The organism is Streptomyces sp. ISL-96, assembly GCF_018614035.1.
GTDB lineage: Bacteria > Actinomycetota > Actinomycetes > Streptomycetales > Streptomycetaceae > Streptomyces.
In genome coordinates this window covers 1-57,671 of record NZ_JAGGPA010000001.1, presented here as the reverse complement: position 1 = coordinate 57,671, position 57,671 = coordinate 1, and the positions used below count along the sequence as shown (strand labels likewise).

Sequence of the window (57,671 nt, the reverse complement as noted above, 5' to 3'; positions counted from 1 at the left end):
CTCCGAACGCCCCGCCGCCGCCAGTACCTCGCGCTCCGCCCGTCCCGTCCGCAATCGCTCCTCGCAGGCCGCTCGCGGCAAGGCGCCCGCAAAGGGCCCTGCCCGCAGGGCCACGCCTGTACAGGGTGAATTCGCGATGCCGGAGTCCCTTACCCCGGCGCTGCCGGCCGTCGAGAACTTCGCCGATCTCGACATGCCCGCAGCCCTGCTCAAGACCCTGGCGGCCCAGGGTGTGACCGAGCCCTTCCCCATTCAGGGCGCGACCCTGCCGAACTCGCTCGCGGGCCGCGACATCCTCGGCCGCGGACGCACCGGATCCGGGAAGACCCTCGCCTTCGGCCTCGCGCTGCTGGCCCGCACCGCCGGCCGGCGCTCCGAGCCGCGTGCGCCGCTCGCGATGGTCCTGGTGCCCACGCGCGAGCTCGCGCAGCAGGTCACCGACGCCCTCACGCCGTACGCCACGGCCGTGAACCTGCGGATGGCCACGGTCGTCGGCGGCATGTCGATCACCAAGCAGGCGAACACGCTGCGGCGTGGCGCCGAGGTGCTCGTGGCCACCCCCGGCAGGCTCAAGGACCTCATCGAGCGCGGCGACGCTGAGCTCGGCCAGGTGTCGATCACCGTCCTCGACGAGGCCGACCAGATGGCCGACATGGGCTTCCTTCCCCAGGTCACAGCGCTGCTGAAGCAGGTCGAGCCGGACGGGCAGCGGATGCTGTTCTCCGCGACGCTCGACCGCAACGTCGACCGGCTCGTACGGATGTTCCTGTCCGATCCGGTGGTCCACTCCGTCGACCCGTCGGCGGGCGCGGTGACGACGATGGAGCACCACGTGCTGTACGTCGCCGACGAGACCGACAAGAAGGCCGTCGCCACGCGCATCGCCGCCCGCGAGGGGCGGGTGATCCTCTTCGTGGACACCAAGCGCGCCGCGGACCGCTTCGCGAAGCGGCTGCTGGCGAGCGGCGTGTACGCGGCGGCGCTGCACGGCGGCCGTTCGCAGCCGCAGCGCAACCGCACGCTCGACCAGTTCAAGGCCGGGCAGGTCACGGCGCTGGTCGCGACCAATGTGGCGGCCCGTGGTATTCACGTCGACGACTTGGATCTGGTCGTCAACGTGGATCCGCCGACTGATCACAAGGACTACTTGCACCGTGGCGGGCGTACGGCGCGGGCGGGCGAGTCCGGCAGCGTCGTCACGCTGGTGCTGCCCGACGAAAAGCGCGAGATGACGCAGCTGATGTCGGCTGCCGGCATCGTTCCGCAGACCGCGCGGGTCAAGTCCAGCGACGACGAGCTGACCCGGATCACGGGTGCGCGCGAGCCTTCGGGCGTCGCCATCGTGATCGAGGTTCCGCAGCAGCAGCAGGCTTCCGCGAAGCCGAAGCGGCGTCCGCAGCAGAGCGGTGGCGGTGGCCGTGCTGGTGGCGCCGGTCGCGGTGGCGGCGGTGGTGGCGCTGGTGCGGGTGGAACCCGTACGCAGGGTGGCGGCCGTACGCAGGGCGAGCGCGCGCAGGGCGGCGGCGGCGGCCGTGCGCAGGCCGGTGCCGGTGCCGCTGCCGGTGGCGGTCGTGGGCGCGGGCGTGGTGGCCGTGCGCAGGGCGGCAGCCGGAGCGCGGCCGCGTAGGACGCCTGAAGCAGCGTGCCCTGCGGGGCTTTCCCCTCCCCGCAGGGCACACCTCTAGTGGCGCAGCAAGCCCGCCCGGAGCTTCATCAGCGTCCAGCGGTCCAGGGCCAGGCCCTCCGTGAGGTAACGGTCGAGGCTGCCGTAATCCGCCTCCACCCGCTCCAGCGCCGCGTCCAGATAGTCCATCCGTACCTCCTGGAGCGGGATCAGCAGATCCGGGTTCTGCATCATCCCGGACTGCTTCAGCCCGTCACGGACCTTGGCGTCGTGCGCCGCGCGATACGTGTTCGACGCGAGATAGTCGCGCTCGGCCGTGCGCGACGGTACGCCGAGGGCCCGCAGCAGTACGTAACTCGTCCAGCCCGTACGGTCCTTGCCCGAAGTGCAGTGGTACAGCAGCGGTGAGCTGCGGTTGGTGTTCGCGATGTCGCGCAGCGTCTCGGCGAACCGCGCCCGGTTCTCCGGGCTGGTGACGAACGTACGGTAGACGTCCCGCATGAATGCCGCGGCCCTTCCGTCCCCCAGCATCTCCTCCTGCTTCACCGGGTCCCTGGACCCGATGGCGGTCAGCAGCCGCGCGTACAGACCGTTGTCGGTGACCGGCCGGGGCGTCGCGGTGAGGCCGGGCGGCAGCCGGTCGGCGCCGTCGTACTGGACCTCGACGGGGACCCGGAAGTCGACGACCTTCGTCAGGCCGAGGCGGCCGAGGGCGGTGACATCGGCGTCGGTGAGCTTGCCGAGCGCGTCGGCGCGGTAGACCTGTCCGTACCGCACCTCGTCCCCGTCGTACGTGCGATAGCCGCCCAGGTCACGGACGTTGGTCGCCCCCTGGAGGGGGATCTGGCGGATGGTTTCGCGGTGGGCGGCGACGGTCGGGGGCGCGGCGAAGGCCGAGGTGGCGGCGGGCAGACACCCGATGGCGAGAGCGGAGACGACCGCTCCGGTAGCCAGGCGAATGCGGGTTCTGGCGGCACGGCTCATCTGACAACTCCTGTGAGGAGAAGGAATCACCCTGGTGTCGGCAGGGCGCGGAGCGAGGTCATCGGTGCCTGGAATCGTTCGAGCGTTTCGTTCGCTTCGGCCATGACACGTGCCACCAGTTCCGCGCAGGACGGCAGATCGTCGATCAGCCCCGCCACCTGCCCGGACGCCATCACACCCAGATCGGTGCGGCCCTCGACCATGGAGGCCTTGAGCAGCATCGGGGTGTTGGCGGCCAGCAGGACCTGACTCCAGCTCAGGTCCTTGCCGTGCTTCATGGCCAGGCCGTCGCGGACCATCGCGGTCCAGCTCAGGCCGGAGATCTTCCTGAATCCGGCTGCGCGGCGCACAGCCGCCACCAGGGCCTTCGTACGGCCCGCGCTCTCCAGGGAGTCGACGAGGGTCGTACGCAGCATGCGGTGCGGCAGGCCGTCGACGGCGCTGGTGACCGTGACGTCCTTGACGCTCGCCGCCAGGTACCTCGCCTTGACGGCGTCGGGGACGGTCGAGTCGGAGGTGAGCAGGAAGCGCGTGCCCATCCCGATGCCGGCGGCGCCGTACGCCAGCGCGGCGACCAGGCCGCGGCCGTCGTAGAAGCCGCCCGCAGCGATCACGGGGATGTCGACGGCGTCGACGACCTGGGGGAGGAGGACCGTGGTTGCCACGTCCCCCGTGTGGCCGCCGCCCTCGCCGCCCTGCACCATGACGGCGTCCGCGCCCCAGGCCGCGACCTTCTCGGCGTGGCGGCGTGCGCCGACGGACGGGATGACGACGACACCCGCGTCCTTCAGTTCCGCGATGATGTCTTTGGAGGGGGCTAGCGCGAAGGAGGCGACCTTCACGCCCTCGTCGATGACGATCCGTACGCGCGTCCGCGCATCGCCCGCGTCGGCGCGCAGGTTGACGCCGAAGGGCGCGTCCGTACGGGACTTGACCTCGCGTACGGCGCGGCGGAGCTGCTCGGTGGTCATCGTCGCGGAGGCGAGGATGCCGAGCGCGCCGGCGTTGGCGGAGGCCGAGACGAGGCGGGGGCCCGCGACCCAGCCCATGCCGGTCTGGACGATGGGGTGTTCGACCCCGGTGAGTTCGGTGAGCGCCGTCTTCATGAGGGCCTGACCTCGTGCTCGCGCAGGCCCTCGGGGTCGATGACCTCGCGGATCAGGCGCAGTTCCTCGGGCGTCGGCTCGCGGGTGTACGGCCCGTCAGCGGGGACGGTGAGGGCGAAGCCCGTCGCCTCCTGGACCTCGGCGGCCGAGACGCCGGGGTGGAGGGCGGCCAGGCGCATGGAGTGGTCGGGCGTGTCGAAGTCGAGGATGCCGAGGTTGGTGACGACGCGGGGGATGCGGTGGTAGCGGGTGGCGCTCGGGCCGGCGGCGGCCGCGCTGTCGTAGCCGACGCCGGACACCATGTCGACCTTGTCGACGAAGACACGGGTGGAATGCTTCGGCACCCAGTAACTCGTCGGGTTGTTGAGCGTGTTGACGGGTGCGCCGCGTACGCCGAGGAGCTGGCGGGAGGGCTGCTGCCAGTCGCCGATGCAGGAGATGTTCTGGTTGCCGAAGCGGTCGATCTGGCTCGCGCCCATCATGACGTGGCGCCTGCCACCGGTGACCATGGCGAGGTGCTGGCGGTACGGGAGCCAGCCCTCCGGCGTGCCGTCGAGGCCGACGAGCGTGGCCTCGCCGTCGGTGAGGAGGAGGCCGGGGGAGAAGGTGCGCTTGGCGAGGCGGGCGCCGATGGCGGGGATGGTGCCCATGGGGCTGGCGAGGACTTCGCCGTTGTCGCGCCAGGCCTCGGCGCAGGCGATGACGCAGTACTCGGCACGGGTGGTTGTGGTGGCACTGCTGGTCACTGCTGCTCCTCGTGCCAGGCCTGTACGGCGCACTGGTAGGCCTTCTCGTCGCCGGACAGGAAGCGCTCGGCGAACTCGGGCCAGGGCGTGGCCGCGTACACCCGCTGGAAGGCCTCGTCGCGGTCGTAGTCGGGGGCGCACGAGGTGAAGTGTGCGCCGTTCGGGGTCTCGATGACGCCGGTGACGTAGTGGCGCTTGACGAGCAGGCTCTGCGGCGGCGCCGACTTCGTCAGCTCCGCCGTCTCGACCACCTGCTCGCAGGAGACGTACGCCGCGTCGGCGGCCTCGCAGAAGAGGTCGTCGAAGTACGGGTCGGGGCCGAGGTACTGGCCGTTGCCGAGCCGGTCGGCGCGGTTCATGTGGACCAGCGCGGCGTCCAGGCGCAGGGCGGGTACGGCGACGAACTCCTCCCCGTCGTCGTACGGCGAAGTGACCGTACGGAGGGATGGATTGACGCGCATGACGTCGGAGCCGAGGCCGGCCCGGACGGGCATGAAGGGGAGCCGGTTGGCGGCCGCTTGCAGCCCCCACATGAACATCGCCTCGTCGATCTCGGTGAGTTCGATGGCGCCGCTCTGGCGGGCCGTACGGAAATGCGGCTCCAGGGGGATCGAGTCGAGGGTGACGAAGGCGGTGACGAGCCTGCGGATCTTGCCTGCGGCGGCGAGGAGGCCGACGTCGGGGCCGCCGTACGAGACGATGCTGAGATCAGTGATCTCGGATCGGAGCAGTGCTCTCACGAGGGCCATCGGTTTACGGCGCGAGCCCCAGCCGCCGATGCCGACAGTCATGCCGCTGTGGAGCCGGCCGACGGCCTCTTCGGGCGTCAGTAGCTTGTCGGTCCTGTACGTCACGGCTTCTCGCCCTCCTGGGGTGACGTGTTGCCGAAGGTGCCGCGGACGCGGTCGGCGATGTCGGTGAGGCCGGCCTCGAAGGTGAAGCCCTGCTCGAAGCGGTAGCTGCGGCGTACGTCCACAGGGTCGATGCCGTTGATGGCGGCCTTGGCCAGCCGGATGAGGCCGCCGTCCTTCTGTGCGATCTCGCGCGCCAGGCTGAGGGCTTCGGGGAGGAGCCGGTCGCGTGGGACGACCTTCCAGACCGAGCCGTGGGCGTGCAGCTCGGCGGCGGTGGCGGTGCGCGAGGTGTAGTACAGCGCGCGCATCAGGTGCTGCGGGACGAGGCGGGCGAGGTGGGTTGCGGCGCCGAGGGCGCCCCGGTCGAGCTCGGGCAGGCCGAAGGTGGCGTCGTCGGACGCGACGATCACGTCGGCGTTGCCGACGAGGCCGATGCCGCCGCCGAGGCAGTGGCCACCCACGGCCGCGACGACCGGGACCTCGCACTCGTACACGGCGGCGAACGCCTCGGCGCAGCCGCGGTTGGCACCGATGAGTGAGGCGTGGCCCGCGTCGCGCTGCAACTCCTTGATGTCGACGCCGGCGTTGAAGCCGCGGCCCTCGGCGGCGAGGACGACGCAGCGGACATCGGGGTCGCGGCCGGCGGAGCGGACGGCGTCGGCGAGGTCGTACCAGCCCTGCACGGGGAGTGCGTTGACGGGCGGGAAGTCGACCGTGACGACGGAGACGCCCTTGTCCGGGCTTGAGGTGGAGACACCCATGAGTGGATCAGCTACCTTTCCACCAAACATTTGTTAGGTGGGGAAGGTAGCAGCGAATGGAACTGGACGGGAGGGTCGCAGTCGTTACCGGCGGCACGCGCGGCGTCGGTGCGGGCATCGCGCGGGCGTTCCTGGTGGCGGGGGCGCGAGTGGTGGTCTGCGCGCGCCGGCCCCCGGACGAGGTGGTGGAAGCGGAGGGCCGCGAGGCTGAGTTCCGGCCGCTGGACCTGCGGGACCAGGCGGCCGTCAAGGACTTCTTCACGGGCGTCGTGGCGACATACGGACGGCTCGACGTGCTGGTCAACAACGCGGGCGGGACGCCGTACCGGCTGCTGGGCGAAGGTGAGGCGGCCCGCCACGCGCGTGTCGTGGAACTGAACCTGACGGCACCGATGACAGCCTCCCTGGCGGCGTACGAGCACCTTCGGGCGACCGGGGGATCGGTCGTGATGATCGGCAGCGTCAGCGGGACGAGGCCTTCGCCGGGGACTGCGGCGTACGGAGCGGCCAAGGCGGGGCTGGAGAACCTGGCCCGGTCGATGGCGGTGGAGTGGGCGCCCGACGTACGGGTGAACACGCTAGTCCTCGGCATGGTCCGCACCGAGCTCTCGCACCTGCACTACGGCGACGAGGCCGGCATCGCGGCAGTCGGCCGGACGGTCCCGGCGGGGCGGCTCGCGGAGCCCGGCGAGATCGGCGACGCGGCCGTTTTCCTCGCCTCGGCGCGGGCCTCGTACGTAACCGGTGCGTCCCTCCTCGTCCACGGCGGCGGCGAACGCCCCGCCTTTCTCGACGCGGCGACAGCCAACAAGGAGAAGTGAAATGGCAGGTACCGGAGTGGGGATCTGCGAAGGACGAGTCGTCGTCGTGACGGGCGCGGGGCGGGGGCTGGGGCGCGCCCACGCCCTGGCCTTCGCGGCGGAGGGCGCGAAAGTGGTCGTCAACGACCTGGGAGTCGGACCGGACGGCGCGGGGGCGTCGGCGAGCCCGGCGCAGCGCGTGGTCGGGGAAATCGCGGCGGCGGGCGGAGCGGCGGTGGCCCACGGCGGGGACATCGCGACGGCCGGGGGCGCGGCGTCGCTGGTCGCCACGGCGGTCGAGACGTTCGGGCGGCTCGACACCCTCGTGAACAACGCCGGGTTCCTGCGGGACCGGATGCTGGTGAATCTGGAGGAGGACGACTGGGACGCGGTCATGCGCGTACACCTGAAGGGCCACTTCCTGCCGCTCAAGTACGCCGCGCAGTACTGGCGGACGGAGGCGAAGGCGGGCCGGGAGGTCGCCGCTCGCGTCGTCAACACCAGCTCTGGGGCGGGCCTGCTGGGGAGTGTGGGCCAGGGCAACTACTCGGCGGCGAAGGCGGGGATCGTAGGCCTGACGCTGGTCGCGGCGGAGGAGATGGGGCGGTACGGCGTCCAGGTCAACGCGATCGCACCGGCGGCGCGTACGCGTATGACGGAGCGGACGTTCGCCGAGACGATGGCGGCGCCGGGCGCGCCCGGCGAGTTCGACGCGATGGCGCCGGAGAACGTGTCGCCTCTGGTGGTGTGGCTGGGCTCGGCGGCGTCGGCCGGCGTGACGGGCCGGGTCTTCGAAGCGGAGGGGGGCCGCATCACGGTCATGGAGGGCTGGCGCGCGGGCCCGACGGCGGACAAGGGCGCGCGCTGGACCCCGGCGGAGGCGGGCGAAACGGCGTCCAAGCTACTGGCGGAGTCCGCGACACCGGGCCGGGTGTACGGGGCGCGCTAGCGGCCGCGTGCTTCGGCCCCCGCCCCGCAGCCGCAGCCCCGCGCTCCGGCGCGCGCGCTCGCCGGGCGCCGCTTGCGCACTGACGAAGCCTACGGTCCGTGAGCGAGCGGGGGCTTCGGGGTCGGGGCCGCGCCGGGGCGTCTCCTCGGGTGCCGAACCTTTCCGGTACTTCGCGTTCTTTCGCGGTGGTTGCGTTCGACACCCTGCGGGGAGCGCCCCGACACGTCCCCTGTCACCGTGAGATGCGGCACGGGGCGGGCCTGTCCGCGCCCCGGCGGCAGAGCGCCGTAGGCAATGAGGCCCACGGCACCTGACTTGGGGCTCCCGGGCAGCCGGGGGGGCGGCTTATTCCAGCTGATCAACATCCGGCGCGGGACCGCCGCGGGCGCCCGCGTCAACGGACACAAGAGCCCTCACCGATAGCGCGGCGGTGTCCGTTCCAGCCGGCGCCGCACCGCCGCGTCCTCCACGTACTCCAGCGCCTCGACCGCCGTCGCGTACGCGTACCCCTGCGGATCCTCCTCCCGCAGCAGACGGGCCAGCGCCTCGACCGCCCGGTCGTCGCCGCGCGCCGCCAGACCGCGTGCCGCCTCCGCCGCCGTGTCGGGATCGTGGTCCTCCAGGCGGTCCGCCAGCGCTTCCCGGATCTCAGGGGTGTCCGCGTCGAGACCGGCGAGCGCCAGCGTCGCCCAGTCCCGCACCTCGTCGTCCGGGTCGCGGCTCAGCGTGATCAGCGCCGTCGCGCCCTCCCGGTGACCGGCGGGGACAAGGCCGATGAGGGAGAGGGCCACCCGGTGACGCACCTCGGCGTCAGGGTGGCCGACATGGCGCAGGATCTCTGGCAGGGCCGAAGGGTCACCATGGTGGCCGAGCGCCAGCACAGCGGCCTGGGCCAGCTCCGAATCGCCGTCCCCCGCCGTCCGCACCAGCTCCCGCAGCAACGGCAGGGCGCGCGCGGCGAACGGCTTGCCGCCCTGCTCGAAGCCGAGCTGCGCCAGAACGTCGGCGGCGAACGCCTGCCGCAGCGGATCACCGCTCGCACACCACGCGGCCGCCGCCTGGAACGTCTCCTCGTCGCCCCGCCGCCACAGCGCGGCCACGGACTCCATCCACTCGTCCCGGCCGGGGTCACCACTGCTCAGGGCCCGCTCTGCGAGCTCCTCGAAGGGCGTACGGATGCCCAGCCGCTCCTCCAGAAGGGTGGCGATCGCGGCGTGGCCGGTCTGCTGCTCGTTGCCGGCCGACGGCCTGCCGTCCCGCAGCAGCTCGACGACAACGGTCTCCCCGCCGTCCTCCACGAAGCGACTGGTGACGGTCTCGGGCTCCGTCTCCGCGGCAGCACCGGCGGCACCGGCAGCTGCGTCGCCGAAGGTCTCCAGAAGCCCCGCCCGCAGCTCCTCCTCCACATCGGCTTCGAGCCACCGCCGCGCCTCCTCCAGCGCCTCCCGCCGCGCGGAAGCGCCGTGCCGCAGAAGCGTCCGTACGGTCTCCGTGGACCCGCGCCGCGCGGCGAGCACCAGCGGCGGTTCCGTACCGGGAGCGGGGAGGTCGGGATCGGCGCCGTACTCCAAAAGCGCCTCCACGACGTCCGCGTGGCCCTGCCTGACCGCCCAGGCCATCGCGGTGAACCCGAATTCCTCACGCAGGTCGGGCGTCGCGCCCGCCGACAGCAGGGCCTCCACCACCTCCGTGTGGCCGCCGACCGCCGCGCCGCACAGCGGCAGGTCGCCCGCCTGGGGGCCGCTCGCGCGGTCGGGGTCGGCGCCCGCTGCGAGCAGCAGCCGCACCATGCCGGGGTGGTCCTGCACGGACGCCCTGTAGAGCGCGGTCTCGCCGTCGTCGGTGGCCTCCGCCGGAACACCGGAACGCAGCAGCCGTACGACGGCGTCGTCCCCCTCGTCGTACAACGCTTCGAACAGGGCCTGCGAGTCCGCTGCCGGATCATTCGTCATGTTTCGACCCTACGTGTGGGTGTTCACGTGTCGCATTCGAGAATCGTGCGGCAGAGCGCGCAGCGTGCCCGTACACGGCCACGCACGGGAACGCGGATCCGCTGCTGGCATGTGGGACACGGGAACGACACGCGCAGGGTGTCGCGCCCGCCTCCCTCGAAGGCGTACGACGAGGAACCGGACGAGGAACCGTGCTCCGTACGGCTGCCGTTCTCCCGGGCGTACCGCCGCTCCTTGGCGTACCGTCGCCGCCCCGCCCAGCCCGCGGCCGTCAGCGGCGGCTGCTGTTCGTCGCGGCGGGCCTGTGCGAGCCCCTTGGTGTACGCCGTGTAGGCCTGCGCGCTGGTGAACCAGGGGGCGGGGTCCTCGCCGAAGGCGATCGCCCGCTTCGCCAGGACGTACCCGAACTCCTCCGGCGTGAGATAGCCGAGCTTCTGGCTGGACGCGCCGTCCTCGCGGAACGCGTCGAGCAGCAGCCAGCCCGCCCCGAGATACGTCGTCACGGTGTCCGTGAGGATCTCGTTGTCGCGGGTGCCGGCGAAGGCGAGACCGAGCCGGTGCAGCAGGATGTGCGTGATCTCGTGCGCGAGGGCGGCCCCGATGTCGTTGCGGTGGGTCCTGAAGCGGCCATTGAGTTCGATGAAGTACTCCGGCCCGGCCGCCAGCTCCACACTCGCGGCGTGCTCCATCTCGCGGAAGCTCACGATCATGCGGGCGTCCGGCAGATGCAGGTGCTGGACAAGGGCGCGGGCCACGCGCTGGGTGCCGAGGTGGAGATCGTCCTGGTCGGAGAAGGTCACGTCGGCGGGAAAAACGCTCGGGGCGTAGGTGTGCACACCGTCGTACGAGAGCCGCTTGTGGAGCGCGGCAAGGGCGGACCGCACGGTGGTCAGATGCGGATAGCCGTGTACGACCTCGCTCCCGCTGGTCATGTCCGCACTCACCCCCACGCGTCTCCACCGACGGTGAACAGGTCTCCACTGTAGGCGGATCAGGCGGCCCGGCGTGGGCTCGCCGGGGAGCGCTCGTGGCGGGTGTGCGGGGTGTGGCTGGAATGCCTCCCTTGTCGGCCGGGTGGACAGCTCCACATAATCCAACAGCACCTTGACGGGCGCATGCCATCTTTTTGGGTGGTGTGCGTGCGGTCCGTCGTGCGTGTGCACAGCGACCCCCCACGTTTCCCACGAGAGGCAGTTCGTTGAAGAAGCTTCTGCGCGCCTTCAAGAGATGTGCCGCCGCCGGCGCAGTGATCCTCGCCGCGGTCAGCCTCCAGCCCGCCAGTGCGTCCGCGGCCTCCGCGGCGACGCCCCCCGTCGTTGGCGGAACCCGCGCCGTCCAGGGCGAGTTCCCGTTCATGGTCCGGCTCTCGATGGGCTGCGGCGGCTCGCTCTACGCCAAGGACATCGTCCTGACCGCGGCCCACTGCGTGAACGGATCCGGCAACAACACCAGCATCACCGCCACCGCCGGTGTCGTCGACCTGCAGAGCGCCGGCGCCATCAAGGTCAAGTCCACCAAGGTCCTCCAGGCGCCCGGCTACAACGGCACGGGCAAGGACTGGGCGCTGATCAAGCTCGCCAGGCCGATCGAACTGCCCACCCTGAAGATCGCCGACACGACGGCGTTCAACAGCGGCACCTTCACCGTCGCCGGCTGGGGCGCGGCCACCGAGGGCGGCGGCCAGCAGCGCTACCTCCTCAAGGCCCAGGTCCCGTTCGTCTCCGACGCCACCTGCAAGCGCTCGTACTCCGACCTGGTGGCGGGCGAGGAAATCTGCGCCGGCTACACCCAGGGCGGTGTCGACACCTGCCAGGGCGACTCGGGCGGCCCGATGTTCCGCAAGGACAACAACAACGCCTGGATACAGGTCGGGATAGTCAGCTGGGGCAATGGCTGCGCACGTCCCAACTACCCCGGCGTGTACACCGAGGTGTCCACCTTCGCCGCCGCCATCAAGTCGGCTGCCGCGGGTCTCTGACCCGGCCTGCCGGGGCGGGTGCTGGACGCGTTAGTCCAACACCCGCCCCTCCTTTGTCCATAGGCACACTCGCCCCTCGCGGCGCATGTTGGCGTGCACACCATGCCGTCGAGCGACAGGAGAGCGAGCGTGCACACAACTGACCCCGGACCGAGCCGCAGGACCGTGGTGGCCGCCACCGCCGCCACCGCCGCCACCGCACTGGCGGGCGCCGGCCTGGCCCTCGCCGGACCCTCCGCCACCGCCCTCGCGGCCGACGGCGCGACCGTGCTGCGCTCCCGCGAACTGGAGGTGCGCGTCGACCCCGGCTTCCCGCGCATCGCGACGTACACCGACCGGGCGACCGGCGCCACGCTGCACGGGCAGGCAGAGCCGGTCACCTCCGTGCTGATCGACGGAACCGCCCATACGCCCGAGGTGACCGCCCGCGCGGGCCGCGATGTCGCGGCGTACACCCTGGCCTTCGACGGCGGAACCGAGATCGACGTGGAGATCCGGGTCAGCGGCCGGCAGGTCGACTGGCGTGTCACGAGAATCGCCGACACCGCCGCACTGCGCGTCGGCACCCTCCAGATCCCCTCGCTCGCGTTTTTGTCGGTACGCAGCGACCAGCCCGGCGCCGCGCTGCTGGCCGCCCGTATCCAGCTCGACAAGGCCAAGAGCGGCGACACCCTGGTACGGCCCGCGCCGGACACCGTCCCCGACGCCGCGCCGCTCGGCTGCGCGTACGCCGTCGTCGCACACGACCGGCTCGGCGGCGCCGTCGAGACCAACACGTCGTACGACAAGCCCACCAGTGCGGCAGGGACCACCTGGGAGAACGGGCGGCTGTGGCGGCAGACGCTCAAGAAGGACGGTTACGTCGAGGTGCGGCTGTCCTGCGGACAGTGGACGCACCGCGCGGCGACCGCTCCCGTGAACGCCACCGAGCCGCTCCCGTACGCCACCGTAATCATCACCGGTGACCGCAACGGTGACGGCGTCGTGGACTGGCAGGACGCCGCCATCGCCTTCCGCGACATCATGGTGACGCCGCTGGGCGCGGACGAGCAGCACCTGCGCGTCGTCCCGCACATCCCGTTCAACTTCGCCAGCCAGGCCACCAACCCGTTCCTCGCGACGCTCGACAACGTCAAACGCGTCTCCCTCGCGACGGACGGCCTGCGCCAGTACACGCTCCTCAAGGGCTACCAGTCGGAGGGCCACGACTCCGCCCACCCCGACTACGCGGGCAACCACAACAAGCGCGCCGGCGGACTCGGCGACCTCAACACCCTCGTGCGTGAAGGACGCGAGTGGGGAAGTGATTTCGGCGTTCACGTGAACGCCACCGAGTCGTACCCCGTCGCGAACGCGTTCTCCGAAACGCTCGTCGACAAGACCAACGAACAGTGGGACTGGCTCGACCAGAGCTACCGCATCGACCAGCGGCGCGATCTGGTGTCCGGCGACATCATCAAGCGCTTCAAGGACCTGCGGGACGAGACCGACCCCGCCCTGAACATGCTCTACATCGACGTCTTCCGCGAATCCGGCTGGACCTCGGACCGCTTGCAGCGGGCCCTGCGCGAACAGGGCTGGCAGATCACCACCGAATGGGGCCACGGCCTGGAGCGCTCGGCCCTGTGGTCGCACTGGGCCACCGAAGTCGACTACGGCGGCGACACGTCGCGCGGCATCAACTCCCAGCTGATCCGCTTCATCCGCAACCACCAGAAGGACGTCTTCGCCGACAAGTGGCCGACACTCCTCGGCATCCCGCGCACCGGGAACTTCGAGGGCTGGGTCAACAAGAGCGACTGGAACACCTTCTACCAGCTGATCTGGACCGACAGCCTGCCCGCCAAGTACCTCCAGGCGTACCCGGTCAAGAGCTGGGGCGCACACGAGATCACCTTCTTCGGCCCCACCAGGACGTCCGTGAGCGACGCCGGCGGCACGCGCCGCATCACCACCGACGGGCGGGCTGTGTACGAGGCGGGCCGCTACCTGCTGCCCTGGGAGCCGCGCGAGGCCACCGACCCCCACAAGCTCTACCACTACAACCCGGCGGGCGGCAGCAGCACCTGGCAGCTCCCGCGCGGCTGGGCGGGAGCGTCGAAGGTGGCGCTCTACAAGCTCACCGACCAGGGACGCGAGCACGTCCGCGACGCCCCCGTACGCTCCGGCAAGGTCACCATCGACGCCGAGGCGAGGCAGCCGTACGTCGTCTACCGCACCCGGGTGCCGGCGACCGCCGACCCGCACTGGGGGCAGGCAACACCGCTGCACGACCCGGGCTTCAACTCCGGTTCACTGAAGGGGTGGACCGTCAGTGGGCCGGCCTCTGTCGAGCTGAGCGCCATCGGAGACTACGAACTGGTCATCGGCGCGGGCGGGGCCGCGGCCGTCGGTCAGCGGCTCGCGCGCCTGGCACCCGGAACGTACGCCGCGTCCGTACAGGTCGAGGTCGGAGCGAACGCGGGGGAGCGGCGGCGCGCGGCGCTCACCGTACGGACCGCCGACGGGACCACCGCCGAGAACTGGACCGACACCTCCACGGCCGTCAACCTCGTCGCCGCCGACCGCAAGCACGACACCCGGTTCCAGCGGATGTTCACGTACTTCACCGTGCCGGACGGCGGGGGCCGAGTGGACCTCACCCTGCGGGCCGACGCGGGCAACGCACGGGTGCGCTTCGACAACGTACGGATCGTTCCCGCGAAGCGAAGCACGAGGCCCGCGGCGGTCGCCTTCGAGGACTTCGAGAACGTGCCGCAAGGGTGGGGCGTTTTCGTCAAGGGCGACGCGGGCGGCTCCACCGACCCACGCACCCACATCGCGCAGCGGCACGCCCCGTTCACGCAGCGAGGCTGGAACGGCAAGGTGATCGACGACGTCATCGACGGCTCCGAGTCGCTCAAGTCGCGTGGTGAGAACGACAGTCTGGTCTACCGGACCGTGCAGCACACCGTCCGCTTCGAGGCGGGCAAGCGCTACCGGGTCTCCTTCCGCTACGAGAACGAGAAGGCCGGGCAGTACGCGTGGATCACGGGTGTCGACGAACCCGCCACCCGCGAACTGGACCGCAAGGCACTGCCCGTCGCCACCGACCCGACCGTGCTGAGCTATGAGTTCACGGCGCCGGCCAAGGGGGAAACGTGGGTCGGCCTGCGCAAGACCGGTGACGACGGGACGGCGGAGTTCGTCCTGGACGCCTTCGAGGTGCGCGAAATTCAACGCGAAATGTAAGGGGTAACGCCCCGGAGGGCCGGTCCTTACAACCCACGGACCGGCCCTCACGGCGTGCAGCCTCTGTCAGCCGAACTCCGGAGAGCGCTCACCGGCGCTCTCCAGCTCCAGTACCCACACCTCGTTCGCACCCTCCCGCAGAACGGGCCCGGGAACGTACAGAGCCTCCTGGGGGCCCGCCGCCCAGTACCGGCCCAGGCAGAAGCCGTTCACCCACACGAAGCCCCGTTCCCAGCCGGGCAGCCGCAGCGACGCGTCGCCCGCACCCCGGACTTCGAACGTTCCCCGGAACAGCCCCGACACGCCCGCCCTCGCTTCCGGGGAACGGTACGGAACCTTCCCGAGCGCGTCCGCGTCCTCGAACGCGTCCAGGGACAGCCCCCGCGCCCGTACACCGTGCAGATACTGCCGCTCATGCAGTACGCCGCCCGTGACGCCCTTCGACTCGGCGAAACGGGGCCCGTAATTGACCCTCCCCAGCGACTCCACCCACAGCTCCACCGAAGCGGGCCCCGCCACCGGCTCGTCCAGCGCCGTGTATCCGGTGGCCTCACCCGCCCCACCGTCCAGGACCCCCGCCCGCACCCCGTCGACGTACACCACAGCCCGGTCCCGCAGCCCCGTAACCCCCAGCGGATACGCCCGGCGCGGCCCCGGCACATCCACCCGGTAGCGGACCAGCCCCCGGTCCACACCCAGCTCCTCGAACGTCGGCGGCATCGCACACTCGGTCTCCGCGCCCCCGAGCACCTCCAGTACGTCACCGAGCGGCGCCCACCCCGTCAGCTCCGCCGGCACCGGCTCACCCAGCACGGCCGGCGCGGCCGGCACGTCAGGCAGCGGGGCCGCCCCCTCCTGGTAGAGCGCCAGGACGTCCCGGAACAGCCAGAACTTCTCCGTGGGGCGGCCGTACTCGTCGATGGGCGCGTCATAGTCGTACGACGTCACGGTCGGCTGCAGCTCCCCCTCGTGCAGCGCACCGGAACGGTTCGCACCCGACCAGCCCGCGAAATTCGTGCCCCCGTGCGCCATATAGACATTGACCGACGCACCACACTCAAGAATCTCGTTCAGCGCCGCCGCCGCGTCCGCGGGATCCCGTACGACATGCTCCGCACCCCAGTGATCGAACCACCCGCACCAGAACTCCATGCACATCAAAGGACCCGAAGGCTGATGCCGCCGCAGCGTCTCGAAACCCTCACGTGCCCCCGACCCGAAGTTCGCCGTCGCCAGCACCCCCGGCACCGAACCGCCCGTCAGCATGTGGTCCTCGGGCCCGTCGGAAGTGAACAGCGGCACCGTCACACCGCACTCCCGCAGGAACCCCGCCAGATGCCGCAGGTACACCTGGTCCGACCCGTAACTGCCGTACTCGTTCTCGACCTGCACCATGATCACCGGGCCGCCCCGGTCGATCTGCCGCGCCACCACCTGCGGCAGCAGCTGCCCGAACCACCGCTCCACATGCCCCAGATACTCCGCGTCGCGCGTGCGCACGCGCGATCCGAGGGCCCCCGTCAGCCAGTGCGGCAGCCCACCGTTCTCCCACTCGGCACAGATGTACGGCCCCGGACGTACGATCGCCCACAGCCCCGCCTCGCGCGCCGCGTCCAGGAACCGGCCCAGCGCCCCCGCGTCACGCAGCCGCCCGGGCTCAGGCGCGTGCAGATTCCACGGGACATACGTCTCCACGCAGTTCAGCCCCATGGCACGCAGCATCGCGAGCCGGTGCCCCCACTGCCCCTCATGCACCCGGAAATAGTGCAAAGCCCCCGACAGCAGCCGCACCGGCCGCCCGTCCAGCTCGAAATCCCGCTCACCCACCGTGAAATCAGCCACGGTCCCCGCCTCTCGCTCCACTATCAGCGCCTTAACCTCACCCTCTGGCGGCGGAGCGGTCCATGGACAAAGATCAGCACTGTTTGGACACAACGGAACGCACTGGTGCGGGCGGGGAGGAACAAAGCGGATGTACCACACCTGGATGCGCTATTTCACCCCCAGCCCCACCCACCACAAACTCGGCCTGGTCTGCCTAGGAGTCGGCCTCCAGCACGGCGCACTCCCCACCGTCGGCCCCCGCACTCTCGACCACCACGTCGCCGTCGTCATCAGCGCGGGCAGCGGCTGGTACCGCGGCCCCGACGGGCGGCGCGTCACCGTCACCGGCCCCGCCCTGCTCTGGCTCATACCCGGCATACCCCACCATTACGGACCAGACCCCGCCGCAGGCTGGGACGAGAGCTTCGTGGACTTCACCGGACCGGCCACCACCACCTACACAGAACTCGGCTACATCGAGCCCGACCGCCCCGTCGTCCCCCTCGCCGACACCGCGGCCGCCCGCGCCGCCGTCGGCCGCATCGCCCGCGCCGCACGCCGCGGAAACCCCCTCCTCGAAGTCGAGACCGGCGCCGCCGTACACGAACTACTCGTCGCACTGCGCCGCGCCCGCGCCGACGTCGGAGCCGACGGAGACCCCGTACTCCAGGCCCTCGCCCGCGACGCATTCCAGCCCCTGACCGTCGCCGAACACGCCTCCCGCCACGGCATGACCCCGGCCGAGCTGCGCACCGCCGTACGCCGCGGCGCGGGATGCAGCCCCAAGGACTACCTCCTCGGCATCCGCCTCGGCCGCGCCAAGGAGCTCCTCGCCGCCACCGAACTGCCCGTCGCCGCCGTAGCCCGCCGCGTCGGCTACGACGACCCCGCCTACTTCTCCCGCCTCTTCACGCGCCGCGTCGGCACGGCGCCCGTCCGCTTCCGGGAGCAGCAGGGCCGGGCCGTCCACGGCGGCTGGAGCCACCAGATCCCAGATCCCGAACACCCACCGACCATCGCGACCCGACCCACGTAAGCTCGCTGACCATGACCTCCAGCGAATCCAGCGAAATCGACGAGTCAGTCATCGCCGAACTGAGCCGGCTGCGCGACAGCATCGACAACATCGACGCCGCCGTCGTCCACATGCTCGCCGAGCGCTTCAAATGCACCCAGCAGGTCGGCCTCCTCAAGGCGCGGCACCAGCTGCCCCCCGCCGACCCGGCCCGCGAGGCCCGCCAGATCGTCCGCCTTCGCGAACTCGCGGAAAGCGCCAAACTGGACCCGGCCTTCGCCGAGAAACTGCTCAATTTCATCATCGCGGAGGTCATCCGCCACCACGAAACGATCGCGAAGTCTTAAGGGCGACCAAGGTCAGCCAAGGGTCAGCCAAGGGGCAGCTGAGGGCAGCCCCCGTAGGGGTCCGTAGGGCAACCGAAACCGCTGTGCCACCCGCACGCCATCAGGCAGCATGTCCCCATGTCCGTACTGACGCGCGACGAAGCGCAGACCCGATCCCAGCTCCTCGACGTCCACCGGTACACGGTCGACCTCGATCTGACCCGCGGCGAAGAGATCTTCGACTCCCGTACCCTCATCCACTTCACCGCACGCACGGCCGGGGACACCTTCGTCGAGCTCAAGCCCGCCACCCTGCGCACCGTCACCCTCGACGGACAGCCACTGGACCCCGAAACGCTGGCCGGCAACCGCCTCCCCCTCACCGGCCTCACCCCCGGCGAACACGAACTGCGCATCGACGCCGCCATGCGCTACTCCCGCACCGGCGAAGGCATGCACCGCTTCACCGACCCCACCGACGGCGAAACGTACGTCTACACCCAGCTCTTCCTGGAAGACGTCCAGCGCGTCTTCGCCGCCTTCGACCAGCCCGACCTCAAAGCCGTCTTCGCCCTCACCGTCACCGCCCCCGAGGACTGGACCGTCCTCGGCAACGCCATCGCCGAGCACGCCGGCGCCGGCCGCTGGACACTCGCCCCCACGCCCCTCATCTCCACCTACCTCGTCGCCGTCGCCGCGGGCCCCTGGCACTCCGTACGCACCGAACACGCCGGCCTGCCCTTCGGCCTCCACTGCCGCCGCTCCCTCGCGCCGTACCTCACCACCGACGCCGACGAGATCCTCGACATCACCCGCGCCTGCTACGACCGCTACCACGAGAAGTTCGAAGAGCCCTACCCCTTCGACTCCTACGACCAGGCGTTCGTCCCCGAATTCAACGCCGGCGCCATGGAAAACCCCGGCCTCGTCACCTTCCGCGACGAGTTCATCTACCGCTCCGCCGTCACCGACACCGAACGCCAGACCCGCGCCATGGTCATCGCTCACGAAATGGCACACATGTGGTTCGGCGACCTAGTCACCCTCCAGTGGTGGGACGACATCTGGCTCAACGAGTCCTTCGCCGAATACATGGGCTACCAGACCCTCACCGAAGCCACCCGCTTCACCGACACCTGGACCGACTTCGCCGTCGCCCGCAAGGGCTGGGGATACGACGCCGACCAACGCCCCTCCACCCACCCCGTCGCCCCCGACCCCGACGCCGTCCCCGACACCGCGTCCGCCATGCTCAACTTCGACGGCATCTCCTACGCCAAGGGCGCCTCCGCCCTGCGCCAACTCGTCACCTGGCTCGGCGAGAAGGACTTCCTGGCCGGCATCAACACCCACTTCGCCCGCCACAAGTTCGCCAACGCCACCCTCGCCGACTTCATCGACAACCTCGCCTCCGCCACCGACCGCGACGTCCACGCCTGGGCCCGCCAGTGGCTCCGTACGACCGGCGTCGACACCCTCACCCCCGCCATCGGGGAGACGGACGGCATGTGGCACGTCACCGTCGACCAGCAGGGCAGCCGCCCCCACCGCATCGCAGTCGGCGCGTACGACCACGACCCCATCGACGGCCGCAGCCTGGTCCTGCGCGAACGGTTCGAAGTCGACGTACCGCAGAACGAGTCCGTGACAGTACGCCCCGGCCGCCGCCCCGCGCTCGTCGTCCTCAACGACGGCGATCTGACGTACGCCAAGATCCGCCTCGACGCACAGTCCGAAGAACCGGCCCTGCGCAACCTCTCCGCCGTCCCCGACCCGCTCACCCGCGCCGTCCTGTGGAACTCCCTGCGCGACATGGTGCGCGACGGCGAGCTCGAACCCGCCGCCTACCTGGACACCGCCCGCACCCACCTCCCCGAAGAAACCGACCTCGCGATCGTCCAGGGCGTACTCACCTTCGCCCACACCCAGATCACGGACCGCTACCTCCCCCTGTCCGAACGCCCCGCCGCCCTCGCCACCCTCACCACCATCTGCCGAGACCTCCTCCGCCGCACCGAGGACGGCAACGGCGCCGGCCTGCGCCTCACCGCCGTACGCCACTTCATCGACGCCGCCACCCAGCCCGACGGTATCCAGGACTGGCTCCACTCCGGCAGCGTCCCCGGCGGCCCCGAACTCGACCCCGAACTGCGCTGGCGCATCCTGCGCCGCCTCGCCGTACTCGGCGCCACCGACGAAGCCGCCATCTCCGCGGAGCTCGACCGCGACCCCAGTGCCACCGGGCAGGAAGGCGCCGCCCGCTGCCGCGCCGCGCTGCCCACACCGGAGGCCAAGGCCGCGGCCTGGACCCGCATGTTCGAGGACGACACGCTCTCCAACTACCTCTTCAGCGCCACCGCCCAGGGGTTCTGGCAGCCCGAACAGACAGCTCTCGTACACGGCTACGTCCCCCGCTACTACCGCGACGCCAAGGCCGTCGCCGACCGCCGCGGCCCCGCCATCGCCGAAGCTGCGGGACGCTACGCCTTCCCCCACTTCGCCGTCGACGCCGACTCCCTGCGCCTGGGCGAGGACTTCCTGCGCGACGCCGAAATGATCCCGGCCCTGCGCCGCAAACTCGCAGACCAGCTCGACGACCTGCGCCGAGCCATCGCGGTACGGGGGAACTGAGACTCCCGGGGGTGCTCGGCAGCCGACGCGCCGTCCCTGCCCCCGCTCCTCACACGCCGGGCGGGCTGAAGTCGCCGCACGCGGCAATATCCAGCCCGACCGGCGTGTGAGGGCGTGGCGGCCTATGCTGGTCCGGTGACGCTACCGGACCTCGTTCGGCTCCGCCGGGCCCGCGACCTGATGGACCGCGACTACGCCGAGCCACTCGATGTACCCGCGCTGGCACGCACGGCCCACATGTCGGCCGGCCACTTCTCCCGCAGCTTCCGCGCCGCCTTCGGGGAGACCCCGTACAGCTACCTCATGACCCGCAGGATCGAGCGGGCCAAGGCCCTGCTGCGGCGCGGCGACCTGTCGGTGACCGAGGTCTGCTTCGCCGTCGGATGTACGTCGCTGGGGTCGTTCAGCTCGCGGTTCACCGAGCTGGTGGGCGAAAGCCCGAGCGCCTACCGGGCGCGTCGGCACGAGGAGGGCGCGGCCGTCCCGGCCTGCGTCGCCAAGATTCTCACGCGACCGGTCAGGAACGCGGAACCGGTCAGGAACGGAGAAGCGAATCACGCGGCTCGCCCGTAGCGTGGGCTGCATGGACATCAGACTTTCACAGTGCTTCATCGCCGTCGACGACCACGACAAGGCGCTCGCCTTCTACCGGGACGTGCTCGGACTCGAGGTGCGCAACGACGTCGTGTTCGAGGGGATGCGCTGGGTGACGGTCGGCTCGCCGTCGCAGCCCGACGTGGAGATCGTGCTGGAACCGCCCCTCGCGGACCCGAACGCCTCGCCGGCCGACAAACAGGCCATGACGGAACTGCTGGCCAAGGGCATGCTGCGCGGCGTGATCTTCTCGTCCGACGACGTCGACGCCACCTTCGAGCGCGTCTGGGCCTCGGGCGCCGACGTGCTGCAGGAGCCGGTCGACCAGCCCTACGGAGTTCGCGACTGCGCCTTCCGCGATCCCGCGGGCAACATGCTGCGCTTCGCCCAGCGCCCCGGCAAGTGAGCCCGACGCCGGCCGGTCACGGTACTTCTCTCGCGGTACAACTCCCGTACGAGACCGGGCGATTCGGCCGCCTCCCGATGCGCGCCGCAAGCTCGTCGACCTCGACGCCGTCGGCGTAGGTTGGCGGCCCACCCAACAGATGGAGACACGATGAGCACGGCCACGAGGACGGACACGCAGTCGCCCGCGCCGCCCGCTGCCGACAGTCACGATCTGATCCGCGTGCACGGCGCGCGCGTGAACAACCTCAAGGACGTCAGCGTCGAGATCCCGAAGCGCCGGCTGACGGTGTTCACCGGCGTCTCCGGCTCGGGCAAGAGCTCTCTGGTGTTCGGCACGATCGCCGCCGAGTCGCAGCGGCTGATCAACGAGACCTACAGCGCCTTCGTTCAGGGCTTCATGCCGACGCTGGCCCGGCCCGACGTCGACGTACTCGACGGACTGACCACCGCGATCATCGTCGACCAGGAACGGATGGGCGCCGACCCCCGCTCCACCGTCGGCACCGCCACCGACGCCAACGCGATGCTGCGCATCCTCTTCAGCCGGCTCGGGACACCGCACATCGGCCCGCCCAGCGCGTACGCCTTCAACGTCCCCTCGGTCCGGGCGAGCGGTGCGATCACAGTCGAGCGCGGTGCCAAGAAGGCGGTGAAGGCGACCTTCTCCCGCACCGGCGGCATGTGCCCGCGTTGCGAAGGCCGGGGCACGGTTACCGACATCGACCTCACCCAGCTCTACGACGACTCCAAATCGATCGCCGAGGGCGCGTTCACCATCCCCGGCTGGAAGTCGGACAGCTTCTGGACCGTGCGGGTCTACGCCGAGTCGGGCCTCCTCGACCCGAACAAGCCGATCCGCGAGTACACCAAGAAGGAGTTGCACGACCTCCTCCACCGGGAGCCGACCAAGGTGAAGGTCGAGGGCGTGAACCTCACCTACGAGGGACTCATCCCCAAGATCCAGAAGTCGTTCCTGTCCAAGGACAAGGAGGCGATGCAGCCGCACATCCGGGCATTCGTCGAGCGGGCGGTCACCTTCACCACCTGCCCGGAGTGCGACGGAACCCGGCTCAGCGAAGGGGCCCGGTCGTCGAAGATCAAGGGGATCAGCATCGCCGACGCGTGCGCGATGGAGATCCGCGACCTGGCCGCATGGGTCCGCGGCCTCGACGAACCGTCGGTGGCGCCACTGCTCACCGCGCTCCGGCAGACCCTCGACTCGTTCGTGGAGATCGGGCTGGGCTACCTCTCGCTCGACCGGTCGTCGGGCACGCTGTCGGGCGGCGAGGCGCAGCGCGTCAAGATGATCCGCCACCTCGGCTCTTCGCTCACCGATGTCACATACGTCTTCGACGAGCCGACGATCGGCCTGCACCCCCACGACATCCAGCGGATGAACGACCTCCTGCTGCGACTGCGCGACAAGGGCAACACCGTGCTCGTCGTGGAGCACAAGCCGGAGACGATCACGATCGCGGACCACGTCGTCGACCTCGGCCCCGGCGCCGGTACGGGAGGCGGCACCGTCTGCTTCGAGGGCACCGTCGAGGGACTGCGGGCCGGCGGCACCATCACCGGCCGCCATTTCGACGACCGGGCCGCCCTCAAGAAGACGGTGCGGACACCCACCGGCACGCTGGAGATCCGCGGCGCGACGACGAACAACCTGCGCGACGTGGACGTCGACATCCCGCTCGGGGTGCTCTGCGTGGTCACCGGCGTCGCCGGCTCCGGCAAGAGCTCGCTGATCCACGGCTCCGTCCCCGCCTCCGCGGACGTCGTCTCGGTCGACCGGGGAGCGATCAAGGGCTCCCGGCGGAGCAACCCGGCGACGTACACCGGACTGCTCGACCCGATCCGCAAGGCGTTCGCGAAGGCCAACGGCGTGAAGCCGGCGCTGTTCAGCGCCAACTCCGAGGGCGCCTGCCCCACCTGCAACGGCATCGGCGTCATCTACACCGACCTGGCGATGATGGCCGGTGTCGCCACCACCTGCGAGGACTGCGAGGGGAAACGATTCGAGGCATCGGTCCTCGACCACCACCTCGGCGGCCGCGACATCAGCGAGGTGCTCGCGATGTCGGTGACCGAGGCCGAGGAGTTCTTCGGCGCCGGCGAGGCCCGCACACCGGCCGCGCACGCCGTACTCAACCGGCTCGCCGACGTCGGGCTCGGCTACCTCACCCTCGGCCAGCCGCTCACCACGCTGTCCGGCGGCGAGCGGCAGCGGCTCAAGCTGGCCACCCACATGGCCCAGAAGGGCGGCGTGTACGTCCTCGACGAGCCGACCAGCGGACTCCACCTCGCCGACGTCGAGCAACTCCTCGGCCTGCTCGACCGGCTCGTCGACTCCGGCAAGTCGGTCATTGTCATCGAGCACCACCAGGCGGTCATGGCACACGCCGACTGGATCATCGACCTCGGCCCCGGCGCCGGCCACGACGGCGGGCGGATCGTCTTCGAGGGCACCCCCGCCGACCTCGTCGCCGCCCGCTCCACCCTCACCGGCGAGCACCTCGCGGCCTACGTCGGAGCCTGACCGAGGGGCCCCGGCCGGGCGTGGCTGCGGCCACCGCCACCCCCGGACGCCCCCCATATCAGCTCCGCCGGATACAACTCTCCCCACCCGCACGGCAGTACCACTTTCGGGTTGAGATCGTTGAGCAGTCCGGACGCACCGGCTCATGCCTGTACACGCTGGTGTGCCAGCCGAAGCGCACCCGAAGGACCCCGCATGAGTACGCCGCCCCCCGGCACCCCCCTCCCGCCCCTCGCCGGCGGCGCAGGCGGGTCCGCCGCCCTGCGGCCGCTGATCGACACCGTCCTCGACGCCCTCCACACAGGCGCCGGCGCCCGAGGCGGACCCCTCCCCGCCGGCGGCCCCGGCGCCGTCACCGCACGACTCCGGGACGCGACCCGGCCCGTACTGCCCGCCACCGGCACCGGTGCCGAAGAAGCACTCCGTACCCTCGTCCGCGCCCTCACCGAAGGCGCCGCGGACCCGGCCGACCCCCTGTGCGTCGCGCACCTCCACACCCCGCCGCTCGCACTCGCCGTCGCCGCCGACCTCGCCGCGTCCGCGCTCAACCCGTCCATGGACTCCTGGGACCAGGCCCCCGCCGCCTCGGCCCTCGAAGCCGAAGTCGCCCGTACGATCGCCGCCGAGGTCTACCCCCACGCCCCCGCACCCGACGCCCTCGTCACCACCGGCGGCACCGAATCCAACCAGCTCGCGCTCCTCCTGGCCCGCGAACGTCACGGCCCCGTACAACTCGTCCACGGCGCCAACGCCCACCACTCACTGCCCCGCGCCGCCTGGCTCCTCGGCCTCCCCGAACCGGTGACCGTCCCCGCCCCCGCCGGCGTCATCGACCTCGCCGCACTCGACGAAGCCCTCACCGACCTGCACCACCACCCGCCCCTCCTCGTCGCCGCCACCGCCGGCACCACCGACACCGGCAGCATCGACCCCCTCCCCGAAATCGCCGACCTCTGCGCACGCCACAACGCCCAACTGCACGTCGACGCGGCATACGGCGGCCCCCTCCTCTTCAGCGACGTACACAGAACCCGCCTCGCCGGCCTCGACCGCGCCCACAGCGTCACCCTCGACCTGCACAAACTCGGCTGGCAGCCCGTCGCCGCAGGACTCCTCGCCGTCCCCGACACCGCCACCCTGGCCCCCCTCGGCCACCAGGCCGACTACCTCAACGCCGACGACGACACCGAAGCCGGCCTCCCCGACCTCCTCGGCCGCTCCCTGCGTACGACCCGACGCCCCGACATCCTCAAGATCGCCGTCACGCTCCGCGCCCTCGGCCGCCAAGGACTCGCCGACCTCGTCGACCGCACCTGCGCCGCCGCCCAGCACCTCGCCGACCTCGTCGAAAACACCCCCGGCCTCGAACTTCACGACCGGCCCACCCTCAGCACCGTCCTCTTCCGCCCCACCGGCGCCGACGACACCCACATCGCCACCATCCGCCGCACCCTCCTCACCGAAGGCCGCGCCGTCCTCGGCCGCGCCCCCGCCGACGGCCGGCTCTGGCTCAAAGCCACCATCCTCAACCCCTACACCACCCCCAACGACCTAGCAGCACTCCTCTCACTGCTCCCACCCCTGTCACTCCCGGAAGGCAGCACCCACCGATGACCGCCGCCCCCCAGCCCCAAGAACCCGAACAGCCCCACGACCTGGTCGGCATCGGCATCGGCCCCTTCAACCTCTCCCTCGCCGCCCTCGCCGACGGCGTACACGGCGGCCTCACCACCGCCTTCTACGAACAACGCCCCGCCTTCCACTGGCACCCCGGCCTCCTCATCGAAGGCGCCACCCTCCAAGTCCCCTTCCTCGCCGACCTCGTCACCCTCGCCGACCCCGCCAGCCCCTGGTCCTTCCTCAACTACCTCCGCACCCGCGAACGGCTCTTCCCCTTCTACTTCGCCGAGCGCTTCCACATCCAGCGCGCCGAATACGACGCCTACTGCCGCTGGGTCAGCGACAACCTCCCCGGACTCCACTTCGGCCACCAGGTCGACGCCGTCCGCTGGAACGCCGAACGCCAGGCCTTCGAAGTCGACTTCACCCAGCTCGACGCCGACGGCGAAGCCGAAGCCCTCGGCCGCGCCTACACCCGCAACGTCGCCCTGGGCGTCGGCACCGCCCCATACATCCCCGAACCCCTCAAACCGCTCGCCGAAGCCCCCACCGTCCCCGTCATCCACTCCTCCGCATACCTCGACCACCGCCAACGGCTCCTGGCCGCCGAACACATCACCGTCATCGGCTCAGGACAGTCCGGCGCGGAAGTCTTCCTCGACCTCCTCCGAGCCCGCCCCGCCGGCCGCGAAAAGATCACCTGGCTCGCCAGGACCGAAGCCTTCGCCCCCATGGAGTACTCCAAGCTCGGCCTGGAGCACTTCACCCCCGACTACAGCCGGTACTTCCACGCCCTCCCCGAGTCCGTACGCGACGACCTCGGCCCCCGCCAGTGGCAGCTGCACAAAGGCATCGACGCCGACACCATCGCCGCCATCCACGACGAGCTGTACCAGCGCACCCTCCACGGCGGCTGGCCCGACGCGGTCCTCACCCCCGGAGTCTCCGTACGCACCGCCGGCCGCGTCGGCACCACCAAAGTCGAACTCCACCTCGAACACCTCCAGCAAGGCACCCGCTCCCGCCTCACCACCGACGCCGTCATCCTCGCCACCGGCTACCGCGAACGCCCCCTGGGACGACTCCTCGCCGGACTCGACCCCTACATCCGCCGCGACGCGGCCGACCGGCCCCGGATCGACGACCAGTTCCGTATCGTCCTCGACCCCGCCGTCACCGGATCCGTGTACGTACAGAACGCCGAGCGGCACACCCACGGCGTCGGCGCGCCCGACCTCGGCCTCGCCGCCTGGCGCAGCGCGACGATCCTCAACTCGCTCACCGGAATGGACCCCTACCCGCTGCCGCGCCGCACGGCGTTCACCAGCTTCGGCCTGGAGCGCCGCGACGCGCCCAGGCTCCCCGCACAGCAACCGGCCCTGACCCCCCTGGCCCAGGGCCACTAGCTGCGCCCCCCGCCTAGAACACCGGCACGCCGTCCCGCGTCAGCTTCCAGCCCACCGCCGCGAACTCCGCAGGATCCAGCGTGCCCTTCGCCTGCACCCACGTAATGATCGTGTTCCGGATCTCCTCCGAATTTGCCCACAACTGCTTCGCCCCCGCGATATGCGGAAACGCCCCACCACCACTCGCCCGGTAGTTGTTCACCGCCAGCACGAACTCCGCCGCCCCGTCGACCGGCTTGCCCTCGAAAGCGAGGTTCACGATCCGCGAACCGGCCGGCTTCGCGATGTCGATCTCGTACGTCACACCCGACACCACGTCGTAGTTGTAGTCGGGAATGCTCCCCGCATTCGTCAGCTTCGACGTGTCCACCGGAGCCCCCGCCGCCGTCTGCACGTAGTACCGCGCCGAAAACTCCAAGTACTCCTTCAGCTGCGCACCAGTCAGCAGCCGCGCTTCCAGAGTGTTCTCGAAGGGGTAAAGACCCGCCGCGTCCTTGATCGTCACCTCGCCCGCGGGCACCTTCGCCGTCCGCGAGAAACACGACGCCTGCGAAAGCACCGGCACCGCCGCATACGCCCCGCCCGCCAGCGCCGCCTTCACCGTCTCCACCTGTACGTGATTGATCAGGTCGATCAGCGGCTCGTCCTTCCACGGCGCCTGCGCCGTCGTCATCGCGGCCGTCGACGTACCGATGACCTGATTGACATACGCCACGACCTTCTCGTGCTCGTCACCGAGCAGCTTCGTGATCTCCGGGTCCTCGGCGACAGTATTGGAGTTCAGAACCTTCGCCCCGACCTTCTCCACCACCCAGCGGCCCTTCGACCACACCAGATCGAAGTCGAACAGGGTCAGCCGCTGACCCCACTTGAGCGGCTCCGACAGGACGACCCTCTTCCCCGTCTCCTTGTTCTCGACGAAGTACTCGGCGATCTCCGTGTGCGCGTGCCCGACGAGGATCGCGTCGATCCCGGGAACCTGCTCGGCCACCAGACCCGCCGCGTTCTCGACGTACGGAAGCTGATCACCGTACGACGACGTACCGCTCGAACCCGAGTGCGCCGAAACGATGACAACATCCGCACCCATGGAACGCAGCTTCGGCACCCACTTCGCCGCCTGCTCCTCCAGACCCGGGAACGTCATCTTCCCCTGCACGTTCTGCTTGTCCCAGATCGCGATACCCGGGTTCGTCAGACCGAGCACCGCCACCCGCACATCACGGCCGTACGGCGTACGCAGGCTCTTCATGAAGTACGGAGGGAACGCCGGACGCAGCGTCTTCGCGTCCAGGGCGTTCGCACCGAGGAGCGGAAAGTCGCACTGCTCCTCAAACTTGCGCAGCACCGGTATGCCGTAATTGAACTCGTGGTTCCCGAGAGCGGCCGCGTCGTACCCGATGGCGTTCATCGACTGCGCCATGGGGTGCACAGGGCCGTGCTTCGCGGTGATCGGGTCGACCTTGGCGTAGTAGTACGACAGCTGCGTTCCCTGGATGGTGTCGCCCGCGTCGATGAGCAGCGTGTTACGGCGGCCCTTCTCCTCGCGGATCTGGTTCACCAGGGTGGAGATCTTCGCCAGGCCCACATCGTTGTGCGCCTTGTCGTCGAACTCCCTGTCCGTGAAGTAGTCCCAGTTGAAGACGTTGCCGTGCAGGTCGGTGGTGCCCATGACGGTGAAGGAGTACCGCTTCGAGGGACGCCCTGAGCCGTGGCTGTGGGTCTGCGCTTCGGCCGGCGCGGCGACGGCCCCGCCGGCCATCGCCACCCCGGCCCCTGCGGCGGCCGAACGGCCCAGGAACGTCCTACGGTTCAGCGGCATTTCTTGTCTCCTCGGCTTGATCCAACGCGCAACGCGACGCGCGTAGATTCTGGCCCAGGAGCCACATCGGGCAACACCCCGGGCGGGTTTCGATCTGATGACTGCTCGTTGTCACACCCGGGTGCGACAGTGGAGAGCGTGACTGACCAACCGAACCCCGCAGCCGCCCCGTACGGCACGCCCGAAGCCCCCCGCCTCGCCGTCCAGGGCGAAGCACGCCTCGAATTCGACCCCGAAATCGCACACATCGGCATCACCGTCAGCGCCCGCGGTACGGACCGCCGCACCGCACTCGAAGACCTCACCCGGCGCAACGCCCTCGCCCTCGACCTCGTCAAGACCTACGGCGACGCCGTCGAAAAGCTGGAAACCGGCGCCTTCTCCATCAGCCCCGAACTCACCCGCCACGGCCGGAGCGACCGTATCCGCGCCTACCACGGACGCGTCCACATCACCGCCGTACTCACCGACTTCACCGCACTCGGCGAACTCACCACCCGCCTGGCCGACCTAGAACTCACCCAGGTCGACGGCCCCTGGTGGGCCATGCGCCCCGACTCACCCGCCTACGGCGAAGTGCGCCGCCAAGCCGTACGGGAAGCCGTCAAACGCGCCCGCGAATACGCCCAGGCCCTCGGCGCCGACCTCGCGGCCCTCGTCGAACTGGCCGACCCCGGAGCCGAAGACGCCCACCCCGTACGCGTCGGCTTCGCAGGCGGCTTCGCCGGCCGCAGCCGGGCCGCGACAGCCGAAATGGCGGAAGACGCCCCCGCCCTCGACCTCGAACCCCAACGCCAGGCAATCCACGCCCTGGTCAACGCCCGCTTCATCATGACCCCACCCCAACTCTGACTGCTCATCAGAGCACCCCCGCGCACAATTCAACACTTGTCAATAACCCTTCATGCAAAGGTTGTTGGACAGTCATGCGGAGCCAATTTCCTACTGGCTGGTAAGGCCTAGGCTCGATGTATGCGCCGAGCAAAAATCGTTTGTACCCTAGGCCCCGCCACCGACACATACGACCAGATCAAGGCACTGGTCGAAGCCGGAATGGACATCGCCCGCTTCAACCTCAGCCACGGCACGTACGCCGAACACGAGGAGCGCTACCAGCGCGTACGCAAAGCCTCCGACGAAACCGGCCGCAGCGTCGGCGTACTGGCCGACCTTCAAGGCCCGAAGATCCGCCTGGGACGCTTCCGCGAAGGACCCGTACTCCTTGAACGAGGCGACGACTTCACCATCACCGTCGAACCCGTCGAAGGCGACCGCAACACCTGCGGCACCACCTACGAAGGCCTCGCCACCGACGTCACCACAGGCGAACGCATCCTCGTCGACGACGGCAAAGTCACCCTGGAAGTCACCGGCATCGACGGACCCCGCGTCCAGACCCTCGTCATCGAAGGAGGCATGGTCTCCGACCACAAGGGCCTCAACCTCCCCGGCGTCGCCGTCTCCGTACCCGCACTCTCCGAAAAAGACATCGAAGACCTCCGCTGGGCCCTGCGCACCGGAGCCGACATCATCGCCCTCTCCTTCGTACGCAGCGGACACGACATCCAAGACGTCCACCGCATCATGAAGGAAGAAGGCCGCCACCTTCCCGTCATCGCAAAGATCGAAAAGCCGCAGGCCGTCGAAAACATCGACGACATCGTCGCCGCGTTCGACGGCATCATGGTCGCCCGCGGCGACCTCGGCGTCGAAATGCCCCTCGAACAAGTCCCGATCGTTCAAAAGCGCGCCATCAAACTCGCCAAGCGAAACGCCAAGCCGGTCATCGTCGCCACCCAAATGCTCGACTCGATGATCGAAAACTCCCGCCCCACCCGCGCCGAAGCCTCCGACGTCGCCAACGCCGTCATCGACGGCACCGACGCGGTGATGCTCTCCGGCGAAACCAGCGTAGGCAAATACCCCATCGAGACGGTCAAGACCATGGGCCGCATCGTCGAAGCGGCAGAGGAAGACCTCCTCGCCAAGGGCCTCCCGCCCCTCACCGAACGCAACAAGCCCCGCACCCAGGGCGGAGCCGTCGCCCGAGCCGCCGCCGACATCGGCGACTTCCTCGGCGCGAAATTCCTCGTCGCCTTCACCCAGTCCGGCGACACCGTCAAACGCCTCTCCCGCTACCGCTCACCCATCCCACTGCTCGCCTTCACCCCCGACCCGGCGACCCGCTCCCAGCTGAACCTCACCTGGGGCGTCGAAACCTTCCTCGGCCCCCACGTCGACTCCACCGACGCGATGGTCGCCCAGGTCGACGAGCACCTTCTGCGCATCGGCCGCTGCAAGAAGGGCGACGTCGTGATCATCACCGCCGGCTCCCCGCCCGGCATCTCGGGCTCCACCAACCTCCTCCGCGTCCACCACATCGGCGAGGACGACCTGGCCGCCAAGTAACCCTGCCGGCAAGGACAACGGGCCCCCACACCCCAGGGGGCCCTACCCGTACGGTGTCAGTGCTTCGGCCCGACGTGCGCGTCCATCAACGCGACGGATGCTTTGCGGGCGATCGAGATGTTGAACGGGTCGCTGCCGCGGGCGAGCGTGGTCCACTCCACGCCGACCTTGGTCAGGGTGTCGGAGAAGAGCTTGCGGATGTCGTCCGACTTCTGACTGAAGAAGTACCGCGGGTACTCGTATCGTTTGCGCTCACCGCCGACCATCTTGGTGGTCCAGTTGGTGATGCGGCATCCGTCCGAATGGATCAGCCCGCGAATGAACGCCCAAGGGTGAGCATCTACGACGAACTCCTGCCAGGGCACCAGCGCGATGGTGCGTGCATGTTTCTTGCCCGGGCCGTGTTGGGGGAAGAGGCACGGCCAATGGCGGCTGTAACTGGTGACCGCCACACAGCCCTGCCGCTGGAGGACGTAGATGGAACCTTCGGGCAGGACGGCCGTGATGGCCGCCCGGCAAAGGTCCATGAGCCCAGGCCAGGCGGCGGTGCACGCGATGCGCAGGTGGTAGCCGCTACGGCGGTGTGGGCTGATGCAGCCGTCGCCGAGGTAGAGGCCCAGTAGGTAGGCATACGCGGCGGTGTCGGCGGGAACTCTGGGGACAGGCAAGCACCTTGGGCATGCGGCATGTCCGGCCATGCGCGGACGCGGTTCGATCCGGGTCTGCCACTCACGGATGGCGGACCGGGATATTCCGGTTTGCTTGCTCACGGAGTTGAGGCTGCTGCCCTGGGCGACGAGTGTCAGCGCGTGCTTGCGCGTACTGAGGTCGTACATGGTTGCGAGGGTGGTCGGATCTTCGCGGTCCCGCACCGATTCGATGCTGCGTTCACTAGGGCGAGTGAAGATCGCCAACCATTGGTGAACCTTGGAATGAAAGGTCAAGTGCCCCGGGTCGGATTCGAACCGACGCTGTCGGTGGTTTGAGCACCGTGTCTCTACCGCTGGACTACCGGGGCGTCCTTCAAAAGGAAGGTTAGCGGAGACCCGCCGTGACTCAAACATACAGGAGCTAGGTAGGCTCAGGAAGCAGCACTGCCCGGAAACGAGGAGCCCCGTGACCAGCCCCGAGTCGCCCCAGCCCGCCGCCGACGACGACAACAAGTCGCACGTCCCGCCGCTGACGACCCGTGTCGTCATCGCCGAGGACGAAGCCCTCATCCGCCTCGACCTCAAAGAGATGCTCGAAGAAGAGGGCTACGCGGTCGTAGGCGAGGCCGGTGACGGGCAGCAGGCCATCGAGCTCGCCCGTGAGCACCGGCCCGACCTCGTGATCCTCGACGTGAAGATGCCCGTGCTGGACGGCATCTCCGCCGCCGAGAAGATCACCGAGGAGTCCATCGCCCCCGTCCTCATGCTGACCGCGTTCTCGCAGCGCGATCTGGTGGAGCGGGCGCGGGACGCCGGTGCGATGGCGTACCTCGTGAAGCCGTTCAGCAAGAGTGACGTCGTACCGGCCATCGAGATGGCGGTGTCGCGGTTCACGGAGCTGAAGGCGCTGGAGAACGAGGTCGCGGACCTCACGCAGCGGCTGGAGACGCGGAAGCTGGTGGACCGGGCGAAGTCGGTGCTGCAGACGCAGTACGGGCTGACCGAGCCGGCCGCGTTCCGGTGGATTCAGAAGACGTCGATGGACCGTCGCCTGTCCATGCAGCAGGTCGCCGAGGCGGTCATCGAGGACGCCGAGGAGAAGAAGGCTGCGAAGGAGCAGTAGGAGAGGACACGCAGGAGGCCCGTACCCCAGGGGGTACGGGCCTCCTGCCGTTGGTACGGCTCAGTCCTCGCCGAGGTACGTCTTGCGGACGGACTCGTCGTGGAGCAGCTCGCGGCCGGGGCCGGAGAGCTTGATGGTGCCGACTTCCATGACGTGGGCTTCGTCGGCCAGCGAGAGCGCGGCCTGGGCGTTCTGCTCGACGAGCAGGATGGTGGTGCCCTGCGCCTTGAGTTCGACGATGGTCTCCATGATCTTCTGCATCATGATCGGGGAGAGGCCCATCGACGGCTCGTCGAGCATCAGGAGCTTGGGCTGGGACATGAGGGCGCGGCCCATGGCCAGCATCTGCTGCTCACCGCCCGAGAGGGTGCCCGCGGCCTGCTTCCGGCGTTCTCCCAGGATGGGGAAGAGGTCGTAGGCGCGCTGGATGTCCTTCTCGATGCCCGCTTTGTCCGTCCGCAGGAACGCTCCGAGTTGGAGGTTCTCGGTGATGGAGAGGCGGGGGAAGATGTGCCGGCCCTCGGGGGAGTGTGCGAGCCCCAGGGACACGATCTTGTGGGCGGGGACTCCGCTCAGCGGTTTCCCGTCGAAGGTGATGCGGCCGCCGGAGGGCTTGAGCAGCCCGGACAGTGTCCGCAGGGTGGTGGTCTTGCCCGCACCGTTGGTGCCGATGAGGGTGACGACCTGGCCGGCTTCGACGCTGAAGGAGATGCCCTTGACGGCTTCGATCTTGCCGTAGGCGACCCTGAGGTCTTCGACCTCGAGGAGTGCGGTCACTGGGTTTCCCCTTCCGGGCTGGCAGTGCTGGTGGTGCTGGTCTTGCTGGTGGTGCCCTGCGCTTCCTCGGCTGCCTCGACTTCCGCAGCCTCTTCCGCGCCCGGTGCGCCTTCGAAGGGCGTACCGAGGTAGGCGGCGACGACGCGCTCGTCGCCCTGGACGACGGCGGGTGTGCCTTCGACGAGCTTCTCGCCCTGGACGAGACAGGCGACGCGGTCGCAGAGGTTGAAGATGAAGCGCATGTCGTGCTCGATGACGAGTACGGCGATGCCCTGGTCGCGGATGGCGAAGATGAGTTCTTCGGTGACGCGGGTTTCCTGCGGGTTCATGCCGGCGGTGGGCTCGTCGAGGAGCAGCAGGCCGGGGTCGCTGGCGAGGGCGCGGGCGATTTCGAGCTTGCGCTGTTCGCCGTAGGGGAGGTTGCGGGCGAGGTGGTCGGCCTTGTGCTGCAGGCCGATGAACTCGAGCAGCTCCATGGCCCGCTTGTGGGAGGCGGCTTCGGCCTTCTTGAAGCCGGGGCCGCGCAGGAGGGCGGACCAGAGGCCTTCCTTGGTCCTGGTGTGGCGTCCGACGAGGACGTTTTCCAGGACCGTCATGTTGGCGAAGAGCCGGATGTTCTGGAAGGTACGGGCGATGCCTGCCTGGGTGACGAGGTGGGGCTTGGGTGGCAGGACGGTGCCCTTGTAGGAGACCTTGCCTTCGGTGGGCACGTACAGCCCGGTGAGGCAGTTGAAGAAGGTGGTCTTGCCGGCGCCGTTGGGGCCGATGAGGCCGACGATCTCGCCGGCGTTGACCTTGAGGTCGACCGAGCGTACGGCGGTGAGGCCGCCGAAGCGCATGGTGACGCCGCTGGCGTCGAGGACCGTGGTGGTCTCGGGGGTCGCGGTGGTGTTCTCGGTGGTGGTCGTCATGTCGTTCACGCCCCCGCCTTCGTGATGCCGACGCCGGAGTCGGTGAGGCCCTTGTCCGGTACGTCGAGTTGGTCGGTCTCGTGGTACTCGAGCTGGGCGCGCCGGTTGGCGATGAGGCCTTCGGGGCGGAAGCGCATGAGCAGGATGAGCGCGATGCCGAAGCCCAGCAGCTGGTAGTCCTGGAGGAACTGCAGCTTGGCGGGGATCATGTAGAGGAGTGTGGCGCCGATGAGGGGTCCGCTGATGGTTCCCATGCCGCCGAGGATGACGGCGGCGAGGAGGAAGGCGGAGTTGGGCGGTACGGGCCCGGCGAAGACGTACATCTCGGGGACCACGGTGCTCTGGACGTGTGCCTGGACCGTGCCGGCCAGGCCGGCGAGGGTGGCGCCCAGCGCGAAGGCGATGAGTTTGACCCGGAAGCCGTTGATGCCCATGGCGGTGGCGGCGGTCTCGTCCTCGCGGATGGCGACCCAGGCGCGGCCGATGCGGGAGCTGCCTGCGCGGCTGAAGATGAGGATCACGAGGATCATCGCGAGCAGCATGAGCAGGTAGTAGTTGGCGTACGAGCCGAGTTCGAAGCCGGCGATGGTGTGGGATTCGCCGAAGTCGTATCCGAAGAAGTTCAGGTCGGGGACGTTCGGTACGCCGTTGGGGCCGTTGGTGACCTGCGGTCCGGATACGCCGTCGAGGTTGCCGACGGTGATGCGGAAGATCTCGCCGAAGCCGAGGGTGACGATGGCGAGGTAGTCGCCGCGGAGCCGCAGTGTGGGGGCTCCGATGACGACGCCGAAGATCAGGGACACCGCGCCGCCGGTGAGGACGGATGCCCAGAAGGGGAACTGGACGTCGAAGGCGGAGGCGGTGGTGCCCGATACGAGGGCTGCCGTGTACGCGCCGACGCCGAGGAAGGCGACGTATCCGAGGTCGAGGAGTCCTGCGAGGCCGACGACGATGTTCAGCCCGAGTGCGACGGTCGCGAAGATGAGGATGTTGACCGCGATGAGGGTGAACTGGTCGGTGTTCTGGGTGAAGGGGAAGGCCGCTGCGGCTACGAAGGCGGCTGCGACGGCGATGGAGCGGTACTTGGTGGTGAGCCCGTTGAGGCGTGCCATGAGGCCGGCTTTGAAGAGCGCGGCGACGGCGAAGCCTGCGGTGATCATGTAGCCGGTGAAGAGTTCGGCGTACTCGGTGTCGATGCCGTAGGTGACGACGAACAGGCCGATGCCGAAGGCGGCGACGATGATCAGGATCTCGGCCCAGGAGGGGAGTTCCTTGGGGCGCTGAGCCTTGCGGGTGTCGTCCGGGAGCTGGAATGCCGCGGCGACGGGGATAGCGGAGGCTACGGCTGCGACGAAGCCACCGGGTTCGAGGTTGACCACGCCGCCGAGTTCGACAGCGATGGCGATGACCGTGAACCAGGTGGTGCCGAAGGCGCCGAGGGCGAGCAGTTGCAGGGCTTTGGTCGTGCCGGTGGGGGCCAGCCAGCGCAGGCCCTTGATGCCGAGTGCGGCGAGGGCGTACAGGGTGGTGAGGAGACCTGCGACGAGGGTGAGGACCTGGAGGCCGCCGGGGTATCCGTAGACGGTGAGGTCTCCGGGGAACTCGTCGGTGTAGGTCCAGGACAGGAAGGTGCTGGCGACGGTGGCGAGGCCACCGGCGGCGGTGATCCAACGGAAGAGGCCGGCTCGGGAGTTGGCGTCGGCCGGTGCCGTCTCGGCGGTCTTCGTGGTGTCGGTTGTCATGGCTCTCACGCCCGATCCGCGACGCGCTCGCCGAGCAGGCCCTGTGGCCTCACGAGGAGCACGACGATGAGAAGTACGAATGCCCAGACGTTGGCCCAAGCGCCGCCGCCGAGCTGCTGCATCCCGGGAATCTCTTCGATGTAGGCGATCGACAGGGATTCCGCGAGGCCGAGGACGACTCCGCCGACCATGGCTCCGTAGATGTTGCCGATGCCGCCCAGGACTGCGGCGGTGAAGGCCTTGAGTCCGAGGATGAAGCCCATCTCGAAGTTGATCTGGCCCTTGTCGAGGCCGTACGCGACGGCTGCGACGGCGGCGAACGCGGCACCGATGGCGAAGGCCATGACGATGATGCGGTCGGTGTTGATGCCCATGAGCTTCGCCGTGTCGGGGTCCTGCGCGGTGGCCTGCATGGCGCGGCCGCTGCGGCTCTTGGCTACGAAGAGGCCGAGGGCGAGCATGCACGCGGGGGCGAGGACGAGGACGAAGGCGTCGGCGCGCTGGAGGTACAGGTTGTCGAAGATCTTGAACGACTCGCCCTGGAACTCGGGGAAGCTGCGCGGCTTCTTCGCGTCGGGGTAGAAGCCCCAGACAAGCTGCTGGAGGACAATCGAGAGGCCGATTGCGGTGATGAGCGGGGCCAGCCTGGGCGCGCCGCGCAGCGGTCGGTAGGCGAAGCGTTCCGCAGCGGTGGCGACGGCGACGGACGCGATGGCGCCGCCGACGATCATGAGGGGAATGGCCACGAGCAGCGACGTTCCGCTGGGGAGCGCGATGTAGGCGGTGAGGGCGCCGAAGCCCCCGATCATGAAGATCTCGCCGTGGGCGAAGTTGATGAGCTGGACGATGCCGTACACCATGGTGTACCCGATGGCTATGAGGCCATAGAGGGCGCCGAGGGCAAGGCCGTTGGCCAGCTGTTGCGGCAGTTCGTGCACCGCAGGGCCTCCGATGAGCTTGTCGGATATGACTCCGCGCGAGGGCGCTGTTGCGCCCTCGCGCGGTTTGAATCAGGCGGAGCGGGTGGTGCTGGTGATGCGGGTCATGCGGTGAATCAGTCTTCGAAGGTGGCGGACTTGACGTCCTTCCAGACCTTGCCTTCGACCTTGTAGACGGTGAGCTGCTTGTTCGTGGTGTCACCGAACTTGTCGAAGGCGACCTTGCCGGTCACACCGTCGAAGGAGACCTTGGCCATGGCCTCGACGACCTTGGCGCGGGCATCCTCGGGCAGCTTGCCGTCGTTGGCCGCGACGACGGCCTTGACGGCCTGGATGATGGCCCAGCCGGCGTCGTAGGAGTAGCCGCCGTATGCCGCGTACGGGTCCTTGTAGCCTGCGGCCTTGTAGTCGGCGATGAACTTCTTGGCCGTCGGGAGCTTCTCGACCGGGTAGCCGATGGAGGTCGCGAGGTCACCGTCGTTCGCCACGCCGGAGGCGCTGATGAAGGCCGGGTCGTAGATGCCGTCGCCGCCCATGGTGGGGATCTTGGCGCCGGTCTTCTTGATCTGGTCGGAGAGCAGGCCGCCCTCGGGGTACTGGCCACCGAAGTAGACGGAGTCGGCCTTCGACGACTTGACCTTGTCGGCGGTGCTGGAGAAGTCGGTCTCCTTCACCGTGACGTGGTCGGTGCCGGCGATCTTGCCGCCGAGCCGCTTGAATTCGGCGGAGAAGATCGCGGCGAGGCCGGCGCCGTAGGTCTGCTTGTCGTCGACGACGTAGACCTTGCGCTTCTTGGCGTCGTTGTAGAGGTACTGCGCGGCGAACTTGCCCTGGACGACGTCCGTGGCGGCGGTACGGAAGTAGGTCTTGAACGGGCGCTTGAACTCGCCCTTGCCCCAGTTGTCGCCCTGGCTCAGCGCCGGGTTGGTGTTGGCCGGGGAGACCTGGACGACGCCGGCTCGCTCGAAGTCGCTCTGCATCGACTGGGCGACGCCGGAGTTCAGCGGGCCGACGGCTCCGATGACGTCCTTGTTGCCGACGAGCTTGGCGGCGTTGGCCTTGCCGGAGGACGGGACGGCCTGGTCGTCGAGGGCTTCGATCTTGAACTCGATGCCGGGGACTTCGTTGTTCTTGTTCGCGGTCTTGGCCGCGAGGTCCACGGAGTTCTTGATGCCCTGGCCGAGCGCGGAGAGGGAGCCGGTCAGCGGGGCGTCGACACCGATGACGACGGTGGTCTTCTTGCCGCTGTCGTCGTTGCCCTTGCTGTCGTCGCGCGACCCACAAGCGGTGAGAGACAGTGCTCCGGTCGTGAGTACTGAAGTGAGTATGAGCAAAGAACGGTGTCGCACGAAAGGTCCTTTCCCTGGCGCGGCCTCCTCTGCTGAGGTGCCGTGACGATCGCCGGGCCGTACTGGGGGTTGGTACAGGGCCGTGCAGCAGACGCGCCCGGCGGCGCGGTGACTGGCCGTGACTCTAGGCGCAGGTGAAGGGGTCGTGGAGGTGTGAACTCAGGATGTGACTCTCTTGTTATGCCAAGGCCAACGCTGGGAGGGGCAGTGTGGGCAAAACGGTCGATATCCGCCCGGGTGGAAAAGCTCACATGCTGAGAACGCGCAGTTCCGCTGTGGCGGCCGAGCTGACCTTGACGCCGATGGCGGACAGATGGCCTAAAGGGCACTGGCTGGATCATCTGGGTTATTGATGTTGAGCGCGAAGCCCGGATTTTCGATTGCGTCCTTGTTACGCAGTGTTACCTCACGGGAGGGTGGCTCCACGGTGTGCGGTGCCTCTGTGCAACCTGACCTGCGGCGTGATGCTGCGGGCCGGACGGGGTTGGTGGACGGGGCAACCAGTCTGTGTACACCGGGTGTTGGCTCAGGCGGCCTCGGTGGCGTGCTCGACTGAAGCTGTGCCGCCGCGCATCTGGGTTATTCGGGCGCACGCCAATTCTCCGAGCTGCCGGTGGCGCCGTTCTGGGTGGCGCATTTCTGCTTGGCGAGGCGGTCGACAAGCCTGAGGCCCGCTTCGCGCCCCTTGTGCTTCGCCTCGGCGCTGCCCGCCGCGATGATCTCCTCGTGTATCGCGTACTGCTCGTTGGACAGCCCCTTCTGTTCCCAGTCCAGGCCTGACCATTTACTGCCCTTGAGGGTCTCTTTGGCCCAATAGGAGACGAGTTCTGTGCATGTCTCTTCGGGCGAGGTCTTCTGTGGAGCAGGGACCGGCGTCGCGGGCCGAGCGGGCGACTGGGAATCCGAGCAGCCCGCGACAGCCAGTGCGGCCAGCAGCGCGCAGGAGGCCACCCCGGCAGTGACGTGCGGCCTGGTCGTCATGAGGAAACGCCGGGCCGTCACGATCTGTGACACAACAGGCAGCGTGCCGGCCCTACGGCAGCTTCGCGAAGGGGGAGAGGAAGGCACGCGCTCCGGGGGTGTCCAGGCGGTAGGTGACGTTGGTGGCGTAGCAGGGGGTGTCGCCGGTGATGGTGGTGGCGACGAGGGTGCGCCGGCCGGCGAGGGTGGCGAAGTTGGGGCCGCCCGAATCGCCGTAGCAGGCGCCGCCGTTGCCCTGGGGGGCGGTCATGGAGAGCCGCAGCCAGGCGTCGTTGAGCGCGTTGTACGTGACGGGGGCCTGCATGCGTACGCCGCCACCGGGGTGTGTGTGGCCGCCGGGTCCGCGCTGGGCTTCCTGGGTGCCGTACCCGGCGACGGTGAAGGAGGTGTCGTTGAGCCCCTGGGGGCCGAGGGCGTTCAGGGCTCCGGCTTCGGGGAGGGCGGCGGGGGTGAAGGTCCAGCGGGCCTTGACCTTGGCAGCGGGTACTTCGACGACGGAGATGTCGTGGGTGTCGGAGGCGGGGCCCGGGTAGGCGGCGTGGTTGTGGGCGACGCCCCGGACGGCGACGGCCTCCGCGACGGCTGTGGGGTTGCCGGGGTGCTGGGCTGCGGCCTTGTCGAGGCCGGCCTGCACGTCCTGGTCGAGGGAGACGTAGAACTTCACGTTGTCGGGCCAGTCGGTGGTGCAGTGCGCGGCGGTCAGGAACGTATCTGCGTCGATCATGGTGCCGGAGCAGACCCAGTCGACGCGGTCGGGTGTGGCGGGGTTCGCGTCGTTGTCCCACGTCGCGACGAGGGCTCCGACTTCGGTGCGCTCGGGTGCGGGCGTGGCGTTGTACGAGTTGATCGCGGAGGACGGCAGAGCCGCCGCCAGCACGAGTGCGCAGGCTCCGGCGGTGACTGCGGTGAGGCGTACGCGTACTGCGGTCAAGAGAACCCCTTGGGTGTGAGGTGTGACGGTCCGGCGGCGCTCTCCTGTGGGGGTGGGGTCAGTGAACCGGTTCTGGCGGTGGTGGGGCAAGGGGGCTGGGGGACAAGGGTGTTGAGGTCTCGTGCCCAAGGGGTGTCGCCCAGCGCCGTCACATGCGGCGACGTTACGGCTCGGACAGCCGGGCGACGGCGGGGACGGTGACTGCACGCTGCGGTACCCCGGCCGGGACGCGGACGACGGTCCGGGCCGGGGTCAGCAGTGTGACGCTGCCGGTCGCTCCTTGATCAGCCCTTGACGCCGTCCGTATCGCGCAGCAGGCAGGTCAGGCGCGCCGTGCAGACCCGCTTGTCGTGCTCGTCGGTGATGACGATTTCGTACGTCGCGGTGGAGCGTCCGCGGTGGACGGGGGTGGCCACTCCGGTCACCAGCCCACTGCGGGCACCCCGGTGGTGCGTGCAGTTGAGGTCCACGCCGACGGCGATCTTCGAGGCGCCGCCGTGCAGCATGGAGCCGATGGAGCCGAGGGTCTCGGCGAGCACGGCGGAGGCCCCGCCGTGCAGCAGGCCGTAGGGCTGGGTGTTGCCTTCGACGGGCATGGTGCCGACGACGCGCTCCGCGGAGGCCTCGACGATCTGTACGCCCATGCGGGTGCCGAGGTCTCCGGCGGAGAAGAGAGCGGGCAGGTCGACGCCCAGCTGGGCGTACTCGTCGATGACCTCTTGCGGGAACTTCACACCTGCGGTCTGCTCGCCCATGGGGCCCTGCTCCGATCGTCGTACGGCATCCATCGTCCTTAAGCGAACGCTTAGGCGGTGGGTGATTGTTCCAGACGCACGATGACGGACTTGCTCGCGGGGGTGTTGCTGGTGTCCGCGGTGGCGTCGAGGGGCACCAGCACATTCGTCTCGGGGTAGTAGGCGGCCGCGCAGCCGCGCGCGGTCGGGTAGTGCACCACGCGGAAGCCGGGGGCGCGCCGCTCGACGCCGTCCTTCCACTCGCTGACCAGGTCGGTGTACGCCCCGTCGGCGAGGCCCAGCTCGCGGGCGTCGTCCGGGTTGACGAGGACGACGCGGCGGCCGCCCTTGATGCCCCGGTAGCGGTCGTCGAGGCCGTAGATCGTGGTGTTGTACTGGTCGTGCGAGCGCAGCGTCTGCAGGAGCAGCCGGCCTGCGGGCAGCTCGGGGTACTCGACAGGTGCGGCGGTGAAGTTGGCCTTGCCGGTTGCGGTGGTGAAGCGGCGTTCGTCGCGGGGGCCGTGCGGCAGCGTGAAGCCGCCGGGGCGGGCGACGCGCGCATTGAAGTCCTCGAAGCCGGGAACGACGCGGGAGATCCGGTCGCGGATGGTGCCGTAGTCCTTCTCGAAGTCTTCCCATGGGGTGGTCGATCCGGGACCGAGGACGGCCCGTGCCAGCCGGGCGACGATGGCCGGCTCGGACAGCAGGTGCGGGCTCGCGGGGGTGAGGTTGCCGCGCGAGGCGTGCACCATGCCCATGGAGTCCTCCACGGTGACGAACTGCTTGCCCGCTGCCTGTACGTCCTTGTCGGTACGCCCGAGGGTGGGCAGGATCATTGCGCGGGCGCCGGTGACGGCGTGCGACCGGTTCAGCTTTGTCGACACGTGGACGGTCAGTCGGGCCTTGCGCATCGCGGCTTCGGTGACGTCGGTGTCGGGGGTGGCGCCGACGAAGTTGCCGCCCATGGCGAAGAAGACCTTCGCCTCGCCGTCGCGCAGCGCCTGGATGGACCGTACGACGTCGAATCCGTGGTGGCGCGGTGAGGTGATCCCGAATTCCTTGTCGAGGGCGTCGAGGAACGCGGGGGCGGGGCGCTCGAAGATGCCCATGGTGCGGTCGCCCTGCACGTTGGAGTGACCGCGCACGGGGCACACTCCGGCGCCGGGGCGGCCGATGTTGCCGCGCAGCAGCAGGAAGTTGACGACTTCGCGGATCGTCGGCACGGCGTGCTTGTGCTGGGTCAGGCCCATGGCCCAGCACACGATGGTGCGCTTCGATGCGAGGACCATGGCGAGGGCCTGCTCGATCTTCGTACGCTCCAGGCCGGTCGCGGTAAGGGTCTCGTCCCAGTCGGCGTCGCGGGCGGCGGCCGCGAACTCTTCGTACCCGTGGGTGTGTTCGCGTACGAACGCTTCGTCGACGGCGCCGTCAGCTTCGAGGATGAGCTTGTTGAGCAGACGGAAGAGGGCCTGGTCGCCGCCGAGGCGGATCTGGAGGAAGAGGTCGGTGAGGGCGGCGCCCTTGATCATGCCCTGGGGGGTCTGGGGGTTCTTGAAGCGCTCCAGTCCGGCTTCGGGCAGCGGGTTCACCGAGATGATCTTCGCACCGGCGGCCTTGGCCTTTTCCAGGGCGGTGAGCATCCGCGGGTGGTTGGTGCCCGGGTTCTGCCCGGCGACGATGATCAGGTCGGCCTGGTGCAGGTCTTCGAGGGAGACGCTGCCCTTGCCGATGCCGATGGTCTGCGTCAGGGCCGAGCCCGACGACTCGTGGCACATGTTGGAGCAGTCCGGCAGGTTGTTCGTGCCGAATGCGCGGGCGAAGAGCTGGAGCAGGAACGCCGCTTCGTTGCTGGTGCGGCCCGAGGTGTAGAAGACGGCTTCGTCGGGGGAGTCGAGCGCCTTGAGCTCCTCCGCCATGATCTCGAAGGCCCGCTCCCAGGTCACCGCGTCGTACCGCTCCGCGCCCTCGGCCAAGTACATGGGCTGCGTGATGCGGCCCTGCTGACCCAGCCAGTACCCGCTGCGCGTGGCGAGGTCCGCGACGGGATGCGCGGCGAAGAAGTCGGGGGTGACGCGGCGCAGTGTCGCCTCCTCGGCGACGGCCTTCGCGCCGTTCTCGCAGAACTCGGCCGTGTGCCGCTTGTCCTCCTCGGGCCAGGCGCAGCCGGGGCAGTCGAAGCCGTCCTTCTGGTTGACCTTGAGGAGGGTCTGCGCGGTGCGGCGCACACCCATCTGCTGCTGGGCCATCTTCAGCGTGTGCCCGATGGCGGGGAGCCCTGCCGCGGCGTGCTGGGGCGCCGCGACCTGCGGCGCGTCCTGGACCGGGTCACCTGCGGGCGGCTTGGCAGCCATGGCGCTCCCCTTTGAGCGTGCGGTTCTGTTACGTACGTATCCGATCCTGTCACGCGGCACTGACAGTGCGGACCGCGCTGACATCGGGACCGTGCGGGCGGGATTGTCAGTGGTGCGGCCTAGGATCGGAGGCGTGTCAGAGACAGCATCGAAGAAGACCGCAGAAAACCGTCCCCGCCTGCTCCTCATGGACGGGCACTCCCTGGCGTACCGAGCGTTCTTCGCGCTGCCCGCGGAGAATTTCACCACCGCGAGCGGCCAGCCGACGAATGCCATCTACGGCTTCGCGTCGATGCTGGCGAACACGCTGCGTGACGAGTCGCCCACGCACTTCGCGGTGGCCTTCGACGTGTCGCGCAAGACATGGCGCCAGGCGGACTTCCCCGAGTACAAGGCGAACCGGTCGAAAACCCCCGACGAGTTCAAGGGGCAGGTCGAGCTGATCGGCGAGCTGCTCGACACGATGAACGCGGAGCGGTTCGCGGTGGACGGCTTCGAGGCCGACGACATCATCGCCACCCTCGCCACGCAGGCCGAGGCCGCGGGCTTCGACGTGCTGATCGTCACGGGCGACCGGGACTCCTTCCAGCTGGTCTCCGACCATGTGACCGTGCTGTACCCGACCAAGGGCGTCTCCGAGCTGACCCGGTTCACCCCGGAGAAGGTCGAGGAGAAGTACGGACTGACCCCGTCGCAGTACCCGGACTTCGCCGCCCTGCGCGGCGACCCGTCGGACAACCTGCCGGGCATCCCCGGCGTCGGTGAGAAGACCGCCACGAAGTGGATCAACCAGTTCGGTTCGTTCGCGGAGCTGGTCGAGCGCGCCGACGAGGTCAAGGGCAAGGTCGGGCAGGCCCTGCGCGACCACCTGGAGTCGGTCAAGCTCAACCGCCACCTCACCGAGCTGGTGCGTGACGTGGATCTGCCAAAGGCCGTGGCGGACCTGGAGCGCGCTCCGTACGACAGGACCGCCCTGAAGGGGTTCCTGGAAGTCCTGGAGATTCGCAACCCGAGCCTGCGGGAGCGGCTGCTCGCCGTGGACCCGGGCGTGGAGGAGGAAGAGGCCCCGGCCCCGGAGGCCGGTGTGCAGCTGGACGGCACGGTGCTGGGCGCCGGTGAGCTGGCGTTCTGGCTGGAGCAGCACGGCGGGCAGCCGCTCGGTGTGTCCACCGTTGCCACCTGGGCCCTGGGCGTCGGCAATGTCAGCGAGGTCGCGCTGGCGGCCGCCGACGGCAAGGCGGCCTGGTTCGACACGACCGAGCTCGACGAGTCGGACGAGCGGGCCTTCGCCGCCTGGCTCGCCGACCCGGACCGGCCGAAGGTCATGCACAACGCCAAGGACGCGCTGCGGGTCTTCCCCGAGCACGGCTGGCACATCGAGGGCATCACCATGGACACCGCGCTGGCCGCCTATCTGGTCAAGCCCGGCCGCAGGTCCTTCGCGCTGGACACGCTGTCCATGGAGTACCTCCACCGCGAGCTGGCTCCGGCCGCCGCCGACGGTCAGCTGTCCTTCGGCTCCGAGGAGGACGAGCAGGCCGAGGCCGATGCTCTGATGGCGCAGGCCCGCGCGGTCCTCGATCTGGGCGAGGCGTTCGGCGTGAAGCTGAAGGAGGTGGGCGCGACCGAGCTGCTGCACGATGTGGAACTGCCCACGTCCGTGCTGCTGGCCCGGCTGGAGCGGTACGGCATCTCGGCCGACCGCGCCCATCTGGAGGCGATGGAGCAGCAGTTCGCCGGCGCGGTGCAGCAGGCGGTGAAGGAGGCGCACGCGTCGGTGGGCCACGAGTTCAATCTCGGCTCGCCCAAGCAGCTCCAGGAGGTCTTCTTCGGTGAGCTGAATCTGCCCAAGACGAAGAAGACCAAGACCGGTTACACCACGGACGCGGACGCACTGGCCTGGCTGGCCGCCCAGACCGAGCACGAACTGCCGGTGATCATGCTGCGTCACCGTGAGCAGGCCCGGCTGCGGTCCACGGTCGAGGGTCTGATCAAGACGATCGCCGCCGACGGCCGGATCCACACCACGTTCAGCCAGACGGTCGCTGCGACCGGCCGGCTCTCCTCCACCGACCCGAACCTGCAGAACGTGCCGGTGCGTACGGACGAGGGCCGTGCCATCCGCCGCGGCTTCGTCGTCGGCGAGGGCTTCGAGTCGCTGATGACCGCCGACTACAGCCAGATCGAGCTGCGCGTGATGGCGCACCTGTCGGAGGACGAGGGCCTGCTCGAGGCGTTCACCTCCGGCGAGGACCTGCACACCACCGTCGCCTCCCAGGTGTTCGGCGTGGAGCGGTCGGCGGTCGACGCGGAGATGCGGCGCAAGATCAAGGCCATGTCGTACGGCCTTGCCTACGGCCTGTCCGCTTTCGGCCTGGCGCAGCAGCTGAACATCGAAGCGGGCGAGGCGCGGGTCCTGATGGACACGTACTTCGAGCGGTTCGGCGGGGTGCGCGACTACCTGCGGCGTGCCGTCGACGAGGCGCGCGCCACCGGATACACGGCGACGATGCTCGGCCGCCGCCGCTACCTGCCGGATTTGAACAGCGACAACCGCCAGCGCCGTGAGGCGGCCGAGCGGATGGCGCTGAACGCCCCGATCCAGGGCACGGCCGCCGACATCGTGAAGGTCGCCATGCTGAACGTCGACCGGGCGCTGACGGAGGCCGGCCTGAAGACCCGGATGCTGCTTCAGGTCCACGACGAAATTGTCCTGGAGCTGGCGCCGGGAGAGCGCGAGCAGGTGGAGGAGATCGTCCGCCGCGAGATGGCCGGTGCCGTCAGCCTGCGCGCCCCGCTCGATGTGTCGGTGGGCGTGGGCCCGGACTGGGAGTCCGCCGCGCACTGATCCAAGGTCCGAACGCGCCCCGCTTACCCGTTCCGCACACCACCACGAACGGGTGAGCGTGGCGCGGCAGACCCAGGAGCAGACGGCGTACGGCCCGCAGTCTGCGTACGGTCCCGGTCAAGTCCCGGCGTACGCCCGCGCATCCACAGCCGCACCCCCACGGCGTACAGCACAAGCCCCACAGCGAGCCCCGCGCCGGCGCCGAAGCATGCGGTGGGGATGAAGTCGAGCGGCTTCAGCTGCACGCTCTGAGCGGCGTACCAGCGCACGCACCGGTGTACGGCGCCGGTCAGCACACACAGCGCGAGCAGCCCCCCGGCCGCCCACTTCCCGCGCGTCTCGATCAGCGGTACGGAGGCGGGCGCGGGACCGTCCGTCCCGCGCCGCACCGCCGAGACCGTGAACCACACGATCACCCCGAGGGCCACCGCCGAGCCGCCGTACTGCGCGTACATGTACATCGGGAAGCCGGCGACGACCTCGCCGAGCACCGGCAGGACCTTCATGCCCCAGCGGTCGAGATGCGTGAAGCTGTCCCAGACGACGTGCGTGGACGCGCCGATGACCGCCGACAGGAAGAACCGCCAAGCCAGCAACGGCCGTTGAATCCCGCTCCAGTCCTGACCACGTACGAACCTGTGGAAGCGGGCTTGCCGCCGGCGCGGCACCAGCGCCAACAGGGGTTCCCGCAGCAGCAGCCACAGGCCGACAAGCGCCGCCGTGATCAGTACGTCGACGGTGACGAGACCCGGCAGGGAGTGCGTGACGTCCCCGAAGGCCATCGCGGCCGGTACGGCGGTGGCCGCGAAGTAGGTCATGTCGGGCGCGAACGACCCGGCGACGAGCGCCGATGCGAGCAGCGGTCCGCGCGCGGTCCCATCGCGTCGAATGCCCGGCAGCACCGCCGCCGCATGGCTGAGTGTGAACGGCAAAAGTCCCCCTTGGACCGCTTGTGATCAATGACGTTGAGTATGCCGTCCATGGTTCCGGGTTGGATTTCGTGAACAACCGGCAACAAGGGGACAGCAGCCGGTGTTCCGGCGCCGGTAGTTGTCGTAGTGTCGCCAGAGTCCTCGCGCTGGGGAGCGCGGACAGCCGTTGACGGGAGGGGCCAGACGTATGGCAGCGCAATTCGGTCGCAGGCTGCGCAAGGGGGCGACAGCCACCACGGTGGCGGCGCTCGTAGTGGCAGCACTCTCCGCCTCGCAGGCGCCGGGCAGCACTTCGGCGCCCGCCGACGAGAGAGCCGCGAACGCGACCGAGCCGCCCGGCACCCCAGTGACGGGCAACTCGCCGTACTTCACCGACCTTCCACCCCTGAACACCCCGAACAAACCCAACAAACCGGGCACTTCTATAGACCTTCCCGTGGTGACGGGCCCGGCCGAGTCGGGGATACCCGCCACGGTCCTCGCCGCGTACAAGCGGGCGGAAGAGACCGTCAAGGACTCCGCGCCCGGCTGCCGTCTCCCCTGGCAGCTGCTCGCCGCCATCGGCAAGGTCGAGTCCGGCCAGGCACGCGGCGGCCGCGTCGACGCCGGCGGCACGACGCTGACGCCGATCCTCGGCCCGCAGCTCAACGGCGTCGGCTTCGCCAACATCTCCGACACCGACAACGGTGCGTACGACGGCGATACGACGCACGACCGCGCCGTCGGCCCGATGCAGTTCATCCCGTCCACCTGGGCGACCTGGGGGCAGGACGGCAACAGCGACGGCCGGAAGGACCCGAACAACATCTACGACGCGGCCCTCGCCGCCGGCCGCTACCTCTGCGCCCACAACCGCGACCTGTCGGTCCAGGGCGATCTCGACCAGGCGATCCTCGGCTACAACCGCTCGCGGGAGTACCTGCGGACGGTCATGTCCTGGTTCGACTACTACCGGCGCGACAGCCACGAGGTGCCGGACGGCTCCGGCGTCCTGCCGGGCAGCGGCGAACCCGACAGTCACGACAGCGGAAACGGCAAGGGACTCCCGGACGTTCCCGGTACGACGCCCCCGCCGTCCAGCCCCGACACACCGGGCCCCGGCAAGCCCACCCCGCCGGTCAAGCCCAAGCCGCCCCGCGAGCCGGAGGGCGACGGCACTACGCCCCCGACGACACCTCCCCCCACAACGCCGCCCCCCACAACGCCTCCGCCCCAGGCGCCCGTCACCACCCTGGAGCGTCTCGGCAGCGCCAGCGTGACCGCCACCGAGGGGGAGAGGTTCGCCGACCGGCTGCGGGTACGGGCCAAGACTTCCGCGGGCAAGGTTGTCGCGGGCTCCCGGGTCCAGTTCCAGATCGTTGGCGACACAGCGGCGCGCTTCCCGGGCGCCGCGACCCGCATCGTCGTCAGCACCGGCACCGACGGCATCGCCACCGCTCCCACGCTCAGCGCGGGTGGCCAGACCGGCAGGTTCATCGTCCGCGCCAAGGCGCTCGGCACCACGGCCCCCGCCGCGGACTTCACCGCCACCGTCAAGGCCAAGCCGGCGCCCGCGCCGCAGTCCGACGCGCTGGCCCGTACCTCGGACAAGGAGCTCACGGCCGAGACCGGCGGCTCCTTCGCCGACGCGGTCGAGGTCAAGGCGACGTACAAGGGCAAGGCCGCGGCGGGCGTCGGTGTGAGCGCGACGATGGTCACGGGTGACGCCGACGCGTCCCCGGAGAACTGGGCAGAGAACGACAAGGGCCCGTACTTCAAGGACGCCGACGGCAAGACGGTCCGTACCCTGACCGCTCTCAAGACCGACGCCAACGGCCTGCTGAAGCTTCCGGAGATCTACACCGACGGCATCGCGGGAACGTACACACTGCGTCTCACGACCGCCGACGGCGTGGTCCTCACTGTCGAACTGACCGTCACCGCGGCGACAACCGCACCGACGGCCGATCCGTCGCCCACGCCCTCCGCCACACCCACCGCGTAAACGCGGCTGCTCTCAGCGCTGCTGCCGCTGCCCCGTCCGGGCCATGTTCCGGACGGGGCAGCGGCATGCCGGCATGCGTCATGTCAGTGCGACGTGTTCTCATCTCGCGGCTCCGTTGCTACGGTGCCACCTCCCATTGCCCTGACGATGCATCAGCTCCAGGAGGCCGAGCATGCGTGCTCTCGTCGCAGCCGCCATCGGGCTGGCCGCCGCCCTCGCGCTCGTCCTCACCATCACGGCCGTCGGTGCCCCGCCGGGGGAGACCTCGCCCAAGCCGCTGCTGACGACCGTTCCCGGGCCGAAGAAGTAGAGGGGCCGCAAGCCGTGCGCCGTAAAGCCAGCCTCGTCCTGCTCGCCTTCGCGGTCTTCTTCGCCGCCCTGTCACCGCTGCTGCGCTGGTACGCCTTCCCGCGCCTCGCCAAGATCCCGGCCGGCCAGTACCAGGAGATGGTGCTGGAGGCGAAGCCCGCGACGCTTCTCGAGTACAGCTCCATGAAGGCGAAGAAGGTCGAGAAAGTCACCATCGTCCAGACCCTCAAGGGCAACGTCGAGGAGTCCGAGAAGATCGAGCGGAGCGCGGGCCGCGACGTGGTCGTCTGGGACTCGCTCTCGTACGTCCAGGGTCCCGACGGCAAGATGGTTTCGGCCATTCCCGAGCGCTACATCTTCGACGCCCACAGCCAGGCCCCCGTGCACGCCACCGGCGAGATGGTCGACGGCGACCGGGTCAGGCGCGAGGGCATCGAATTCAAGTGGCCCTTTCTCACGGAGAAGCGCGACTACGAGTACTTCGACGCACAGACGCGCACCTCCGCCCCGATCCACTACAAGGGCGAGCGGACGTTCCGTGGAATGGACATTTACTACTTCGAGCAGACCATCCCCTGGACGAAGGTCAAGTACCCGAAGAAGATGCCCATGCCGGGGATCGACGCGACGAAGCTGGAGGAACAGACCGGCACGACACGCTGGTACACCACCCGGCGGATGTTCTGGGTGGACCCCGTTACGGGCGCTCCCGTGAACGGCGAGGAGATCCACCGGGAGGAGCTGCGCGGCGGCAGTCTGCTGGGCGGTCGCGACAAGGTCACCGCTTTCGCCGGTCACGTGAAGATGCGTCAGGACTACGTCGACTCCACCGTCGAGCTCGTCAAGACCAACCGGGTCGCCGTACTGATGCTTACGTCGTACCTCCCCTGGGGCTTCGTTTTCCTCGCCGGGGCCCTGTTCGCCCTGGCCCTGTACCTGGAGGCGCGGGGCCGCAGGCCGGCGGACCCGGCCGAAGAGGAGCCCCTTGGACGGGACAGCCGGGAGCCCGTCGGCGCCTGACACTGCCGTTCCCGCCCGGCTCAGCTTCGCCCGAGACGTGCCTTCGTGTACCTCGTCGGCACAGCCGCCGCCGGGTCCTCCGGCCACGGGTGCTTCGGGTAGCGGCCGCGCAGCTCCGCCCGCACCGCGCGGTAGCCGCCCTGCCAGAAGGACGCCAGATCGGCGGTGACGGCCGCTGGGCGCCCCGCCGGCGACAGCAGGTGCACCAGCACCGGCACCCCGGCCACGCGCGGCGTCTCGGCCAGCCCGAACATCTCCTGAAGCTTCACCGCGAGTACGGGCTGCTCCCCGCCGTACTCCACCCGGACCCGCGACCCGCTCGGCACCTCGATCCGCTCCGGCGCCAGCTCGTCCAGCCGCGCCGCGTCACCGGTCGCCCACGGCAGGAGCCGGTTCAGCGCCTGTCCCGCCTCGATCCGGCCCAGGTCGGCCCGCCGGCGTGCCCGTGACAGCTCCGGCTCCAGCCATTCGTCGGTACGTTCCGTGAGCGCCGCGTCGGACACGTCCGGCCATGGCGCACCCAGCACCCTGTGCAGGAAGGCCAGACGCTCCCGCAGCGCCCGCGCGTCACGCGCAGCAGCCCCAGGCCCTCGCGTCGCAGCCCGTCCAGCAGCGCTTCCCGTACACGTTCCGTATCCGGCTTTTTGAGCGTCCGTACGGTCAGCTCGACCGCACCGAGGCGGTGCACATGCCGCGCGACGACGTCCCCGTCCTCCCAGCGCACTTCTTCGCCGGAGACAAGCAGGTGCTCGGCGGCCAGCCGGGCGGTGTCCTCGTCGATGACGGCGGCCAAGCGCACGCGCGCGGAGACGGCATGGACGGGACGGTCGGCGACGGCGACCGCCAGCCACGGCGCGCTGCGCAGCCGGGACCCGTCGGTGAGTTCCGCCCCCGTCCCGGAGGCCATGAGGAAGGCGCCTTCGCCCCGTGCCTTGGCGACGCGCTCGGGAAACGCAAGGGCCGCCACGAGGCCGGCGGCGGCATCGTCACCCGCCCCGCTGGGGTCTTCCCCGCCCGAACCGCCAGTACCGCCCGCCGCCGAAGCCAGCCGCCTCGCCTCCTGACGCCAGCGGGCCCCGTACGCGTCGTTGCCGCGGCGGGCCGCTCGCCAGGCCGCGGCCAGGTCGTCGCCGTACTCCCTCGGGGGTTCCTCGCTCAGCAGGGCGACCACTTCCGCCGCCCGGCGCGTGCCGACCTCCCGTGCGCCGTCGATGAGCGCCCGCGCGAGCCGGGGGTGCAGGCCGAGGCGTGCCATCCGTACACCCCTTTCGGTCGCACGGCCACAATCGTCCACCGCCCCGATGGCGGCCAGCACCGTACGGGCCGCCGCCATCGCACCACCCGGCGGCGGATCCAGCAGGGCGAGACCGCTCGCGTCGGGGTCGCCCCAGCAAGCCGCCTGGAGGGCGAACGCCGTCAGGTCCGCGACCTTGATCTCGGGGGACGGGAAGCGGGCCAGCCGTACGTCGTCGGCCTGGTCCCAGCACCGGTAGACGGCACCGGGAGCCTCCCGTCCGGCGCGCCCCGCACGCTGCCGGGAGGCGGCCTGTGAGGCTCGTACGGTCGTCAGGGCGCTCAGCCCCCGCGCATGGTCGGTGCGGGGCTCACGCGCCAGCCCGGCGTCCACGACGACCCGTACACCCGGCACGGTCAGGCTCGACTCGGCCACCGAGGTCGCCAGCACCACCCTGCGCGTACCGGCGGAACCGGCCAGTACCGCGTCCTGCACCGCGGCCGGCGCCCGTCCGTGCACCTGGAGCACCTCGGCGCCCACCCCGGACAGCTGGCCCGCCACCCGCGCGATCTCCCCGACGCCGGGCAGGAAGCACAGGACGTCGCCCTCCCGCTCGGCGAGCGCCCTGCGCACCACGGCGGCGACATGCGTGAGCAGCGCCGGATCGACCCGCATGCCGTGCGGCGGCCGCACCGGACGTGCGGGCGGCGCCCAGACGGTCTCCAAGGGGTGCGAGACGCCCTCGGCCTCGACCACCGGCGCGTCGCCCAGCAGCCGCGCCCAGCCCTGAGCGTCCGTCGTCGCCGAGGCGGCGAGCAGCCGCAGCTCCGGCCGCAGAGTGGCCCGTACGTCGAGGAGGAACGCGGCGACGGTGTCCGCGTCCAGGTGCCGCTCATGACACTCGTCGAGGATGACGACGTCAACGCCGGCGAGCTCCTGGTCGCGCTGGAGGCGCTGCAGCAGTACGCCGGTGGTGACGACCTCCACCACCGTGTCGCGCCCCACCACGCGCTCCCCGCGCACGGTGAAGCCCACGCGCCCCCCGACGCTCTCGCCCAGCAGCCACGCCATGCGCCGGGCGGCGGCCCGTGCCGCGATCCGCCGCGGCTCCGCGACGACGACCTTCCGCACGGGCCGCCCCTCGTCGAGCAGCCCGGCCAGTACCAGTGGCACCAGGGTCGTCTTGCCCGTCCCCGGCGGCGCGCACAGCACCGCGGTCCCGTGCGCGTCCAGGGCGCGCTCCAGTGCGGGCACAGCGGTGCGTACGGGAAGCTGCCCAAGGGCGTCGGTGCGGATCACGCCCCTAGTCTCGTACGCACACGAAAATCGCCGTTCCCGGGATCAGATTCCCGCGCAACGGGGACCAGCCGCCCCACTCCTGCGTGTTCCAGGAGGGCCATTCCGGCTCTACGAGGTCGATCAGACGGAAGCCGCCCGCCACCACGTCCCGTACACGGTCCCCGATCGTTCTGTGGTGCTCCACGTAGACGGCGTGCCCCTGGTCGTCCTGTTCGACGTATGGCGTGCGGTCGAAGTAGGAGGCGGAAACAGACAGCCCCTCGGGACCGGGCTCGTCGGGGAACGCCCAGCGGATGGGATGCGTGACGGAGAAGACCCACCGGCCGCCGGGCCGCAGGACACGCCGTACCTCTCGGAAAACCTCCACCGGGTCGGCGACGAACGGCACCGCGCCGTACGCCGAGCACGCCAGGTCGAAGGAGGCGTCCCTGAAGGGGAGCGTTCCCGCGTCCGCCTGTACCAGGGGGACGTCACCGCCGATCCGCAGTGCGTGCTGGAGCTGCCGGTGGGAGAGGTCCATGGCCACGGGGCGGGCGCCCTGCGCGGCGAGCCAGCGCGAGCACTGCGCGGCGCCGGCGCCGATCTCCAGAACGTCGAGTCCCTTCAGGGACGCCGCAGGCCCCAGGAGACCCGCCTCCGCCTCGTCCAGCCCTTCCGGGCCCCACACGAAACGGTCGTCACCGAGGAACGCTCCGTGCTCGCTCTGGTACTCGTCCGCGTTCCGGTCCCACCAGCCCCGGCTCGCCCGGCTGCTCTCGGCCTCTCCGGCCTCACGCCGGGTCGCCTGCCCCTCATCCGTGTCGTCCTGGACGTAGGTGTCGAGGGTCTCGAAAGCCTCTGTGGCGTCTTTGCTCTGGCTCATTGCGCCCGTCTGTCTCGTCTGCGTAGGCTCCGCTCGAACCTGTAGCTGCAGAGTGCGGTGCGGCCGTTGTGGCCTCGCCAAACCTTAGTTGTGCCGGGTATGGGGCGTTCCGCCCCGGGTGTGCGCCTTCGCGCATTGACCCTGCCCGGCTGCCCCCGTATGCTACAAGTTGCGCTGCGAGCCTGCGCACCTCAGACAGAGCAGGCTGCGCTTGCACCGGTTGTATGTCCCCTCGGTTGTCGAGGCGTTTTCCGTTGTCCGGGATCGCGCCTCCTAGGCTGCCCGGCTTCAGCAGGTGCCGATACGGGCTCCCGGCGTAGCAGTACCTACGACTTACTGTCCGTACCGGAGCCCTTACCCACATGACGAGCAGCACCGAGACCACCGCTTCCACCACCCCGCAGGTTGCGGTCAACGACATCGGTGACGAGGAAGCATTCCTCGCCGCGATCGACGAGACGATCAAGTACTTCAACGACGGCGACATCGTCGACGGCGTCATCGTGAAGGTCGACCGGGACGAGGTTCTCCTCGACATCGGTTACAAGACCGAAGGCGTCATCCCCTCCCGCGAGCTTTCGATCAAGCACGACGTCGACCCCAATGAGGTCGTCAAGGTCGGCGACGAGATCGAAGCCCTTGTTCTCCAGAAGGAGGACAAGGAAGGTCGCCTCATCCTGTCCAAGAAGCGCGCACAGTACGAGCGCGCCTGGGGCACGATCGAGAAGATCAAGGAAGAGGACGGCATCGTCACCGGCACCGTCATCGAGGTGGTCAAGGGTGGTCTCATCCTCGACATCGGCCTCCGTGGCTTCCTGCCGGCTTCCCTCGTCGAGATGCGCCGTGTCCGCGACCTCCAGCCCTACGTGGGCAAGGAGCTCGAGGCCAAGATCATCGAGCTGGACAAGAACCGCAACAACGTGGTCCTGTCCCGCCGTGCCTGGCTCGAGCAGACCCAGAGCGAGGTCCGTCAGACCTTCCTCACGACCCTGCAGAAGGGCCAGGTCCGCTCCGGCGTCGTCTCCTCGATCGTCAACTTCGGTGCGTTCGTGGACCTCGGTGGCGTCGACGGTCTCGTGCACGTCTCCGAGCTCTCCTGGAAGCACATCGACCACCCCTCCGAGGTTGTCGAGGTCGGCCAGGAAGTCACCGTCGAGGTCCTCGACGTCGACATGGACCGCGAGCGCGTCTCGCTGTCGCTCAAGGCGACGCAGGAAGACCCGTGGCAGCAGTTCGCCCGTACGCACCAGATCGGGCAGGTCGTTCCCGGTAAGGTCACGAAGCTCGTTCCGTTCGGTGCGTTCGTGCGCGTCGACGAGGGCATCGAGGGTCTGGTCCACATCTCCGAGCTGGCCGAGCGCCACGTGGAGATCCCGGAGCAGGTCGTCCAGGTCAACGACGAGATCTTCGTCAAGGTCATCGACATCGACCTCGAGCGTCGCCGCATCAGCCTCTCGCTGAAGCAGGCCAACGAGGCCTTCGGTGCCGACCCGGCCTCGGTCGAGTTCGACCCGACGCTGTACGGCATGGCCGCGTCGTACGACGACCAGGGGAACTACATCTACCCCGAGGGCTTCGACCCCGAGACCAACGACTGGCTCGAGGGCTTCGAGACCCAGCGCGAGGCGTGGGAGGGCCAGTACGCCGAGGCGCAGCAGCGCTTCGAGCAGCACCAGGCCCAGGTCATCAAGTCCCGCGAGGCCGACGAGGCCGCCGCTGCCGAGGGTGCTGCTGCCCCGGCCGCCGGCGCCCCGGCTGCCTCCGGCGGCGCTGGTGGCGGCGGCTCGTACTCCTCGGAGTCGGCGGACAACTCCGGCGCCCTGGCGTCGGACGAGGCCCTGGCCGCGCTCCGCGAGAAGCTGGCGGGCGGCCAGAGCTGACGCTCTGACCTCCAGCTGGTAACTGGCTGATTGTAAGGCCCGCTCCCCAATGGGGGAGCGGGCCTTACTCATTTCAGACCCAGCCGCCGTAGCTTTCTGCGCCACGCAGAGGTGTTCACCAACACCGGTGCCACGCGCGCGTGCTCGCTTAAGACGCTTCCCGGGCACGGCCGGAAGCGCTGCAGGAGAAGGGGCGCTGGCCGGGAATGCCCGCGCAGCACGGCACGTTCTTCCGTAGGAACACGAGGAGGAGCGGTAATCGTGCTTGATCCGCAGGATTTGTATGAGTGGGAGCCGAAGGGCCTCGCCGTCGTCGACATGGCGCTCGCGCAGGAATCGGCCGGACTGGTCATGCTCTACCACTTCGACGGCTACATCGACGCGGGTGAGACCGGCGATCAGATCGTCTCGAAGCTGCTGGACACGCTGCCGAACCAGGTCGTGGCCCGCTTCGACCACGACAGGCTGGTGGACTACCGCGCCCGCCGTCCGCTCCTGACGTTCCGGCGCGACAAGTGGGCCGAGTACGAGGCTCCCGAGATCGACGTCCGGCTCGTCCAGGACGCGACCGGAGCGCCCTTCCTGCTGCTCTCGGGACCCGAGCCGGATGTGGAGTGGGAGCGGTTCGCACTTGCCGTACGGCAGATCGTCGAGCGGCTCGGTGTGCGCCTGTCGGTGAACTTCCACGGCATCCCGATGGGCGTCCCACACACGCGCCCGGTCGGCATCACCCCGCACGGCAACCGCACCGACCTCATGCCGGGTCACCGCAGCCCCTTCGACGAGGCGCAGGTGCCGGGCAGTGCGGAGTCCCTGATCGAGTTCCGGCTCGAGGAATCGGGGCACGACGTGCTCGGTGTCGCGGCGCACGTGCCGCACTACGTCGCGCGTTCCTCGTACCCCGACGCTGCGCTGACCGTCCTGGAGGCGATCACGGCGGCGACCGGACTGGTGCTGCCGGCCGTCGCGCATTCGCTGCGTACGGAGGCCAGGCGTACGCAGGACGAGATCGACCGGCAGGTCGGTGAGGGTGACGAGGAGCTCGTCTCGCTCGTGCGGGGCCTTGAGCACCAGTACGACGCGGTGGCGGGTGCGGCGACGCGGGGCAATCTGGTCGCCGAGCCGGTCGATCTGCCGTCGGCCGACGAAATCGGCCTCGAATTCGAACGCTTTCTCGCTGAGCGGGAAGGCGACGTCTAGGCCCGCTCAGGCGGTTCGTCTAGGCCCGGACTTCGCG

At 69.6% G+C, this 57,671-nt stretch carries 43 protein-coding genes, 1 tRNA gene and 1 pseudogene (1 of these 45 running past the window's edge); 22 read left to right on the top strand and 23 right to left on the bottom strand.

Features of this window, described 5'->3' with window-relative positions:
• Nucleotides 1–1,627, top strand: the 3' portion of a protein-coding gene (locus tag J7E96_RS00225; protein ID WP_215126141.1) for a DEAD/DEAH box helicase. 8 nt of this gene lie to the left of the window's left edge; the window shows 1,627 of its 1,635 coding nt (coding positions 9–1,635); its start codon lies beyond the left edge, outside the window; it ends in the stop codon at nt 1,625–1,627.
• Nucleotides 1,628–1,681: 54 nt separating this feature from the next.
• Here the strand turns inward: J7E96_RS00225 and J7E96_RS00220 are convergent, their stop codons facing one another.
• The 5 genes from J7E96_RS00220 to J7E96_RS00200 are packed head-to-tail and all read right to left on the bottom strand — an operon-like array spanning nt 1,682 to nt 6,075.
• Entirely contained in the window at nt 1,682–2,608 is a 927-nt protein-coding gene (locus J7E96_RS00220) for a tyrosine-protein phosphatase (RefSeq protein WP_215126139.1), read from the bottom strand.
• 26 nt (nt 2,609–2,634) lie between these two features.
• Nucleotides 2,635–3,714 (bottom strand): nitronate monooxygenase family protein, encoded by a 1,080-nt coding sequence (locus J7E96_RS00215; RefSeq protein WP_215126137.1) that lies wholly within the window; start codon nt 3,712–3,714, stop codon nt 2,635–2,637.
• Nucleotides 3,711–4,460, bottom strand: a complete 750-nt coding sequence (locus tag J7E96_RS00210) for a CoA-transferase subunit beta (protein WP_215126135.1) — start codon at nt 4,458–4,460, stop codon at nt 3,711–3,713. Before J7E96_RS00210 ends, J7E96_RS00215 begins: the two co-directional genes overlap by 4 nt.
• Nucleotides 4,457–5,314, bottom strand: coding sequence for a CoA-transferase (locus tag J7E96_RS00205; protein ID WP_308295786.1), 858 nt, complete (start codon nt 5,312–5,314; stop codon nt 4,457–4,459). Before J7E96_RS00205 ends, J7E96_RS00210 begins: the two co-directional genes overlap by 4 nt.
• On the bottom strand, nt 5,311–6,075 hold the full coding sequence (locus tag J7E96_RS00200; protein WP_215126133.1) for an enoyl-CoA hydratase family protein: 765 nt from the start codon (nt 6,073–6,075) through the stop codon (nt 5,311–5,313). The genes J7E96_RS00205 and J7E96_RS00200 overlap by 4 nt, the downstream gene beginning before the upstream one ends.
• 56 nt (nt 6,076–6,131) lie before the next feature.
• On the opposite strand from J7E96_RS00200, the gene J7E96_RS00195 reads away from it, so the two are divergent.
• Both J7E96_RS00195 and J7E96_RS00190 read left to right on the top strand, forming a co-directional pair.
• Entirely contained in the window at nt 6,132–6,896 is a 765-nt protein-coding gene (locus tag J7E96_RS00195) for an SDR family oxidoreductase (RefSeq protein WP_215126132.1), read from the top strand.
• A gap of 1 nt (nt 6,897) precedes the next feature.
• Nucleotides 6,898–7,824: an SDR family oxidoreductase gene (locus tag J7E96_RS00190; RefSeq protein ID WP_215126130.1), complete on the top strand. Its 927-nt coding sequence runs from the start codon at nt 6,898–6,900 to the stop codon at nt 7,822–7,824.
• 413 nt (nt 7,825–8,237) lie between these two features.
• Here J7E96_RS00190 and J7E96_RS00185 read toward each other — a convergent pair whose 3' ends face one another.
• On the bottom strand, nt 8,238–9,776 hold the full coding sequence (locus J7E96_RS00185) for an ankyrin repeat domain-containing protein (protein WP_215126128.1): 1,539 nt from the start codon (nt 9,774–9,776) through the stop codon (nt 8,238–8,240).
• A gap of 23 nt (nt 9,777–9,799) precedes the next feature.
• Nucleotides 9,800–10,708 carry a hypothetical protein gene (locus tag J7E96_RS00180; RefSeq protein WP_215126126.1) on the bottom strand — a complete coding sequence of 303 codons (909 nt, stop codon included), beginning with the start codon at nt 10,706–10,708 and terminating at the stop codon, nt 9,800–9,802.
• Between the two features lie 266 nt (nt 10,709–10,974).
• Here J7E96_RS00180 and J7E96_RS00175 point away from each other — a divergent pair, with 266 nt between their 5' ends.
• Both J7E96_RS00175 and J7E96_RS00170 read left to right on the top strand, forming a co-directional pair.
• A complete protein-coding gene (locus tag J7E96_RS00175) occupies nt 10,975–11,754 on the top strand; it encodes a trypsin-like serine protease (RefSeq protein ID WP_215126125.1) in 780 nt (259 codons plus the stop codon).
• A 102-nt stretch (nt 11,755–11,856) separates the two neighbouring features.
• Nucleotides 11,857–14,985: an endo-alpha-N-acetylgalactosaminidase family protein gene (locus tag J7E96_RS00170; protein WP_215126123.1), complete on the top strand. Its 3,129-nt coding sequence runs from the start codon at nt 11,857–11,859 to the stop codon at nt 14,983–14,985.
• A 66-nt stretch (nt 14,986–15,051) separates the two neighbouring features.
• On the opposite strand, the gene J7E96_RS00165 is transcribed toward J7E96_RS00170, so the two are convergent.
• On the bottom strand, nt 15,052–16,827 hold the full coding sequence (locus J7E96_RS00165; RefSeq protein WP_215126120.1) for a beta-galactosidase family protein: 1,776 nt from the start codon (nt 16,825–16,827) through the stop codon (nt 15,052–15,054).
• 130 nt (nt 16,828–16,957) lie between these two features.
• Here J7E96_RS00165 and J7E96_RS00160 point away from each other — a divergent pair, with 130 nt between their 5' ends.
• The 8 genes from J7E96_RS00160 to J7E96_RS00125 all read left to right on the top strand — a co-directional run bounded on the left by J7E96_RS00160 (nt 16,958) and on the right by J7E96_RS00125 (nt 27,348).
• Nucleotides 16,958–17,845, top strand: coding sequence for an AraC family transcriptional regulator (locus J7E96_RS00160; protein ID WP_215126118.1), 888 nt, complete (start codon nt 16,958–16,960; stop codon nt 17,843–17,845).
• A gap of 11 nt (nt 17,846–17,856) precedes the next feature.
• A complete protein-coding gene (locus tag J7E96_RS00155; protein ID WP_215126117.1) occupies nt 17,857–18,171 on the top strand; it encodes a chorismate mutase in 315 nt (104 codons plus the stop codon).
• 117 nt (nt 18,172–18,288) lie between these two features.
• The gene (pepN, locus tag J7E96_RS00150; RefSeq protein WP_215126115.1) at nt 18,289–20,781 is read left to right on the top strand and encodes an aminopeptidase N; all 2,493 of its coding nucleotides are present in this window, start codon (nt 18,289–18,291) and stop codon (nt 20,779–20,781) included.
• Between the two features lie 135 nt (nt 20,782–20,916).
• Complete coding sequence (locus tag J7E96_RS00145) at nt 20,917–21,354, top strand: helix-turn-helix domain-containing protein (protein ID WP_215126113.1); 438 nt, start codon at nt 20,917–20,919, stop codon at nt 21,352–21,354.
• A gap of 10 nt (nt 21,355–21,364) precedes the next feature.
• Complete coding sequence (locus J7E96_RS00140; protein ID WP_215126111.1) at nt 21,365–21,781, top strand: VOC family protein; 417 nt, start codon at nt 21,365–21,367, stop codon at nt 21,779–21,781.
• A gap of 150 nt (nt 21,782–21,931) precedes the next feature.
• On the top strand, nt 21,932–24,322 hold the full coding sequence (locus tag J7E96_RS00135; RefSeq protein ID WP_215126110.1) for an excinuclease ABC subunit UvrA: 2,391 nt from the start codon (nt 21,932–21,934) through the stop codon (nt 24,320–24,322).
• A 195-nt stretch (nt 24,323–24,517) separates the two neighbouring features.
• Nucleotides 24,518–25,936, top strand: a complete 1,419-nt coding sequence (locus J7E96_RS00130) for an aminotransferase class V-fold PLP-dependent enzyme (protein ID WP_215126108.1) — start codon at nt 24,518–24,520, stop codon at nt 25,934–25,936.
• A complete protein-coding gene (locus tag J7E96_RS00125) occupies nt 25,933–27,348 on the top strand; it encodes a lysine N(6)-hydroxylase/L-ornithine N(5)-oxygenase family protein (RefSeq protein WP_215126106.1) in 1,416 nt (471 codons plus the stop codon). The genes J7E96_RS00130 and J7E96_RS00125 overlap by 4 nt, the downstream gene beginning before the upstream one ends.
• A gap of 13 nt (nt 27,349–27,361) precedes the next feature.
• Here the strand turns inward: J7E96_RS00125 and J7E96_RS00120 are convergent, their stop codons facing one another.
• Nucleotides 27,362–29,170, bottom strand: coding sequence for a bifunctional UDP-sugar hydrolase/5'-nucleotidase (locus J7E96_RS00120; RefSeq protein ID WP_215126104.1), 1,809 nt, complete (start codon nt 29,168–29,170; stop codon nt 27,362–27,364).
• 129 nt (nt 29,171–29,299) lie between these two features.
• Here J7E96_RS00120 and J7E96_RS00115 point away from each other — a divergent pair, with 129 nt between their 5' ends.
• Entirely contained in the window at nt 29,300–30,022 is a 723-nt protein-coding gene (locus J7E96_RS00115) for an SIMPL domain-containing protein (RefSeq protein WP_215126103.1), read from the top strand.
• Nucleotides 30,023–30,142: 120 nt separating this feature from the next.
• A complete protein-coding gene (pyk, locus tag J7E96_RS00110) occupies nt 30,143–31,579 on the top strand; it encodes a pyruvate kinase (protein WP_215126101.1) in 1,437 nt (478 codons plus the stop codon).
• 56 nt (nt 31,580–31,635) lie between these two features.
• Here pyk and J7E96_RS00105 read toward each other — a convergent pair whose 3' ends face one another.
• Nucleotides 31,636–32,415 carry a transcriptional regulator gene (locus J7E96_RS00105; RefSeq protein WP_215126467.1) on the bottom strand — a complete coding sequence of 260 codons (780 nt, stop codon included), beginning with the start codon at nt 32,413–32,415 and terminating at the stop codon, nt 31,636–31,638.
• A gap of 109 nt (nt 32,416–32,524) precedes the next feature.
• Nucleotides 32,525–32,597, bottom strand: a tRNA-Leu gene (locus tag J7E96_RS00100).
• Nucleotides 32,598–32,695: 98 nt separating this feature from the next.
• Here J7E96_RS00100 and J7E96_RS00095 point away from each other — a divergent pair.
• Nucleotides 32,696–33,352 (top strand): ANTAR domain-containing response regulator, encoded by a 657-nt coding sequence (locus J7E96_RS00095; protein ID WP_215126100.1) that lies wholly within the window; start codon nt 32,696–32,698, stop codon nt 33,350–33,352.
• Nucleotides 33,353–33,412: 60 nt separating this feature from the next.
• On the opposite strand, the gene J7E96_RS00090 is transcribed toward J7E96_RS00095, so the two are convergent.
• The 9 genes from J7E96_RS00090 to J7E96_RS00050 all read right to left on the bottom strand — a co-directional run bounded on the left by J7E96_RS00090 (nt 33,413) and on the right by J7E96_RS00050 (nt 44,066).
• Complete coding sequence (locus tag J7E96_RS00090; RefSeq protein ID WP_215126098.1) at nt 33,413–34,129, bottom strand: ABC transporter ATP-binding protein; 717 nt, start codon at nt 34,127–34,129, stop codon at nt 33,413–33,415.
• The gene (locus J7E96_RS00085; RefSeq protein WP_215126465.1) at nt 34,126–35,040 is read right to left on the bottom strand and encodes an ABC transporter ATP-binding protein; all 915 of its coding nucleotides are present in this window, start codon (nt 35,038–35,040) and stop codon (nt 34,126–34,128) included. Before J7E96_RS00085 ends, J7E96_RS00090 begins: the two co-directional genes overlap by 4 nt.
• A 5-nt stretch (nt 35,041–35,045) precedes the next feature.
• Nucleotides 35,046–36,782 carry a branched-chain amino acid ABC transporter permease gene (locus J7E96_RS00080; protein ID WP_215126096.1) on the bottom strand — a complete coding sequence of 579 codons (1,737 nt, stop codon included), beginning with the start codon at nt 36,780–36,782 and terminating at the stop codon, nt 35,046–35,048.
• 5 nt (nt 36,783–36,787) lie between these two features.
• Nucleotides 36,788–37,720, bottom strand: coding sequence for a branched-chain amino acid ABC transporter permease (locus J7E96_RS00075; RefSeq protein WP_215126095.1), 933 nt, complete (start codon nt 37,718–37,720; stop codon nt 36,788–36,790).
• A 116-nt stretch (nt 37,721–37,836) separates the two neighbouring features.
• Nucleotides 37,837–39,069: a branched-chain amino acid ABC transporter substrate-binding protein gene (locus tag J7E96_RS00070; RefSeq protein WP_215126093.1), complete on the bottom strand. Its 1,233-nt coding sequence runs from the start codon at nt 39,067–39,069 to the stop codon at nt 37,837–37,839.
• A 579-nt stretch (nt 39,070–39,648) separates the two neighbouring features.
• Nucleotides 39,649–40,083: a hypothetical protein gene (locus J7E96_RS00065; RefSeq protein ID WP_308295785.1), complete on the bottom strand. Its 435-nt coding sequence runs from the start codon at nt 40,081–40,083 to the stop codon at nt 39,649–39,651.
• A 19-nt stretch (nt 40,084–40,102) separates the two neighbouring features.
• A complete protein-coding gene (locus tag J7E96_RS00060) occupies nt 40,103–40,981 on the bottom strand; it encodes a trypsin-like serine protease (RefSeq protein WP_215126091.1) in 879 nt (292 codons plus the stop codon).
• 284 nt (nt 40,982–41,265) lie between these two features.
• On the bottom strand, nt 41,266–41,736 hold the full coding sequence (locus tag J7E96_RS00055; RefSeq protein ID WP_215126089.1) for a PaaI family thioesterase: 471 nt from the start codon (nt 41,734–41,736) through the stop codon (nt 41,266–41,268).
• 50 nt (nt 41,737–41,786) lie between these two features.
• On the bottom strand, nt 41,787–44,066 hold the full coding sequence (locus J7E96_RS00050) for an FdhF/YdeP family oxidoreductase (protein ID WP_215126088.1): 2,280 nt from the start codon (nt 44,064–44,066) through the stop codon (nt 41,787–41,789).
• 187 nt (nt 44,067–44,253) lie between these two features.
• On the opposite strand from J7E96_RS00050, the gene polA reads away from it, so the two are divergent.
• On the top strand, nt 44,254–46,914 hold the full coding sequence (polA, locus tag J7E96_RS00045) for a DNA polymerase I (RefSeq protein ID WP_251069208.1): 2,661 nt from the start codon (nt 44,254–44,256) through the stop codon (nt 46,912–46,914).
• 23 nt (nt 46,915–46,937) lie between these two features.
• On the opposite strand, the gene J7E96_RS00040 is transcribed toward polA, so the two are convergent.
• Nucleotides 46,938–47,846, bottom strand: a complete 909-nt coding sequence (locus J7E96_RS00040; RefSeq protein ID WP_215126084.1) for a DUF4184 family protein — start codon at nt 47,844–47,846, stop codon at nt 46,938–46,940.
• A gap of 187 nt (nt 47,847–48,033) precedes the next feature.
• Between J7E96_RS00040 and J7E96_RS00035 the strand changes: the two genes are divergently transcribed.
• From J7E96_RS00035 to J7E96_RS00025, 3 genes are all read left to right on the top strand, one after another.
• Nucleotides 48,034–49,830, top strand: coding sequence for a lytic transglycosylase domain-containing protein (locus J7E96_RS00035; protein WP_215126082.1), 1,797 nt, complete (start codon nt 48,034–48,036; stop codon nt 49,828–49,830).
• Between the two features lie 172 nt (nt 49,831–50,002).
• Nucleotides 50,003–50,140: an SPW_0924 family protein gene (locus J7E96_RS00030; protein WP_215126080.1), complete on the top strand. Its 138-nt coding sequence runs from the start codon at nt 50,003–50,005 to the stop codon at nt 50,138–50,140.
• 14 nt (nt 50,141–50,154) lie between these two features.
• The gene (locus tag J7E96_RS00025; protein WP_215126078.1) at nt 50,155–51,159 is read left to right on the top strand and encodes a DUF3068 domain-containing protein; all 1,005 of its coding nucleotides are present in this window, start codon (nt 50,155–50,157) and stop codon (nt 51,157–51,159) included.
• Between the two features lie 20 nt (nt 51,160–51,179).
• On the opposite strand, the pseudogene hrpB reads toward J7E96_RS00025, so the two are convergent.
• Both hrpB and J7E96_RS00015 read right to left on the bottom strand, forming a co-directional pair.
• Nucleotides 51,180–53,692: pseudogene (gene hrpB, locus J7E96_RS00020) on the bottom strand (ATP-dependent helicase HrpB).
• A gap of 4 nt (nt 53,693–53,696) precedes the next feature.
• A complete protein-coding gene (locus tag J7E96_RS00015; protein WP_215126076.1) occupies nt 53,697–54,554 on the bottom strand; it encodes a class I SAM-dependent methyltransferase in 858 nt (285 codons plus the stop codon).
• Between the two features lie 362 nt (nt 54,555–54,916).
• Here J7E96_RS00015 and rpsA point away from each other — a divergent pair, with 362 nt between their 5' ends.
• Both rpsA and J7E96_RS00005 read left to right on the top strand, forming a co-directional pair.
• Entirely contained in the window at nt 54,917–56,434 is a 1,518-nt protein-coding gene (gene rpsA / locus J7E96_RS00010; protein ID WP_215126075.1) for a 30S ribosomal protein S1, read from the top strand.
• 318 nt (nt 56,435–56,752) lie between these two features.
• Nucleotides 56,753–57,634 carry a PAC2 family protein gene (locus J7E96_RS00005; protein WP_251069206.1) on the top strand — a complete coding sequence of 294 codons (882 nt, stop codon included), beginning with the start codon at nt 56,753–56,755 and terminating at the stop codon, nt 57,632–57,634.
• The last annotated feature ends 37 nt before the right edge of the window (nt 57,635–57,671 follow it).

Excerpts from the sequence above, each read along its gene's own strand:
- J7E96_RS00105 (WP_215126467.1), bottom strand. The coding sequence starts at position 32,415 with ATGTACGACCTCAGTACGCGCAAGCACGCGCTGACACTCGTCGCCCAG.
- pyk (WP_215126101.1), top strand. The coding sequence starts at position 30,143 with ATGCGCCGAGCAAAAATCGTTTGTACCCTAGGCCCCGCCACCGACACA.
- J7E96_RS00155 (WP_215126117.1), top strand. The coding sequence starts at position 17,857 with ATGACCTCCAGCGAATCCAGCGAAATCGACGAGTCAGTCATCGCCGAA.
- J7E96_RS00190 (WP_215126130.1), top strand. The coding sequence starts at position 6,898 with ATGGCAGGTACCGGAGTGGGGATCTGCGAAGGACGAGTCGTCGTCGTG.
- J7E96_RS00055 (WP_215126089.1), bottom strand. The coding sequence starts at position 41,736 with ATGGGCGAGCAGACCGCAGGTGTGAAGTTCCCGCAAGAGGTCATCGAC.
- J7E96_RS00195 (WP_215126132.1), top strand. The coding sequence starts at position 6,132 with ATGGAACTGGACGGGAGGGTCGCAGTCGTTACCGGCGGCACGCGCGGC.
- J7E96_RS00160 (WP_215126118.1), top strand. The coding sequence starts at position 16,958 with ATGTACCACACCTGGATGCGCTATTTCACCCCCAGCCCCACCCACCAC.
- polA (WP_251069208.1), top strand. The coding sequence starts at position 44,254 with ATGGACGGGCACTCCCTGGCGTACCGAGCGTTCTTCGCGCTGCCCGCG.
- J7E96_RS00130 (WP_215126108.1), top strand. The coding sequence starts at position 24,518 with ATGAGTACGCCGCCCCCCGGCACCCCCCTCCCGCCCCTCGCCGGCGGC.
- J7E96_RS00185 (WP_215126128.1), bottom strand. The coding sequence starts at position 9,776 with ATGACGAATGATCCGGCAGCGGACTCGCAGGCCCTGTTCGAAGCGTTG.
- J7E96_RS00005 (WP_251069206.1), top strand. The coding sequence starts at position 56,753 with ATGGCGCTCGCGCAGGAATCGGCCGGACTGGTCATGCTCTACCACTTC.
- J7E96_RS00125 (WP_215126106.1), top strand. The coding sequence starts at position 25,933 with ATGACCGCCGCCCCCCAGCCCCAAGAACCCGAACAGCCCCACGACCTG.
- rpsA (WP_215126075.1), top strand. The coding sequence starts at position 54,917 with ATGACGAGCAGCACCGAGACCACCGCTTCCACCACCCCGCAGGTTGCG.
- J7E96_RS00140 (WP_215126111.1), top strand. The coding sequence starts at position 21,365 with ATGGACATCAGACTTTCACAGTGCTTCATCGCCGTCGACGACCACGAC.
- J7E96_RS00015 (WP_215126076.1), bottom strand. The coding sequence starts at position 54,554 with ATGAGCCAGAGCAAAGACGCCACAGAGGCTTTCGAGACCCTCGACACC.
- J7E96_RS00220 (WP_215126139.1), bottom strand. The coding sequence starts at position 2,608 with ATGAGCCGTGCCGCCAGAACCCGCATTCGCCTGGCTACCGGAGCGGTC.
- J7E96_RS00200 (WP_215126133.1), bottom strand. The coding sequence starts at position 6,075 with ATGGGTGTCTCCACCTCAAGCCCGGACAAGGGCGTCTCCGTCGTCACG.
- J7E96_RS00180 (WP_215126126.1), bottom strand. The coding sequence starts at position 10,708 with ATGACCAGCGGGAGCGAGGTCGTACACGGCTATCCGCATCTGACCACC.
- J7E96_RS00050 (WP_215126088.1), bottom strand. The coding sequence starts at position 44,066 with ATGGCTGCCAAGCCGCCCGCAGGTGACCCGGTCCAGGACGCGCCGCAG.
- J7E96_RS00170 (WP_215126123.1), top strand. The coding sequence starts at position 11,857 with ATGCCGTCGAGCGACAGGAGAGCGAGCGTGCACACAACTGACCCCGGA.
- J7E96_RS00030 (WP_215126080.1), top strand. The coding sequence starts at position 50,003 with ATGCGTGCTCTCGTCGCAGCCGCCATCGGGCTGGCCGCCGCCCTCGCG.
- J7E96_RS00120 (WP_215126104.1), bottom strand. The coding sequence starts at position 29,170 with ATGCCGCTGAACCGTAGGACGTTCCTGGGCCGTTCGGCCGCCGCAGGG.
- J7E96_RS00080 (WP_215126096.1), bottom strand. The coding sequence starts at position 36,782 with ATGACAACCGACACCACGAAGACCGCCGAGACGGCACCGGCCGACGCC.
- pepN (WP_215126115.1), top strand. The coding sequence starts at position 18,289 with ATGTCCGTACTGACGCGCGACGAAGCGCAGACCCGATCCCAGCTCCTC.
- J7E96_RS00135 (WP_215126110.1), top strand. The coding sequence starts at position 21,932 with ATGAGCACGGCCACGAGGACGGACACGCAGTCGCCCGCGCCGCCCGCT.
- J7E96_RS00035 (WP_215126082.1), top strand. The coding sequence starts at position 48,034 with ATGGCAGCGCAATTCGGTCGCAGGCTGCGCAAGGGGGCGACAGCCACC.
- J7E96_RS00085 (WP_215126465.1), bottom strand. The coding sequence starts at position 35,040 with ATGACGACCACCACCGAGAACACCACCGCGACCCCCGAGACCACCACG.
- J7E96_RS00215 (WP_215126137.1), bottom strand. The coding sequence starts at position 3,714 with ATGAAGACGGCGCTCACCGAACTCACCGGGGTCGAACACCCCATCGTC.